General features: G+C 66.8%; 51 protein-coding genes (2 of these 51 only partly in view). 11 read left to right on the top strand and 40 right to left on the bottom strand.

Annotated features, from left to right (window positions below):
* Positions 1-323, bottom strand: partial view of an NUDIX hydrolase gene (locus ACW5IY_RS10165; protein WP_100049946.1) — the 5' portion only. Its footprint begins 292 nt before the window's first position; 323 of the gene's 615 nt are visible here — the first part of the coding sequence; the start codon lies at positions 321-323; its stop codon lies beyond the left edge, outside the window.
* Positions 324-456: 133 nt separating this feature from the next.
* On the opposite strand from ACW5IY_RS10165, the gene ACW5IY_RS10160 reads away from it, so the two are divergent.
* The 5 genes from ACW5IY_RS10160 (at position 457) to mtnC (ending at position 5,988) form a co-directional block, all read left to right on the top strand.
* Complete coding sequence (locus ACW5IY_RS10160; protein WP_049434985.1) at positions 457-1,932, top strand: amino acid permease; 1,476 nt, start codon at positions 457-459, stop codon at positions 1,930-1,932.
* An 82-nt stretch (positions 1,933-2,014) separates the two neighbouring features.
* Positions 2,015-3,442 (top strand): amino acid permease, encoded by a 1,428-nt coding sequence (locus ACW5IY_RS10155; protein ID WP_032128776.1) that lies wholly within the window; start codon positions 2,015-2,017, stop codon positions 3,440-3,442.
* A 555-nt stretch (positions 3,443-3,997) separates the two neighbouring features.
* Positions 3,998-4,639 (top strand): methylthioribulose 1-phosphate dehydratase, encoded by a 642-nt coding sequence (locus ACW5IY_RS10150; protein ID WP_049434984.1) that lies wholly within the window; start codon positions 3,998-4,000, stop codon positions 4,637-4,639.
* 92 nt (positions 4,640-4,731) lie between these two features.
* Positions 4,732-5,289, top strand: a complete 558-nt coding sequence (locus tag ACW5IY_RS10145) for a 1,2-dihydroxy-3-keto-5-methylthiopentene dioxygenase (protein WP_049434983.1) — start codon at positions 4,732-4,734, stop codon at positions 5,287-5,289.
* A 3-nt stretch (positions 5,290-5,292) separates the two neighbouring features.
* Positions 5,293-5,988: an acireductone synthase gene (gene mtnC / locus ACW5IY_RS10140; RefSeq protein WP_049434982.1), complete on the top strand. Its 696-nt coding sequence runs from the start codon at positions 5,293-5,295 to the stop codon at positions 5,986-5,988.
* Positions 5,989-6,112: 124 nt separating this feature from the next.
* Here the strand turns inward: mtnC and ACW5IY_RS10135 are convergent, their stop codons facing one another.
* The 6 genes from ACW5IY_RS10135 to ACW5IY_RS10110 all read right to left on the bottom strand — a co-directional run bounded on the left by ACW5IY_RS10135 (position 6,113) and on the right by ACW5IY_RS10110 (position 16,033).
* The gene (locus tag ACW5IY_RS10135) at positions 6,113-8,731 is read right to left on the bottom strand and encodes a beta-mannosidase (protein WP_049434981.1); all 2,619 of its coding nucleotides are present in this window, start codon (positions 8,729-8,731) and stop codon (positions 6,113-6,115) included.
* Positions 8,732-8,821: 90 nt separating this feature from the next.
* The gene (locus tag ACW5IY_RS10130) at positions 8,822-10,048 is read right to left on the bottom strand and encodes an AGE family epimerase/isomerase (protein WP_049434980.1); all 1,227 of its coding nucleotides are present in this window, start codon (positions 10,046-10,048) and stop codon (positions 8,822-8,824) included.
* Positions 10,045-11,040, bottom strand: coding sequence for a carbohydrate kinase family protein (locus tag ACW5IY_RS10125; RefSeq protein ID WP_049434979.1), 996 nt, complete (start codon positions 11,038-11,040; stop codon positions 10,045-10,047). Before ACW5IY_RS10125 ends, ACW5IY_RS10130 begins: the two co-directional genes overlap by 4 nt.
* Positions 11,041-11,047: 7 nt before the next feature.
* On the bottom strand, positions 11,048-12,361 hold the full coding sequence (gene fucP / locus ACW5IY_RS10120; RefSeq protein ID WP_049434978.1) for an L-fucose:H+ symporter permease: 1,314 nt from the start codon (positions 12,359-12,361) through the stop codon (positions 11,048-11,050).
* A 60-nt stretch (positions 12,362-12,421) separates the two neighbouring features.
* Positions 12,422-13,471, bottom strand: coding sequence for a LacI family DNA-binding transcriptional regulator (locus tag ACW5IY_RS10115; protein ID WP_049434977.1), 1,050 nt, complete (start codon positions 13,469-13,471; stop codon positions 12,422-12,424).
* 96 nt (positions 13,472-13,567) lie between these two features.
* Complete coding sequence (locus ACW5IY_RS10110; protein WP_049434976.1) at positions 13,568-16,033, bottom strand: GH92 family glycosyl hydrolase; 2,466 nt, start codon at positions 16,031-16,033, stop codon at positions 13,568-13,570.
* Positions 16,034-17,083: 1,050 nt separating this feature from the next.
* Between ACW5IY_RS10110 and ACW5IY_RS10105 the strand changes: the two genes are divergently transcribed.
* Both ACW5IY_RS10105 and ACW5IY_RS10100 read left to right on the top strand, forming a co-directional pair.
* Positions 17,084-20,161 (top strand): TonB-dependent receptor, encoded by a 3,078-nt coding sequence (locus ACW5IY_RS10105; protein WP_049436230.1) that lies wholly within the window; start codon positions 17,084-17,086, stop codon positions 20,159-20,161.
* A gap of 199 nt (positions 20,162-20,360) precedes the next feature.
* Positions 20,361-20,555, top strand: coding sequence for a heavy-metal-associated domain-containing protein (locus ACW5IY_RS10100; protein ID WP_049436233.1), 195 nt, complete (start codon positions 20,361-20,363; stop codon positions 20,553-20,555).
* A 78-nt stretch (positions 20,556-20,633) separates the two neighbouring features.
* Here the strand turns inward: ACW5IY_RS10100 and cueR are convergent, their stop codons facing one another.
* From cueR to hisS, 20 genes are all read right to left on the bottom strand, one after another.
* The gene (gene cueR / locus ACW5IY_RS10095) at positions 20,634-21,089 is read right to left on the bottom strand and encodes a Cu(I)-responsive transcriptional regulator (RefSeq protein ID WP_049436235.1); all 456 of its coding nucleotides are present in this window, start codon (positions 21,087-21,089) and stop codon (positions 20,634-20,636) included.
* 11 nt (positions 21,090-21,100) lie between these two features.
* Positions 21,101-23,602, bottom strand: a complete 2,502-nt coding sequence (locus ACW5IY_RS10090) for a heavy metal translocating P-type ATPase (RefSeq protein WP_049436237.1) — start codon at positions 23,600-23,602, stop codon at positions 21,101-21,103.
* Positions 23,603-23,730: 128 nt separating this feature from the next.
* Entirely contained in the window at positions 23,731-26,688 is a 2,958-nt protein-coding gene (locus ACW5IY_RS10085) for a TonB-dependent receptor plug domain-containing protein (protein WP_457327181.1), read from the bottom strand.
* Between the two features lie 318 nt (positions 26,689-27,006).
* Positions 27,007-27,615: a hypothetical protein gene (locus ACW5IY_RS10080; protein WP_230080565.1), complete on the bottom strand. Its 609-nt coding sequence runs from the start codon at positions 27,613-27,615 to the stop codon at positions 27,007-27,009.
* 167 nt (positions 27,616-27,782) lie between these two features.
* Complete coding sequence (locus ACW5IY_RS10075; protein ID WP_049436242.1) at positions 27,783-28,520, bottom strand: copper homeostasis protein CutC; 738 nt, start codon at positions 28,518-28,520, stop codon at positions 27,783-27,785.
* Entirely contained in the window at positions 28,517-29,515 is a 999-nt protein-coding gene (locus ACW5IY_RS10070; RefSeq protein WP_049436244.1) for a N(4)-(beta-N-acetylglucosaminyl)-L-asparaginase, read from the bottom strand. The genes ACW5IY_RS10075 and ACW5IY_RS10070 overlap by 4 nt, the downstream gene beginning before the upstream one ends.
* A 51-nt stretch (positions 29,516-29,566) precedes the next feature.
* Positions 29,567-30,589, bottom strand: coding sequence for a glucokinase (locus ACW5IY_RS10065; RefSeq protein WP_049436245.1), 1,023 nt, complete (start codon positions 30,587-30,589; stop codon positions 29,567-29,569).
* Between the two features lie 84 nt (positions 30,590-30,673).
* The gene (locus ACW5IY_RS10060) at positions 30,674-30,958 is read right to left on the bottom strand and encodes a hypothetical protein (protein WP_005409434.1); all 285 of its coding nucleotides are present in this window, start codon (positions 30,956-30,958) and stop codon (positions 30,674-30,676) included.
* Positions 30,959-30,992: 34 nt separating this feature from the next.
* A complete protein-coding gene (locus ACW5IY_RS10055) occupies positions 30,993-32,582 on the bottom strand; it encodes a calcineurin-like phosphoesterase C-terminal domain-containing protein (RefSeq protein ID WP_049436247.1) in 1,590 nt (529 codons plus the stop codon).
* Between the two features lie 98 nt (positions 32,583-32,680).
* A complete protein-coding gene (gene hisIE, locus ACW5IY_RS10050; protein WP_049436248.1) occupies positions 32,681-33,301 on the bottom strand; it encodes a bifunctional phosphoribosyl-AMP cyclohydrolase/phosphoribosyl-ATP diphosphatase HisIE in 621 nt (206 codons plus the stop codon).
* On the bottom strand, positions 33,291-34,067 hold the full coding sequence (gene hisF / locus ACW5IY_RS10045; protein WP_005409431.1) for an imidazole glycerol phosphate synthase subunit HisF: 777 nt from the start codon (positions 34,065-34,067) through the stop codon (positions 33,291-33,293). Before hisF ends, hisIE begins: the two co-directional genes overlap by 11 nt.
* Positions 34,061-34,795, bottom strand: coding sequence for a 1-(5-phosphoribosyl)-5-[(5-phosphoribosylamino)methylideneamino]imidazole-4-carboxamide isomerase (gene hisA, locus ACW5IY_RS10040; RefSeq protein WP_049436249.1), 735 nt, complete (start codon positions 34,793-34,795; stop codon positions 34,061-34,063). The genes hisF and hisA overlap by 7 nt, the downstream gene beginning before the upstream one ends.
* Complete coding sequence (hisH, locus tag ACW5IY_RS10035) at positions 34,792-35,394, bottom strand: imidazole glycerol phosphate synthase subunit HisH (RefSeq protein ID WP_049436250.1); 603 nt, start codon at positions 35,392-35,394, stop codon at positions 34,792-34,794. The genes hisA and hisH overlap by 4 nt, the downstream gene beginning before the upstream one ends.
* Complete coding sequence (gene hisB / locus ACW5IY_RS10030) at positions 35,391-36,464, bottom strand: bifunctional histidinol-phosphatase/imidazoleglycerol-phosphate dehydratase HisB (protein ID WP_049436252.1); 1,074 nt, start codon at positions 36,462-36,464, stop codon at positions 35,391-35,393. The genes hisH and hisB overlap by 4 nt, the downstream gene beginning before the upstream one ends.
* Positions 36,461-37,555, bottom strand: coding sequence for a histidinol-phosphate transaminase (gene hisC, locus ACW5IY_RS10025; RefSeq protein WP_049436253.1), 1,095 nt, complete (start codon positions 37,553-37,555; stop codon positions 36,461-36,463). The genes hisB and hisC overlap by 4 nt, the downstream gene beginning before the upstream one ends.
* Positions 37,552-38,847, bottom strand: a complete 1,296-nt coding sequence (gene hisD / locus ACW5IY_RS10020; RefSeq protein WP_049436254.1) for a histidinol dehydrogenase — start codon at positions 38,845-38,847, stop codon at positions 37,552-37,554. Before hisD ends, hisC begins: the two co-directional genes overlap by 4 nt.
* On the bottom strand, positions 38,844-39,755 hold the full coding sequence (gene hisG, locus ACW5IY_RS10015) for an ATP phosphoribosyltransferase (protein ID WP_053442918.1): 912 nt from the start codon (positions 39,753-39,755) through the stop codon (positions 38,844-38,846). Before hisG ends, hisD begins: the two co-directional genes overlap by 4 nt.
* A 34-nt stretch (positions 39,756-39,789) precedes the next feature.
* A complete protein-coding gene (locus tag ACW5IY_RS10010; RefSeq protein WP_162838414.1) occupies positions 39,790-40,098 on the bottom strand; it encodes a YerC/YecD family TrpR-related protein in 309 nt (102 codons plus the stop codon).
* A 296-nt stretch (positions 40,099-40,394) separates the two neighbouring features.
* Positions 40,395-40,688, bottom strand: a complete 294-nt coding sequence (locus ACW5IY_RS10005; protein WP_049436257.1) for a hypothetical protein — start codon at positions 40,686-40,688, stop codon at positions 40,395-40,397.
* Positions 40,688-42,085 (bottom strand): histidine--tRNA ligase, encoded by a 1,398-nt coding sequence (gene hisS / locus ACW5IY_RS10000; protein ID WP_049436258.1) that lies wholly within the window; start codon positions 42,083-42,085, stop codon positions 40,688-40,690. Before hisS ends, ACW5IY_RS10005 begins: the two co-directional genes overlap by 1 nt.
* A 127-nt stretch (positions 42,086-42,212) precedes the next feature.
* Here hisS and ACW5IY_RS09995 point away from each other — a divergent pair, with 127 nt between their 5' ends.
* Entirely contained in the window at positions 42,213-42,959 is a 747-nt protein-coding gene (locus ACW5IY_RS09995; protein WP_049436259.1) for a Crp/Fnr family transcriptional regulator, read from the top strand.
* A 134-nt stretch (positions 42,960-43,093) separates the two neighbouring features.
* Here ACW5IY_RS09995 and thrC read toward each other — a convergent pair whose 3' ends face one another.
* From thrC to thrA, 3 genes are read right to left on the bottom strand one after another with little or no spacing between them, the layout of a single operon-like run.
* Entirely contained in the window at positions 43,094-44,383 is a 1,290-nt protein-coding gene (gene thrC, locus ACW5IY_RS09990; RefSeq protein ID WP_049436260.1) for a threonine synthase, read from the bottom strand.
* 29 nt (positions 44,384-44,412) lie between these two features.
* The gene (locus ACW5IY_RS09985; protein WP_049436261.1) at positions 44,413-45,327 is read right to left on the bottom strand and encodes a homoserine kinase; all 915 of its coding nucleotides are present in this window, start codon (positions 45,325-45,327) and stop codon (positions 44,413-44,415) included.
* On the bottom strand, positions 45,324-47,828 hold the full coding sequence (thrA, locus tag ACW5IY_RS09980; protein WP_049436263.1) for a bifunctional aspartate kinase/homoserine dehydrogenase I: 2,505 nt from the start codon (positions 47,826-47,828) through the stop codon (positions 45,324-45,326). Before thrA ends, ACW5IY_RS09985 begins: the two co-directional genes overlap by 4 nt.
* 27 nt (positions 47,829-47,855) lie before the next feature.
* On the opposite strand from thrA, the gene ACW5IY_RS09975 reads away from it, so the two are divergent.
* Positions 47,856-48,176, top strand: a complete 321-nt coding sequence (locus tag ACW5IY_RS09975; protein WP_162531803.1) for a hypothetical protein — start codon at positions 47,856-47,858, stop codon at positions 48,174-48,176.
* A gap of 9 nt (positions 48,177-48,185) precedes the next feature.
* Here the strand turns inward: ACW5IY_RS09975 and ACW5IY_RS09970 are convergent, their stop codons facing one another.
* Together ACW5IY_RS09970 and ACW5IY_RS09965 are read right to left on the bottom strand one after the other, a co-directional pair.
* Positions 48,186-49,136: a DMT family transporter gene (locus ACW5IY_RS09970; protein WP_049436264.1), complete on the bottom strand. Its 951-nt coding sequence runs from the start codon at positions 49,134-49,136 to the stop codon at positions 48,186-48,188.
* 126 nt (positions 49,137-49,262) lie between these two features.
* Positions 49,263-49,958 carry a helix-turn-helix transcriptional regulator gene (locus ACW5IY_RS09965; RefSeq protein WP_049436267.1) on the bottom strand — a complete coding sequence of 232 codons (696 nt, stop codon included), beginning with the start codon at positions 49,956-49,958 and terminating at the stop codon, positions 49,263-49,265.
* Between the two features lie 81 nt (positions 49,959-50,039).
* On the opposite strand from ACW5IY_RS09965, the gene ACW5IY_RS09960 reads away from it, so the two are divergent.
* A complete protein-coding gene (locus ACW5IY_RS09960) occupies positions 50,040-50,819 on the top strand; it encodes a DUF6491 family protein (protein WP_049436269.1) in 780 nt (259 codons plus the stop codon).
* Here the strand turns inward: ACW5IY_RS09960 and ACW5IY_RS09955 are convergent.
* The 3 genes from ACW5IY_RS09955 to ACW5IY_RS09945 all read right to left on the bottom strand — a co-directional run bounded on the left by ACW5IY_RS09955 (position 50,816) and on the right by ACW5IY_RS09945 (position 52,783).
* On the bottom strand, positions 50,816-51,868 hold the full coding sequence (locus ACW5IY_RS09955; protein WP_049436270.1) for a linear amide C-N hydrolase: 1,053 nt from the start codon (positions 51,866-51,868) through the stop codon (positions 50,816-50,818). The two genes, ACW5IY_RS09960 and ACW5IY_RS09955, sit on opposite strands and share 4 nt — an antisense overlap.
* A 67-nt stretch (positions 51,869-51,935) precedes the next feature.
* Positions 51,936-52,349: a DUF6691 family protein gene (locus ACW5IY_RS09950; protein ID WP_043397189.1), complete on the bottom strand. Its 414-nt coding sequence runs from the start codon at positions 52,347-52,349 to the stop codon at positions 51,936-51,938.
* The gene (locus tag ACW5IY_RS09945) at positions 52,346-52,783 is read right to left on the bottom strand and encodes a YeeE/YedE family protein (RefSeq protein ID WP_049436271.1); all 438 of its coding nucleotides are present in this window, start codon (positions 52,781-52,783) and stop codon (positions 52,346-52,348) included. Before ACW5IY_RS09945 ends, ACW5IY_RS09950 begins: the two co-directional genes overlap by 4 nt.
* 86 nt (positions 52,784-52,869) lie before the next feature.
* On the opposite strand from ACW5IY_RS09945, the gene ACW5IY_RS09940 reads away from it, so the two are divergent.
* Entirely contained in the window at positions 52,870-53,190 is a 321-nt protein-coding gene (locus ACW5IY_RS09940; protein WP_019338489.1) for an ArsR/SmtB family transcription factor, read from the top strand.
* 3 nt (positions 53,191-53,193) lie between these two features.
* On the opposite strand, the gene ACW5IY_RS09935 is transcribed toward ACW5IY_RS09940, so the two are convergent.
* The 5 genes from ACW5IY_RS09935 to ACW5IY_RS09915 form a co-directional block, all read right to left on the bottom strand.
* Positions 53,194-53,622 carry a BLUF domain-containing protein gene (locus ACW5IY_RS09935; protein ID WP_010482608.1) on the bottom strand — a complete coding sequence of 143 codons (429 nt, stop codon included), beginning with the start codon at positions 53,620-53,622 and terminating at the stop codon, positions 53,194-53,196.
* Between the two features lie 83 nt (positions 53,623-53,705).
* Positions 53,706-54,839 carry a hybrid sensor histidine kinase/response regulator gene (locus ACW5IY_RS09930; RefSeq protein ID WP_010482609.1) on the bottom strand — a complete coding sequence of 378 codons (1,134 nt, stop codon included), beginning with the start codon at positions 54,837-54,839 and terminating at the stop codon, positions 53,706-53,708.
* Positions 54,836-55,411, bottom strand: a complete 576-nt coding sequence (locus ACW5IY_RS09925) for a chemotaxis protein CheB (protein WP_049436272.1) — start codon at positions 55,409-55,411, stop codon at positions 54,836-54,838. The genes ACW5IY_RS09930 and ACW5IY_RS09925 overlap by 4 nt, the downstream gene beginning before the upstream one ends.
* Positions 55,411-56,235 (bottom strand): CheR family methyltransferase, encoded by an 825-nt coding sequence (locus ACW5IY_RS09920; RefSeq protein ID WP_032127427.1) that lies wholly within the window; start codon positions 56,233-56,235, stop codon positions 55,411-55,413. Before ACW5IY_RS09920 ends, ACW5IY_RS09925 begins: the two co-directional genes overlap by 1 nt.
* Positions 56,232-56,823, bottom strand: partial view of a response regulator gene (locus ACW5IY_RS09915; protein WP_049436273.1) — the end only. It continues 2,510 nt past the right edge of the window; only the last 592 of its 3,102 coding nucleotides appear in the window; the start codon falls outside the window, past its right edge; the stop codon is at positions 56,232-56,234. The genes ACW5IY_RS09920 and ACW5IY_RS09915 overlap by 4 nt, the downstream gene beginning before the upstream one ends.

Here is a 56,823-nt window from a genome sequence, read left to right as displayed (position 1 = left end):
TCGCGGTCACCGTCGGCGTGGCCGCCCAGCTGCAGCCAGCGCTGCAGCTTGCGGTGGTGGGTCAGCAGCAGGCGCTGGCCATCGGCACTGACCAGCCAGCAGCTGGCGGTGAAGTGCCCGGCCAGGCGTTCGCGGCGGAACGGATCTTCCGGATCGTCCAGCAATGTGCCGAATTCGGCAGCCAATGCGTCGTGAGCGGGCTCCCGGCGGGCGTAGTCCCGCAGCAGGCCCCGCAGGCGATCGTCAAGCACGGCAAGGGTTTCGGCGGTCTGGCTCATGAATGGGCGGCGTTTGGAAAAATGCTGCTCATTATCGCCGTTCATTGTTGCGATTGCGCTTGTGCGTTGGCTTCAGCTTTGGCTAAGGTACAGCGGGCCGTTCGCGCGGCCTTCACCATTCCAGGGTTGCCGGCAACGTATCGGCGGCCCACCCAATCCGATCACTAGGAAGTACTGCATGCTGAAAGCTCTGTTGAGGGTCAAGCCGGTTGAACCGGCCGGGCACGTCGATGCTGGCGAACCCATCGAAGGCAGCCTGGACGGCGAAGCCACGTTGAAACGGACCCTCACGGCTAAACACCTCATCCTGCTTGGCGTGGGTGCGGTGATCGGCGCAGGTATCTTCGTGCTGACCGGCCAGGCCGCGGCCAACCACGCCGGCCCGGCAGTCATGCTGTCGTTCGTGATCGCCGGTTTCGCCTGCGCCCTGGCGGGCCTGTGCTACGCCGAGTTCGCGGCGATGATGCCGGTCTCCGGCAGTGCCTACTCCTACTCCTACGCCACTCTCGGCGAAGGCATGGCCTGGTTCATCGGCTGGTGCCTGGTGCTGGAATACCTGTTCGCCTCGGCTTCGGTCGCGGTGGGCTGGTCGGCGTACCTGATCAGTTTCATCACCACCACGCTGCACATGCCGTTCCCGGATGCACTCAGTGCCGCTCCCATCGCCTGGACCGGCAGCGAGTTCATCGCCTCCGGCAAGCTGTTCAACCTGCCAGCGGTGCTGATCGTGGCAGCGGTGTCCGGCCTGTTGTACGTGGGCGTGACCCAGTCGGCGTTCGTCAATGCGATCATCGTGGCGATCAAGGTCACCGTGATCTGCCTGTTCATCGGCATCGGCGCGGCCCATATCGATCCGGCCAACTGGCAGCCGTTCATTCCGGAGAACACCGGCGTACCGGGTGAGTTCGGCTGGAGCGGCGTGTTCCGCGCGGCCACCATCGTGTTCTTCGCCTACATCGGCTTCGATGCGGTCTCCACCGCCGCCGGTGAAACCAAGGACCCGCAGCGCAACATGCCGATCGGCCTGCTCGGCTCGCTGGCGGTGTGCACCATCGTCTACATCATCGTCTGTGCGGTGCTGACCGGCATGATGCCGTACCACCTGCTGGGCACCGACAAGCCGGTGGCCACCGCTCTGGAGCCCTACCCGACCCTGTCCTGGCTGAAGACGTTCGTGGAGATCGGCGCCATCGCCGGCCTGTCCTCCGTGGTGCTGGTGATGATGATGGGCCAGACCCGCATCGCCTACACCATCTCCCGCGACGGCCTGCTGCCGAAGTTCTTCGGCAAGGTCCACACCCGCTTCCGCACCCCGTACGTCGCCACCATCGTGGTCGGCGTGATCGCCGCCGCGCTGGCTGGCCTGGTGCCGCTGAACGTGCTGGGTGAACTGGTGTCGATGGGTACCCTGCTGGCCTTCGCCACGGTCTGCATCGGCGTGCTCGTGCTGCGCTATTCCAAGCCGGAGATCCATCGCCCGTTCCGCGTGCCGATGGTGTGGATCATCTGCCCGCTGGGCGCGGCCACCTGCCTGTTCCTGTTCTGGCAGGCGTTCGTGGTGCACTGGCACCTGTTCGTGGGCTGGACGCTGCTCGGCCTGCTGATCTACCTGGGCTACGGCATCCGCAACAGCAAGCTGGCCAAGTCGCCCTGATCCGCCTACGGGCCGGCCTCGCGCCGGCCCGTCCGTTTTCCCCGCGCGCCGGTCATGGCGCGCTTCGACAAGACCACCACACATGTTCAAGCAACTGTGGGCCACCAAGCACCCGCATGCCGCCCATGAAGACGCCAACGGCCTGAGCCTGCGCCGCCACCTCGGCCCCTGGGGCCTGACCGCACTGGGTATCGGCGCGGTGATCGGCGGCGGCATCTTCGTCATCACCGGCCAGGCCGCCGCCAACCACGCCGGCCCGGCGATCATGCTGTCGTTCGTACTGGCCGCCATCTGCTGCGCCTTCTGCGCGCTGGCCTACGCCGAATTTGCCTCGATGGTGCCGGTCTCCGGCAGCGCCTACACCTACACCTACGCCACCTTCGGCGAGCTCTCGGCCTGGTTCATCGGCTGGATGCTGGTGCTCGAATACGGCGTCTCCGCCTCGGCGGTCGCGGTCAGCTGGACCGGCTATTTCCTCAGCCTGCTCAGCCAGTTCGACATCCATCTACCAGCGGCGTTGGTCAGTGCCCCGCTCGACGCACAGCTGCGCCCGACCGGCGCGATCGCCAACCTGCCGGCCGCCGCACTGGTGCTGCTGCTGACCTGGCTGTGCTACGTCGGCATCAGCAAGTCCTCGGCGATGAACATGGCAATGGTCGTGCTCAAGACCGGCCTGATCGTGCTGGTCATCGTGGTCGGCTGGAAGTACGTGGACACCAGCAACTGGACCCCGTTCATCCCGGCCAACGAAGGCCCCGGCAAGTACGGCATGGAAGGCGTGCTGCGTGGCGCAGCGATGGTGTTCTTCGCCTACATCGGCTTCGAGGCGGTGTCGGTGGCCGCGCAGGAATCGAAGAATCCGCAGCGCGACATGCCGTTCGGCATGATGCTGTCGCTGGTGATCTGCACCGTGCTGTACATCGCGATGGCCGCGGTGATGACCGGCCTGGTGCCGTTCCAGCTGCTGGGCACCGACGAGCCGGTGGTGACTGCGGTGGCGGCGCATCCGCAGCTGGGCTGGCTGCGCTGGGTGGTCGAGGTCGGCGCGCTGGTCGGCCTGTCCTCGGTGGTGCTGGTGATGATCATCGGCCAGCCGCGCATTTTCATGATCATGGGCCGCGACGGCCTGCTGCCACCGGTGTTCACCAAGATCCACCCGAAGTACCGCACCCCGCACATCAACACCGTGATCACCGGCATCGGCATCGCGCTGCTGGCGGCACTGTTCCCGCTGGACATCCTCGGTGAGCTGACCTCGATGGGCACGCTGATCGCGTTCGCCGCCGTGTGTGCCGGCGTGCTGATCCTGCGCCGCACCCAGCCGGACCTGCCGCGCCCGTTCCGCATGCCGATGGCCTGGCTGATCTGCAGCCTGGGCGTACTGAGCTGCCTGGCGCTGCTGTCGGCGATGACGATGCACAACTGGATGCTAATGGGCGTGTGGACGTTCGTCGGTTTCGTGATCTATTTCTGCTACGGGTTCAGGCACAGCCGCCTGCGGGGTAAGTGAGGTTTTGCATTGCAGGGCCTGCGGCCCTGCACCCGCCGGAGCAACGGCAAGAGCGGGTGTGTTGGTTTGGCGGGGAGGCATGGGTACGCGGGGGGCGCCGCAAGTACGTCCATGTAGGCTTGGCAGCCGCATCCATGCGGCTGACACCCCCGCGAACCCATGCCTCCCCACCCCTGACAGTCTCCCGGCGCGTCCGGTAGATCCACGCCATGCGTGGATGAATTCATCCGGGAAATGAATTTTCTCCGGTCGATGAATCCTCTGTAGAGCGGAGCCATGCTCCGCTCCGAGCAAGCGCAGCGCCGCGACCCGCTTTTCGCTCTTCCTTCTTCATTCCGTGGCTGGCCGCACGCCGGAACCTGTCAGAGGTGGGGCGGGCGGGCCGTGCAGGGGCGTTGGCGCCATGGATGGCGCCATCGAGCTTACAGGGACGTACTTGCAGCGTCCCCTGCACGGCCCACCCGCCCCGCCACCTCCATGAACCGCGTTCCGTGACCAACCACCTCTCAGCCACGAGGGGCTCAGCCGTTGGCCGAATCCAGTAAAATCGCCGGCATGAACGCCCCCACCTTCCCGTACGACACCGCGCGCCTGAGCGAACTGGCCCAGCTGCTGATCGACAACGTCCGCGAACTGGCCCACGCCGGCTGGACCCCGGCCACCAGCAGCAACTTCTCCCACCGCCTGGACGACCGCCACGCCGCGATCACCGTCTCGGGCAAGGACAAGGGCCGCCTGATCGAGGACGACATCATGGTGGTGGACTTCGACGGCCTGGCCGTCGGCCGCCCGCTGCGTCCGTCCGCCGAAACCCTGCTGCACACCCAGCTGTACCGCCGCTTCCCGGAGATCGGCTGCGTGCTGCACACCCATTCGCCGGTGCAGACCATCGCTTCGCGCCTGTACGCGCCGCAGGGCCATATCCGCCTGGAAGGCTACGAGCTGCTGAAGGCCTTCGCCGGCAACAGCACCCACGAGATGGCCATCGACGTACCAGTGTTCGCCAACACCCAGGACATGAACGTGCTTTCAAAGCAGGTCGATGACCTGCTCGACCGGCAGAACCTGTGGGGCTACCTGATCGATGGCCACGGCCTGTATGCCTGGGGTCGCGACATGGCCGAGGCGCGCCGCCACCTGGAAGCGTTCGAGTTCCTGTTCCACTGCGAGCTCGAGCTGCGCAAGCTGCGCGGCTGAACCGGCGCGCAGGTGCAGATGCCGATCCGGAATCTGCGCCTCGCCCCCACCCTGCTACCCTGTCTTCCCCCCGAGACGTTCAAGCTGCCGCCATGAGCCGACTGCGCATCTACGACGACACCCGCCCCGAATCGCCGCTACTGGACACCCAGGACGGCGCGCTCATCGCTGCCGAACTGCAGAAGATCGGCGTCACCTTCGAACGCTGGCAGGCCACCGCACCGGTCGCGCCCGGTGCCAGCCAGGAGGAAGTGTTCGCGGCGTACCGCGCCGACATCGACCGCCTGGTCGCCGAGAACGGCTTCAAGAGCGTGGACGTGGCCTCGATCGCCCCGGACAACCCGAACCGTGCCGAGCTGCGCAAGAAGTTCCTCGACGAACACTTCCACAAGGAAGACGAGGTTCGCTTCTTTGTCGCCGGGTCCGGCCTGTTCACCCTGCACGTGGAAGACAAGGTCTACGAGATCGAGTGCGTGAAGGATGACCTGATCGCCGTGCCCGATGGCACCACCCACTGGTTCGACATGGGTGATGAGCCGAGCTTCGTGGCGATCCGCTTCTTCACCGAGCCGGATGGCTGGGTCGGTCACTTCACCGGCACAGACATCGCGCAGAAATTCCCCCGTTACGTACCTACCCAGGCGTCCTGATCCATGCAGCCCCGCGTCATCCTGACCGACATCGAAGGCACCACCAGCAGCATCTCGTTTGTCAAGAACGTGCTGTTCCCCTATGCCCGCAAGGCCTTGCCAGCGTTCGTCACCGAACACGGCCAGCAGCCGGAGGTGCGCCGCTGGCTGGATGCGGTGGCTGCCGAGATCGGCGGTGCCTGCCAGGACAGCCTGGTGGCCGAGACGCTGCAGGGCTGGATCGACCAAGATCGCAAGCACACCGCACTGAAGGCGCTGCAGGGCCTGATCTGGGACGAGGGCTACCGTCGCGGCGATTACACCGCGCACTTCTACCCGGAAGTGGCGCCGGTTCTGAAGGGCTGGCAGGCCTCCGGCCTGCCGCTGTACGTGTACTCCTCCGGCTCGGTACCGGCGCAGAAGCTGTTCTTCGGCTTCAGCGACGCCGGTGACCTCAGCCCGCTGGTGTCGGGCTGGTTCGACACCGAAATCGGCGGCAAGCGTGAGGCCGACAGCTACCGCCGAATCGTGCAGGCCATTGGCGTTCCGGCCGGCGAGATCCTGTTCCTGTCGGATGTGGTGGAGGAACTGGACGCCGCCCGCGAAGCTGGACTGCAGACCCGCCTGATCGACCGCCTGGACGATTACCCGCTGCCGCGCACCGGCCAGGCCGCCAACGGCCACGAGCGGGTCGAGAATTTCCAGCAGATTCAACTTTAAAAAGGTGTGCGGACCAACGGTCCGCACCTACCCGGCTCCGCTTCTGGTAGTTGCCAACCTTGGTTGGCATACCACCGATGTGTCAACCAAGGTTGACACCTACCAGAACATGGTTCACCTGCCCTCAACGATCGTTGAGGGTTTTTACCTTCAACGCTTCTCGCAGCGTCGTCAGATCCACTGGACCGCGCACGGCGATATCGCGGGTTTCGCCGGGCAGTAGGTCCAGCAGGTTGTCTTCGACCTGCACATCCAACGCACCGAAATCAATCCACGCCGCGCGCACGTAAGCCGCGCTTTCCAGCCGCAGTCGATAGTGGTCGCCTTCGATGGACAACGTAGCCTTGAGCTTCTGCCGCGGCAACACCTGGTCCTTGGCTTCGACGAATCCGACCACCTGCCGCGCGCTCACCGCCCCATTCTGCAGCAGCTCGAATACTGCCACCGTGCGCTTCGGGTCGGCACCGGCCAGCAACTCGGCATCGCGGAAGTCTCCGATCAAGGTGACACCTTCTGCTGCCAACGCGACCGCTTCCTCACGGCGGCGCAGCACCTTGCCCTCCACGTCCATCACCCGCAGCCGCCAACGCGCATCCTGCGCGGTGCCATCATTGATCAGGCGCACCCGCGTGCTGCCCTCGTCACGCAACGCCGCCACCGTCACCGGCGCGAAGAAGCGCCGCGCAGCGAAATGCAACGCCTTCCAACGACCGAAGTAGTCCACGCTGGACCAGGAAGCACCCGGCCAGACGTCGTTGAGCTGCCAGTACAGCGAGCCCATCGTGTACGGCCGCGAGGCGCGATGATGCAGTGCCGCCAGGGCGATGCCGTCGGCCTGCATCACCTGGCTGAGGTAGACGAAGTCCTCGAAGTCCTTCGGCGTGCCGTAACCCAGTTCGATGTAGTGCAGCAGGCGGCTGTTGCCCTCGCCGGCCATGAACTTCTGGTGTGCGCGGATCACCGGGCTGTCGATGCGCTGCTCGGCGCGGGTGGCGATCTGGTCCACCGTCGCCACCGACGGCCACGCCTGCAGCCCGTACTCGGACATGAAGCGCGGCGTCTCGCGCAGGTAGGCCTGCACCGGCAGCGCCGGATTGCCCCAGACCTGCCAGTAGTGCTTGTCGCCGCGAGTGGAATCGTTGGCTTTCTCATCCAGGTCGTTGCTGGGCGAGCTGGACCAGTACGGTACGCCCAGCCCTTCCTCGCCCACCACCTGGCGCAGGTCATTGCCGAACAGATCGACATAGCCCTGCCAGACCTTCGCCGCGAACGCCGGATCGGCCGACTTCAGGTCGCGGCCGTGGCCCCAGTCCTTCCAGGCGGTTTCCTCTTCGTTGTTGCCACACCACAGCACGATGCTGGGGTGATGCCGCAGGCGCCGCACGTTGTCGCGCGCCTCGGCGACCACACTGGCGCGGAACGCCGGATCGTAACCGGGCTGCATGCCACCGCCGAACATGAAGTCCTGCCAGACCAGCAGGCCCAGCTCGTCGGCGATGTCGAAGAACGCGTCGTCCTCGTAATAGCCGCCACCCCAGTTGCGCAGCATGTTCATGTTGGCATCGCGCGCGGCGGTCAACACCTGGCGCAGCCGCGCGGCATCGACACGGGCGGGGAAGGCATCGAACGGAATCACGTTCGCGCCCTTGGCGAAGATCGGCACGCCATTGATGACGAAGGCGAAGCCCTGACCGCCCTTGTCGTCCGTATCGCGGCGCAGTTCGACCGTACGCAGGCCGATGCGCTGCTCGCGTGCCAGTTCCGGCGCGCCACCGTCGCCCAGGCGGGCCTGCACCGTGTAGCGGTCCTGCGCACCGTGGCCTACTGGCCACCAGCGCCGCGGATCGGCCAGTTCAACCGGAACCTCGATGCTGTTCTGGCCGGGCTTCAGCAGCACCGTGCGCTTCACCAGGGCCACGCTGCGACCCTGCGGATCGCGCACATCCACATTGACCACCGCAGAACCGGCGGCATTCCCCTGCTCCACCTGCAGCAGCACCGCCAACTTCGCCTGCTCCGCGCTCAATGCATCGGTGCGCACAGCAAGATCGGTCAATCGATGCGTATCCCAGGCCTGCAGGTCGACACCGCGCCAGACGCCGGCGGTGACATAGCGCGGGCCCCAGTCCCAGCCGAAGTGGTAAGCCGGCTTGCGCGCGAAGTTGCCGACCATCGCGTCCTTCGGCTCGTCGCCATACGGCGACGGATAGTTGCCGGCGATCTTGTGCGGCATCGCCTGTACGCCCGGAAGCAGCGTGCGGATCGGCGAACGGAACACGATCTGCAGTTCATTGCCGTTCGCGCGCAGGCGCCCATCCACGCGCGCACGCCACGTGCGGTGCGCGTTGTCCGCACGCAGCAGCGGCTTGCCGTTGAGGCTGACTTCGGCATAAGTGTCCAGCCCGTCGAAGCGCAGTTCGGCATTGGGCTTGGCCAGCGTCGCCGCATCCACGTCGAAGCGCGCGCGGTACTCCCAGGCCGCCAGGCCGATCCATTGCAGCTCGGCTTCGGGCGCACCCACGTACGGGTCGCGGATCAGCGCATGCGCCAGCAGGTCGGTGTGCACGCTGCCGGGCACCTGGGCCGCACGCCACTGCTGTAGACCGGGATGGGCCGCGCCCTGCGCGTCGCCAGGCAGCATTCGGAACTCCCACTGCGCCTGCAGCGGGGCCGCCAGTGCAGGGAACGCAGAGGCTGCGATCAGCAGCAGGAGCAGGCGGACAACGAGGGGAAGGCGATGCACGGGATGCTCCTGTTTTTCCGCCGGGCATGGCCCGGCGCTACCTGCAAGTCCAGTTCACGGCAGTGCCGGGCCATGCCCGGCGTACCAACCTCAACGCACCACGTTCAGCACTTCGTAGCACGCGCCCATGGTGTGGTAATCCACCTTGCCGGCCGGGCTCTTCTCGTCGCTGTACTTGCGGTTGTCGGCATCGAGGATGCGGAACCAGGCGCCGTACTGGTGGTCGACGAAGTGTTCCCACGAGTACGCCCAGATGCGCTCGTACCACTGCCAGTAGCGATCATCGCCGGTGCACTTGGCCATCAGCGCGGCTGTGGCCAGGGTCTCAGCCTGCACCCAGAAGTACTTGTCGTCGTCGCAGACGAAGCTGTCGCCACCGATCGGGACGCCCTCCATGCCCGGCTGGCGGCGCGATTCCGGCGCGAAACCGTAGTAGAGGCCACCACGCGCCTCATCCCAGCTGCGGGCCACGGCCACATCGAACAGATGCTGGGCGGTCGGCACCAGCCAGTCGGCCTGCACGTGGCGATCGAGGATCAGCAGAAGCTTGGCCCACTCGGTCTGATGCCCCGGCTGGAAGCCCCATGGGCGGAACAGGTGCTTGGGATCGTCCAGGTTGTAGTCCCAGTCGATCTCCCAGTTGGAATCGTAGTGCTCCCAGACCAGACCACCAGCCTTGGCGGCCTGGCGGCGGGTCATGTTGTCGGCCAGTTGCAGCGCGCGTTCCACGTAGCGCTGCTCGCCACTGGCCTCGAACGCCGACAGCATCGCCTCGCACATGTGCATGTTGGCGTTCTGGCCGCGGTAGCCGGTGAAGTTCCACTGGCCATCGGCCTCGTCCTTGTACAGGCCGTGCTGCGGCTCCCAGAAGCGCGCTTCCAGAAGCTGCCAAGTCTCGTCCATCCATGCGCGGGCCTGCTCGACACCGGCCTTCAGCGCACAGCTGTAGGCCAACAGCACGAAGGCCACGCCATAGCAGTGGTTCATGTCGTCCTCGACCTTGCCGTCGCGCAGGGTCCAAGCATAGCCACCGGTAACCGGATTGCGATGCACCTCGCGCAGGTAGCGCACGCCGTGCTCGACTGCATCGCGGTATTCGGCATTGCCGAATTCGCGGTAGGCCATCGCGTAGTTGAAGACGAAGCGCGTGCTGCTCACCAGGTGGCGGTGGCTGGCATCGTAGATGCTGCCGTCGTCACGGAAGTAGTGGAAGAAGCCGCCGTTCGGATCGATGCAACGCGGGTGGTAGAACGCCATCGTGTCGGCGATGTGCGCACGCAGGAACGCGGGTGAACGGAAATCAGGCGAGGTGCTCATGCGGGAATGTCCTGGGCCTGCAGCAGCTGCTGCACTTCATCGAGCGAGGGCATCGCGGCGAACGCGCCCTTGCGGGTAACAGCCAGTGCGCCGACCGCAGCGCCGAAGCGCAGCGTGGCGGTGATCGCCTCCGGGTCCTGGCAGAACGCGGAAAAGCCTGCGCCCGCCCCGCCACGCTCCAGCAGTCCGACCAGCACGCCACCGACAAAGGCATCGCCAGCGGCCGTGGTATCGACGGTGGCTACGCGGAAGCTGGTGACCGTGCCGTGGTTGTCGCGCGTGTACCAGTGCAGCGTGGCCGCACCATCGGTAACGATGACCCAGCGTGCCTGCGCGGCCAGCAGGCGCTTCAGTACCACTGCCTCACCCTCGGCACCCAGCGGTGCCGCCAGGTAGTCCAGCTCCTCGCGCGACAGCTTGACCAGGTCGGCACGCTGCAGCGCCTGCCACAGGCGCGGCGTCGGATCTTCGCTCGCCGGCCACAGCGCCGGGCGCAGATTGAGGTCCAGGCTGACCACCGCACCGGCGTCACGGGCGCGCTCCATGCCGGCAAAGGTCGCCTCGGCAATGGCCGGCTCGGTCAGGCTGTTGGAGCAGACATGGAAGCACTGCGCGCTGTCGAAGCACGCGGCCTGGAAGTCGCTGTCACGGAACAGCAGGTCGGCCGCCGGCGGGCGGTAGAAACTGAAGCTGCGCTCGCCGCTGGCATCCAGCGCGACGAAGGCCAGTGCGGTCTTGGCCGCATCGGTGCGCACGATGTAATCCGTGCCGACGCCGTGTTCGACCAGGCTTTCGGCCAGGAAGTCACCGAACATGTCGCGGCCCAGCATGCCGACGAACTGGGTCTTCGCACCAAGGCGCGCTGCCGCCACCGCAACATTGGCCGGCGCGCCGCCGGCGTACTGCAGGAATGCGCGCGGGGTGTCGGCCGAGGCCGGCGGTTGCGCTAGTAGATCGATCAAAATTTCGCCGAAGCAAACAATGGAACCCATTCTGGACTCAGCCTCCCTGCGTTGCGGAAGCCGGCGTACGTGCGCCGACCAGCCCGTAGAAAATGATGTAGCCGTAGCACAGCAGCGGCAGGATGAAGCTGGCCTGCACACCGATGTGGTCGGCCAGCACGCCCTGCAGGTACGGCACCACGGCACCGCCGACGATGGCCATGATCAGCAGGCTGGAGCCCTTGTTGGTCAGCGGGCCCAGGCGCTCGATGCTCAGCGCGAAGATGGTCGGGAACATGATCGAATTGAACAGGCCGATCGCCACCACCGAGTACAGCGCGATGTTGCCGGAGGTCAGCATCGTCGTGACCAGCAGTGCCACGTTGACCAGCGCGAAGATCGCCAGCAGGCGGCTGGGCGAGAAGCGCGCCAGCAGCGCCGAGCCGGCGAAGCGGCCGATCATTGCCATCGTCCAGTAGGCCGACACGTAGTGGGTGGCCTCCTGTTCGCTGAAGCCACCGATGTTCGGCATCGACAGGTAGTTGACCAGGAAGCTGCCGATCGATACTTCGGCACCGACGTAGAAGAAGATGCCCAGCACGCCCAGCAGCAGGTGGCGCTTGCGCAGCGCATCCAGGTAGCTGTGGTGGTGACCCTGGTCGGCCTGTTCAGTGGCGTCGCTCAGTGCCGGCAGGCGGAACAGGAACACGAACAGCGCCAGCAGTACCAGCGCTACCGCCAGGCCTACGTAGGGGCCCTGTACGGCCTGCGCCTCGGCGGCGCGGTAGGCCAGCTGTTCGGCAGCCGGCAGCGCGTTCAGTTCATCGGCGCTCTTGACCGTGTTGGACAGGATCAGCATGCCGCCGAAGATCGGGGCGATGGCCGTGCCCAGCGAGTTCAGTGCCTGCGCCAGGGTCAGGCGGCTGGAGCTGGTCTGCTCCGGGCCCAGCAGCGCGACGTAGGGGTTCGCAGCAACCTGCAGCACGGTGATGCCGGTGGCCAGCACGAACAGTGCGCCGAGGAAGGCGCCATACACGCGCAGCTCGGCCGCCGGCCAGAATCCCAGTGCGCCGATACCGGCGATCACCAGGCCGGCCACGATGCCCTTCTTGTAGCCCAGCGCCGCCACCAGGCGGCCAGCCGGCAGCGACATCAGGAAATAGGTGCCGAAGAAGGTGAACTGCACCAGCATCGCCTTGGCGTAGTTCAGCTCGAACACTGCCTTCAGGTGCGGGATCAGGATGTCATTGAGGCAGGTCAGGAAGCCCCACATGAAGAAGATCGTGGTGACCACGGCCAGCGCCTTGCCGTTGGTGACGGCGGGTGCGTTGCCCGAAGAACCCGATGGACGGGGCGTTGCGGAGATCGGCATGCGGTACGCGCCTCGATGCGCGGAAGGTCGTTGTTGCGTGGAAGGGGTGTATGGAAGAAATCAGTTCGGTCGTGCGGCGCTGCTTTCGCGGATGCGCAGCTGCACCGGCGCGACCGTGCGCCGTGGCGGCGCGTCCGGTTCGTCCAGTCGTTGCAGCAGCAGCGCGGCAGCTTGCCGACCCCGCTCGCGCGGATCGGCGGTGAGCGTGGTCAGTGGCGGCACCGCGACCGACGCCTCGGAAATATCATCGAAGCCGGTAACGGCGAAGTCGCCGCCCGGGCGGATGCCACGTGAATTCAAGCCCAGCATCAGACCGAGCGCGACGGTGTCGTTGTAGCAGACCGCTGCACTGGGGCGATGGCCGTCGGCAAACAACTCATCAGTGCGCGCCGCAGCTTCCAGGCGGTTCGGCGCCGACTCGATCATCCATCCCGGCGGCAGCGACAGACCGGCCTCGGCCAGTGCCTGCTGGAAGCCTGCGCGGCGCTGGTGGCACGAGCTCGATGCAGCGTGGCCGCCGAAGAAAGCGATCTGGCGATGGCCGCGTTCAATCAGGTGGCGCGTGGCCAGATAGGCGCCGTGCTGGTTGTCCAGGGTCAGGAAATCCCAGTCGGCCCCTTCCAGTTCGCGGTTGAACAGCAGCACGTTGGCATTGGCACCCAGCGCCTGCCGCAGCTGCGCGGTGTCGCTGCCTTCGGCTGGAGACAGGATCAGTCCGGCCGGGGTGTGCTCCATCAGCGTGGACAGCACCGCTTGTTGGCGCTCCGGCGATTCACCGGTACTGCCAAGCAGGGTCACGTAGCCGCGCCCGCCCAGCGCCTCGTCTACGCCGGACGCGAACTCGGCGAAGAACGGGTTGGACAGATCGTTGATCACCAGCGCGATGCTCGACGAGGTCCGCCGGCGCAGGTTGGCCGCCGCGCGGTTGTAGACATAGCGCTGGCGGCGCAGTTCGGCCTCGACCTTGGCGCGGGTATCGACGTTGACCAGCGGGCTGCCGCGCAGCACCAGCGACACGGTGGCCCGTGACACGCCGATGGCACGCGCGATGTCGGTCACCGTCACCGCCTTGCCGGCGCGCTTGCTGGAACTGCTGCCGTTGTCGTTCATCGTCTTCCCGGACTCCGCTGGAGGCTCAAGCCTAATGGATCAGGGCCGTGTCGTGCCGTGCCGTTCGCTGGGTCACCCCGAACGGCACAGTCCGGCTCAGCGCAGCTGGCTGCCCGGTGCCGCGCACCAGGACACCGGCAGGTCCTTCACCGCCGTGCCCCAGCCCTGCTCCGGCGCCTTCCCGTCGAGCGCGAAGCGCAGGCGCGGGCCCTGCTGCAGGCGGTCCCAGTCCAGCCACACCGGTGCATGCGCCTGTCCGTCGACCTGCACGCCCTGCACGTACTGCAGGCGGCGGCCGTCGGCGCCCGGCGCATCGATGCGCAGCGTGCGGCCATTGCCCATGTCCACTTCCACCTTGCTGAAGCGCGGGGTGTGCAACAGGAACTGGCCGCTGCCCGGCACCGCCGGGTACACGCCGATGGCGCTGAACAGGTACCAGGCCGACATCGTGCCGAGGTCATCGTTGCCGGTCACGCCGTTGGGCGCATTGGTGAACAACTGCTGCGCGGCGCGCACCACGGCCGCGGTCTTCCACGGCTGGCCGATCAGCGTGTACAGCCACGGCGAGTGCAGGTCCGGCTCGTTGTTCGGGTTGTAGCGGAACTGGTTGTAATAGCTGTACGGCCCGACCACCCACTCCTTGCGGGCGGCATTGAGCGGGTCGGCCTGCAGCGCGTCCATCGCGAAGAAGGCATCGAGGCGGCGGCCGGCCTGTTCGCGGCCGTCCATCGCCTCGACCAGGCCCGGCACGTCCTGCTGCGCCAGCCACTGGTACTGCCACGCCGTGCCTTCATGGAAACCGTGGTGCGAGCGCGGGCTGTAGTGGCCATCGGCCGGCGTGTACCACTGGCCATCCTCGGTACGCGGGCGAGGGAAACCGGTGAAGCCGGTCTCGGCATCACGCACCTGCGGGTCCCACACCTTGCGCCAGTTGCGGCCGCGCTCACGCAGCGTCGCCGCGTCCTGCGCATGGCCGAGGCCATCGGCCATCTGCGAGAGTGCGCAATCGGCCAGCGCATATTCCAGCGTGGCCGAGCCACCGTGGTGCGGATCGACGTCCATGCCCTTGGACGGGAACGCGCGGTCGTAGACCACGTAACCCTTGTCCAGGTATGTGGGATTGCCGGAGCGGCCGGCCATGCGCGAGTTCAGCGGCGGCGTGCCGAAGGCGTTGCGGCGCAGCGCATCCCACGCCTGCGATTCGCGCCCCTTGAGCGCGCCGAAGCGCCACAGGTCGACCATGAACGGCGTGACCGGATCGCCGGTCATGATGTTGGTCTCGAAGTTGGCATAGCCCCAGCGCGGCAGCCAACCGCCCTGTTCGTCGATCGCCAGCAGGGTCCGGCCGATATCGCGCGTCACGTCCGGGCGGGTCAGTGCCAACCACTGGTTCTGCGCGCGGTAGGTATCCCACAGCGAGAAGTACTCGTAGTAGGTCCAGCCGTCGGCACGGTGGATGCCATCGTCATAGCCGCGGTAGCGGCCGTCGGCGTCGTTGCCGGTCATCGGCTGTAGCAGCGCGTGGTAGACCGCGCTGTAGAACACCGCGCGGTCGTCGGCGTTGCCACCCTGCACGCGCACCCGGCCCAGCTGCTCGCGCCAGGATTGCTGGGACAGCGCACGCATGCGGTCGAAACCGAGCAGCGCCCCGCCCTGCATGCCGTCCGCGCGCAGGTTGATGCGCGCGCCTTCGGCATCCACATGCGAGATCGCGCTGACCGCCGTCACCGACTGGCCCTTGGCCAGGTCGAAGCTGAGCCAGGCCCCGTTCGGCTTCTGTTCGCCTTCCATGCTGTGGCGTGCGCCCGGCAGGCCACCGCCCTCGCCCCAGGTACCATGCGCCTTGAACGGACGGTCGAACTCGATGCGGAACCAGGTGGTGTACTGGTGGCCGCCACAGAAACTCTTGGTGACCAGCTTGCCTTCCACCACGCGGTCGCCGACCACATCGACCACGCTGCCGATCACCGAGTGGCGTTCGTTGGCCTGGCCGACATTGACCAGCACGTGGCCTTCGCCGCTGCGCTGGCTGAAGGTGTAGCGCTCGGCCGCAGCACGCGTACGCGCAGTGGTCTCGGCATCGATGCCGCCGTAGCTGGTCAGCCGCACCTTGTAATAGCCCGCCTGCCCGATCTCGCCGTCATGGGTGTACGACGAGGCATACGCCTTGTGGTCGAACTGCTTGGCGTTGCCGGTATCGAAATCACCGCCCGGGCCGATCGAGCCGGTCACCGGCAGCACCGACACCTGGCCGCCCTGCTCCCAGCAGCCTGCGCCGGAGATGAAGGAGTGGCCGAAACCGCGGACCTTCTCATCGTCATAGCGCCAGCCCGAGTAGTGGCTGCCGATCGGGCTGACCTGGATCAGGCCGAACGGCGCCGACGCGCCCGGGAACGTATTGCCATCGTCCTTGCTGCCGATGAACGTATTGACCTCGCGCTCCAACGCTGCCGGCGCGGCCTGCAGCAGCATCGGCGACGCCGACAGCGCGAGCAGGCAGGCCAGGCGCGCCAGCGGGCGCGAAGACAATGGGACGGCGGGAGCGGACGGCACTGGACGCATGTCGGGTTCCTGTAGTCGATGACAGGGAGGCAGACGGCCGGGGCCGTCCGGCGCCGTTCCGCTGAGCCTCGCCGTAACCGGCAGAAAGCTCCCCCTGGAATGACGCCCGACCCGTGCGACCGTGAATTTAGATCGATTCAAGTAGAGCATGCAGGTTCAGCCGAATGCATTCTGCGGCGCAGCATGAAAGGGGGTGTTCGGCAGGGCTGCGCCCTGCACCCGCTCCGAGCTGGAGCAACAGCAACAGCAGAAGCTGGTTTCCTGTGGAGAGTCGGGGTGGGTCCGGTTGCGGGGGACGCTGCAAGTACGTCCATGTAAGCTCGGTCGCCGCATCCATGCGGCTCACGCCCCCGCAACCGGACCCACCCCGCCTTCGACAGATCTCTGCGGTCTGTGGATCCACGCCATTCGTGGATGAATCTCTGTCGGATATCGAAATCAATCGGGGGTCAGATCCGTTTTCCAACGGAAAACGGATCTGACCCCAAGCCATTCCCCATGCCGTCCCCAGGACCCATCCAACCGTCACCGGGAAACTGTCGAAGGCAGGGCGGTGTCGGATTGCGGGGTGTCCGCGGCATGGATGCCGCGGCCAAGCCCCCATGGACGGGTTTACGGCGTCCCCGCAATCCGACACCGCCCTGCCCAACCCACAGACAACCCAGAGCCATTTTGGCTTTGGCTTTGGCTTTAGCTTTCGCTTTGGCTTCGGCAGGTGCAGGGCGCAGCCCTGCCGACCCACCCTCCCCTGCGCACGAAAACGATTTCACTGTTTTCAGCAAACCGTCATCCCTTCGCCACGCCAGTACCATATTGCGGAGCAGCATGCGCCCGCGGGCGACCCATGCTAAAAAACGCCCGCCCATCGCTTAGATCGATCCAAGAACGACACTGCGATGGCCGGGAGTTGGGGGAGCAGCAACAGGACGTACCAGGCCACGCGCACGGTGCTACTGCCACTGCATGGCAATAGCGACAATGTCACTTCAAATTAGATCGATTCAAGTTGTCCGTGCCACGTCACCGGATCAATCCAGGAGAGAGGGAGAGATGGGAATGAAGCATTCAACACGTACGCATGGCCAGGACGCACTGGCGTTGGCCATCGCGCTGGCCTTGGCCGCCGCCGTCATTCCGGCTGGCGCCGCCGCGCAGCAGGCCGCTTCCACCGGCGCGCAGGAAGCCACCAACCTGGACAGCGTCCAGGTCACCGGCTACCGCTACGCCATTGAAAAGAGCCTTGAGCAGAAGCGCGACGCCAACGCCGTGGTCGAAGTGATCACCGCCGAAGACGTCGGCAAGTTCCCCGACAAGAACGTGGCCGACGCACTGCAGCGCGTGCCCGGCGTGGTCATCACCCGCAGTGGCGGCGAAGGCAAGACCGTCAGCGTGCGCGGCCTGGCACCCGACCTGACCTTGACCCAGTTGAACGGCAACTACGTCGCCACGTCGGAAACCAACGACGAAGCGACCCGTTCGTTCAACTACACCCTGCTGCCGTCGAACATGCTGTCCAGCGCGGAGCTGTTCAAGTCGCCGGAAGCGCGCATCGACGAAGGCGGCATCGGCGGCACGGTCATCCTGCACACCCGTCGTCCGCTGGACATGGAATCCAACTCGGGTTTCGTCACGCTTGAGGGCACCTCCTCCGATACCCACCACGATATCGACCCGCAGGCCTCGGCCCTGTATTCGTGGCACAGCAAGGACGAGCGTTTCGGCGTGCTGATCGGCGTGACGCAGCAGAAGCGCACCACCCGTACCATGGAAGCCAGCACCGAGGACTACCAGTGGTATGGCGCCGGCAAGGCGCGCGATGCCTATGGCAACGTGCCGGCGCAGGATGGCATCCACTACTGGTGGGGCAAGTCCGGTTTCAACAACCAGACCGGCGGCAACTACAGCGACTTCTTCATGCCGACCTCGGTCAACTTCGCGGTGAAGGAAGAAAAGCGCGAACGCAAGGGCGGCCAGCTGACCTTCCAGTTCAAGCCGGTCGACAACGTCACGATGACGGCCAACTACTTCCGCTTCGAACTGCAGGGTGATTACACCCAGAACATGCTGAAGATTCCGGAATGGAGCATGGCCCGCTTCAACGGCGATGGAAACTGGGCCGGTGGCCGCCTGCTCAACGGCCTGGACTTCGACCCCAGCGGCAACACCGTTACCGGTGCCCAGTTCGAAAAGCTGGCGGGGAAAACCTACTACTGCAGCGAAGACCAGGCCAAGGCTGCCGGCCTCAAGCCCGGTGGCTGGGGCCCGGACGACTGCACGGTTCCGACGCCGCAGCTGACCGGTGGCTACAGCAAGGAAAAGGCGCTGTCGCAGACCGCTGACCTGACCATCGACTGGGACATCAGCCCGCTGTGGAAGGCCTCGTTCACCGGCGGCCGCACCTGGTCCGAAGGTGGTCCGTCGATGAACTTCCGGATGTCGGCCAAGCCGCGCCGCAAGGTCGGCAACGATTACCTGTCGGGCAATCTGTACAGCGCCTGGGATCTGACCGGCACGCCCTCGGCCACCTTCTCGCCCGACCTGCAGCAGCAGCTGATGAACGGCATCGCCGAAGTCGACACCGGCTCGACCGATTCGTCGTGGAAGCGCACCGAAGTCAAGCAGAACTACTTCCAGGCCGATGTGACCAAGCTGTTTGAATCGGGCTGGCTGGACTCGATCCAGTTCGGTGCCAAGTACCGCGATGGCAAGGTCCACCGCAACACCGGCAACACCTACTGGACCTGCCAGGGCCGCGATCCCGCCGACTACAAGGACGGCCGCTACCAGGCAGGTTGCGACCCCACTGCCGGCGACGCGCAGCCCGGCTTCTTCCTGTCCAATCCGATCAGCAACATTGCAGGCGGCTTCAATGCCAACGTGTTCCCGGGCATCAACTACCCTGCGTACATCGACTATCTGAACAAGACCTACGGTGGTTCGCACAACCGTACCGAAGAAGACTTCGTCTACAACGTCAACGAGAAGATCTACTCGGGCTACTTCCAGGCCAACTTCCGCACCGAGCGCCTGCGCGGCAATGTCGGTGTGCGCGTGGTTCGCACCAAGCAGTTCGCGCAGTCCTCCGACTCGATCGAGAAGTTCAACGACTACTTCCTGGACAACGCGTCCGGTGCGCCGATGGCGTGCACCGATCCAGCCGCTGCGGCCTATCCGGGCTATGGCTGCGAGAGTGGCTTCGTGCGACTGCCGTATGATCTGGCGCAGAGCAAGACCCATGAACTGATCGGCGTCGACCGCACGTATACCGATATCCTGCCGAGCTTCAACATCGCCTGGGACATCACTGACACCCTGGTGCTGCGCGGCGCCGCGTCAAAGGTCATCGCCCGTCCGGGCTACACCGATATCGCCACTCCGGGCGCTCTGAGCTTCTACAGCGCCGAATACGTCGACGATCGTCGCGTCGCCGGCGGTGCGCCGAACCCGGGTTGGGCCGGCGAAGGCAGCAACAAGCAGCTGCAGCCGTTCAAGGCCACGCAGTACGACCTGGGCCTGGAATGGTACTTCCAGCCGGGCGCCGTGGCCGGTGTCGGCCTGTTCCGCAAGGACGTGAGCAACTTCACCGTGCCGGTCGTGCGCGACACGCAGATGGCTGTCGGCGGCGAAGTGGTGACCGTGCAGAACTACAAGACCAAGGCCAATGGCCAGGATGGTGTTTCGCAGGGCGTGGAACTGTATGGCCAGTACACCTTCGATTTCGGCTTCGGCGTGCAGGCCAACTACACCTACAACGACACCAACCTGGCATCGATCGTGATTGACGGACAGAACATCGGCTCGTCGCCGCTGGTCGGCAGCGCCAAGAACCAGGCCAACGTCACGGTGTTCTACGAGAACGACAAGTTCCTTGCGCGTGCCTCGTTCAACCGTCGCGGCGAAGTGGTGGGCGGCCTGCAGAACGGCATGACGGTCTACACCGAGCCGTATGACCAGCTGGATCTGAACGTGGCTTACAACCTGACCCCGGACTGGACTCTGACCGCCTCGGTGATCAATGCCACCAAGTCCGAGCAGCGCGTGCACCTGGGCAATGACACCAAGGCCCGTCTCGTCTCCAACACCTACGCAGGCCGCCAGCTGTACTTCGGCGCGACCTGGAAGTTCTGAAGCACCACGGGTTGCGCGGGTTCGCCCGGCGCAACCCACGCCCTGCTCCGGCGGGGACGTTCCTCCACGGCAGCCACGCTGGTACAGGTGGCTGCCGTTTTTTGTCGGCGCCTTGCCTGTCGTTCAGCCCAGCACTTGACCCTGCCATCGTTGGAAGGTGCACACTGACTCCACCCCAAGAACACCGAAGGAGCTACAGATGGAATTCCATGTTGACGGCATGACCTGCGGTGGTTGCGCGCGCAGCGTGACCCGCGCGATCCAGCAGATCGATCCGAACGCAAGCGTGGTTGCCGACCCGCCGACCGGCCTGGTCAAGGTGCAGACCACCGCGTCGCAGGAACAGGTGTTCGCCGCGGTGAACGATGCCGGTTTCCCGCCGCGTACCGTCTGATCCCCTGCCCTGCGTCCACAAGGAAGCCCGCCCCGTGTACTGACACAGGGCGGGCTTTTTGGTGCATGTGAAATCGATTTACTGCTTCTGTGCGCGTCGCCACACCGCACCGGTCTTTGCCGTATCGACCGGCACCGGCGTCTCATCGTCCTCACCCAGTCGCTGCAGGATCGGGCATTCCGGGCGCTCGTCGCCCGCACAGCAGCTGATCAGCGACTTCAGCGTGTCGGCCATCTGCCGCATGTGCTCGATGCGCTGTTCCAGATCGGCAATGTGCTGTTCGGCCAGATGCTTCACGTCGGCACTGTGCCGCGAGGTGTCGTTCCAGAGGCCCAGCAGATCGGTGATTTCGGCTACCTGGAAGCCGAGATCGCGCGCACGGCGGATGAAACGCAGGCGGTGGATGTCCGCCTGCGAATACGCCCGATAGCCCGACTCGGTTCTATCAGCGGCGGGAATCAGGCCGATCTGCTCGTAGTAGCGGATCATCTTCGCCGACACGCTGGAGGCCTTGGCAGCGTCACCGATGTTCATGCGGATCTCCTTCAGTGGGTGGCAGCGGCGGCGTCCGCCATCGGTGCCTGGAAGCGGCGCAGGCGCAGTGCATTGCCCAGCACGAACACGCTGGACAGCGCCATCGCACCGGCCGCGAACACCGGCGACAGCAGCACGCCCCAGACCGGGTACAGCACGCCGGCCGCGACCGGAATCAACGCCGTGTTGTAGGCGAACGCCCAGAACAGGTTCTGCCGGATGTTGCCCAGCGTCGCCTTGGACAGCGCGATGGCATTCGGTACGCCCTGCAGGTTGCCCGACATCAGCACCACATCGGCCGACTCCACCGCGATATCGGTGCCGGTACCGATGGCCAGGCCGACATCGGCTTCGGCCAGTGCCGGCGCATCGTTGATGCCATCACCGACGAAGGCCACGTGGCCATGCGTAGCCTTCAGGCGGCGCACCGCTTCGACCTTGCCTTCCGGCAGCACTTCGGCCACCACCTCATCGATGCCCAGCTGGCGCGCGATCGCCTGCGCGGTACCGGCGTTGTCACCGGTGATCATCGCCACCTTCAGGCCGAGCTGGTGCAGTGCCGCGATTGCGGCCGGCGTGCTCGGCTTGATCGGATCGGATACCGCGATGATCGCGGCCAGGCGGCCGTCGATGGCGGCATACAGCGGCGACTTGCCCTGGGTGCCCAGCTCTGCCGCCAGCGTCGCAAACAAAGTGATGTCCACGCCCAGATCGCGCATGAAGCGATCAGCACCGACCTCCACCCGCGCACCATCGACGTTCGCACGCACGCCCATTCCGGTGACCGATTCGAAATCGACCATCGACGGCAGTGCGATGCCCTGTTCAGTGGCTGCATCGACGATGGCGCGGGCGATCGGATGCTCCGAGCGCGATTCCACTGCGGCCACTGCCGCCAGCACCGTGCTGCGGTCGAAACCGTCCGTGATCTCGAGCTCGGTCAGGCGCGGGCGGCCCTCGGTCAGCGTGCCGGTCTTGTCCACCGCAACCACCTGCGCGTCCTTCAGCAGTTGCAGCGCTTCACCCTTGCGGAACAGCACACCCATCTCCGCGCCACGGCCAGTACCGACCATGATCGAGGTTGGCGTGGCCAGGCCCATCGCGCAGGGGCAGGCAATGATCAGCACCGCCACCGCATTGACCAGCGCGAAGCTCAGCGCCGGCGATGGCCCGAAGATCAGCCAGACTGCGAAGGTCGCCAGCGCGGCCAGCATCACCGCCGGCACGAACCAAAGCGTGACCTTGTCGACCACCGCCTGGATCGGCAGCTTCGAGCCCTGCGCCTGTTCGACCATGCGGATGATCTGCGCCAGCATCGTCTGCGCGCCCACCGCCGTCGCGCGCACCGTCAGCGCACCCTTCTGGTTGACCGTGCCACCGACAACGCTGCTGCCCGACTGCTTCTCGACCGGAATCGGCTCGCCGCTGATCATCGACTCGTCGATGTAGCTGCGACCGTCGACCACCTCGCCATCGACCGGCACGCGCTCGCCCGGGCGTACTTCCACCACGTCGCCGCTCAGCACTTCATTGACCGGAATATCGATGCTGCGGCCGTCACGGATCACATGCGCGACCTTGGCCTGCAGGTTGACCAAGCGCTTGATCGCTTCGGAGGTACGGCCCTTGGCCCGAGCTTCAAGGAAGCGGCCGAGCAGGATCAGCGCGACGATTACCGCTGCCGCTTCGTAGTAGACGTTCACCGTGCCCGGCGGCAGCAGCCGCGGTGCAAAGGTCGCTACCACCGAATAACCGAACGCCGCGGCGGTGCCCACCGCCACCAGCGAATTCATGTCCGGCGCAAGCCGCAGCAGCGCCGGGAAACCCTTCTGGTAGAAACGGCGGCCGGGAATGGCCAGTACCAGCAGGGTCAATGCGAACTGCAGATACCAGCTGGTCTGCATGCCGATGTTGGCCATCACCCATTCGTGCATGCCGGGAATCAGGTGCGAACCCATCTCCAGCACGAACACCGGTAGCGCCAGCGCGGACGCCACGATCAGATCGCGTTTCAGTTCGGCGCGCTCGGCATCCTTCTTTTCTGCAGCCTCATCGTCGGACTGCACGCCGGCCTCGATCAGGTGTGCGGCGTAGCCGACCTTGTCGATGGCCGCCACCAGCGCGTCAACGCCTGCCACGCCGCGCACGGTCGCACGCTCCGTCGCCAGGTTCACGCTGGCCTGGCTGACGCCTGGCACCGCCAGCAGCGCGCGCTCCACGCGACCCACGCAGGAGGCGCAGGTCATGCCTTCCACGGCCAGTTCAATGGTGGCGGCAGGCACGTCGTAGCCCACCCGCTCCACCGCCTGGATCAGCGCGGCCCGATCGACCGGGCCGGACGGGCGGATATCCGCGCGCTCGGTGGCCAGATTGACCGAAACACTGCCCACACCTTCGACCTTGGACAGCGCGGCCTCGACCCGGCCGACACAGCTGGCGCAGGTCATGCCCTCGATGGGCAGGCTGATGGTGGCGGGGCTTGCGGGGGCTGCAATGGCGCGGGGCGTGCTCATGATCGGATTCCCGGGGTTCCTTCTGGATGCGGACAGGCTAAACCTTGCCATCGTGGGAAGGTCAAATCCAGCCGCCCCGTCCAGCCGGTAGCGCCGGGCCATGCCCGGCGTACCGCCCGCTATCCGCCTCAGAAGGTGAACACGTACTCCAGCGCGAACTCGCGGCCCACCGCGCCGAGCAGGCGGGTCGGGGCGAAGTCATAGTCCAGCTTGTACGGATCCTTGTGGTTCCAGCTGGCCGAATTGAACACGTTGTTGACGTAGACGTTGACCTTGGCGCGTTCGGTCACCTGGTAGCCCATGTTGAAGTTCCAGGTAATGAACGGCCCGACCCGCCCGTAGTAACGCGTGGTCTGCTGGCCGGCGTTCGGGTTCGGGTTGGGCGAGCCATCCGGACGTGTTGCCGGTTCCAGGCAGTTCAGCGACGGGCTGTCGCTGGGCACATAGCCATCAGCGAACGGCAAGCAGCCACCCGGGTTGTTCAGGCGATCGGTGCCCCAGTGGTAGCGCACGCCCGGCACCGAACCGATGCGGTCGGCATAGACATTGGCGTTCCAGTTGCCGCGCTGCCAGGCCAGGCTCGCGCGCAGCTTGCTGCGCAGGTCGCGGTCACGACGCTCCGGGTTCGGGTCGTTGGCGTAGCGCTGTTCCTTGGTCGAGATCTGGTTGGTGTAGTTCAGGCCCAGCTGGAAGCTGCCCCACTGCGCGGTTTCCAGGCGATAGCGCGCGGTCAGGTCGATACCGCGCACTTCCCTGCTGGCCAGGTTGAACGGGCCGCGCTCGATCGATACCAGACGGCCATTGCTGTCGCGGTTCACGCGGGCCAGGATGCCGGCACAGTACTCGCCACCGGCCGGATTGGCCCACGGTGTACCGTCCATGTTCTTGCCGGTCAGGCAGCCGGCTTCGCTGGCCAGCACCTCATCGGCGCCGACGTCGACGATCATGTCTTCCAGCTTGATCGCCCAGTAGTCGGCACTGACCGACAGATTGGGCATCACATCCCAGACAAAACCGACCGTCCACGAATCGCCGGTTTCCGAACGCAGCAGTGGCGTGCCGCGGCGGTTCACGTCGAAGGTGTACCAGACGTCGGTGTTGCCCACGCCGCAGTTGTTGACCAGGTAAGCGCCGCTCTGGATGCAGCGCAGGCGGTCATAGGTCTGCACTTCGGAGCTGCTCGGCTGGCCCAGCAGGTAGTGCATGTCCGGCGCATGGAAACTGGTGGCGTAGGAACCACGCACCAGCAGCGACTCCACCGGGCGCCATTCCAGGCCGACGTTCCAGGTGGTTTCCTTCTGGCTGCCGATGTCCAGCGCTTCGCCGCTGTTATCAGCCTTGTAGTTGCCATAGCGGTCATAGCGCGCGGCCGCAGTGGCGGTCACGCTCTCCAGCAGCGGAATCTTGAACTCGACGCCGGCCGAATAGCGGGTGCGCTCGCCGCCGCCGCGATCGACGTTCTGCAGGTCGAAGTCGATGCCGGCGCGCGGGTCGGGGCCGAGGTGATAGCCCTGCTGCGCGACTTCGGCCACCGCCGCGAACGAAATCGGACCCGCCCAGCCCTGGAACAGCTCGCCGGTGATGTCCGCCGAAGCCTGGTTGACCCACGATGACGCGCGATTCCTGGCCACCGTGCCCATCTGCCAGTACTGGTCCGGCGTCAGCGGATTCCACCAGCGCGATTCGTTCAGTGCGTAGATCGCCTCGCCATCGGCGGTGGTGCCCAGCTTCGGACCCAGGAAGTAGTCATACGACTTCTGCTTGTCGACCACGTTCTGCCGTTCTTCAACGCGGTAGTAGGAACGCCCCACTGTGGCGCTCCAGTCGAAGCGGTCAGCGAGGCGGCCACGCAGGCCGGCGCTCCAGTCCCAGGACAGTTCGCGGTTGGTGTTGCGCAGCGTATCCACGCCGCCGACTTCATTTGGCGTGAACTGGCGCACGCCCAGGATCGGGCGGTTGCGGTTGGCATCCCAGTAGTAGCCGTTGTCGTCGTCGATCAGCGACACGCTCGGCGGATTGGTGCCCCAGATCGCTTCGGAGCGGTAGACGGCCAGGTTGGTCCAGGCCTGCAGGTTATTGCTGAAGTCGAAGGTGGCATACAGGTTACCGGACACGTTCTCGGCACCGCCCGTAAGCAGCCAGTTGGCATAGTCCGCACTCATTCCGCACAGGCGGCCGGTGTTGGTGATGGTGTTGGCGGCGTAGTTGTAGACCAATCGATCGGCGGTGTAGTACTCGCCGTCGAACTTCTCGCAGGTGCCGGTGGGCGGCGCCAGGCGCTGGCCGGTGGTCGGATCGATCAGCGCCAGGCCGGCGGTGGGACGGAAGCCGACCTTGCGTTGTTCCATGTTCCAGGACGGATACGGTGCATCATCGGCGTCGTCCATCTGCGGGCGGTCACGGCCAAACAGCGGGTCGCGCTTGGTGTACTGCAGCGCGTAGGTCACGCTCCAGTTGTCGCCGGTCTTGCCGCCGGCCCAGGACAGATCCCACGTATCGCGGCCGCCTTCGGTGGAGGTACCGCCGCGCACGCGCACTTCGTCGCCGTCGTAGTTGGTTTTCAGGATGACGTTGACCACGCCGGCGATCGCATCCGAACCATAGATGGCCGAGGCGCCACCGGTCAGCACTTCGATGCGCTCCACCGCCGCGGCCGGAATGTTGCCGTAGTTGGAGAAGTTGGTTTCACCGCCATACGGCAGCGGGTAGTCCGCCACGCGACGGCCGTTGACCAGCAACAGCGAGCGGTTCGGGCCCATCCCGCGCAGGTTCAGGCCGCTGGCATTGGGCGTATGCGAGCCCCACTGCGAGGCGGCTTCAACAGTGCCGGTCGCTTCGGTGAGGGTCTTCAGCGCGTCGTACACGCTGACGAAGCCTTCCTTCTGGATCTGCGCGGCGGTGATCACATTGACCGGTGCCGGGCCTTCGACACTGGCGCGCTTGATGCGCGAGCCGGTGACGGTGACCGCATCGAGATCCTTGGTGGACGAGCTTGAGGCTTCCTGCGCATTGGCAGCCAGGGGAAGCAGGGCCAGGACCAGGGCCTGGGACAGCAGGTGACGGCGCTTGCGGACGATCTGAGCCATGGGCGGTTGCTCTTCGAAAGTGTGGACGCACGGACGGGTGGTGGCGCGGCACTACGGCTGATCCGAGCGCATGGATCGGTTCAAGACCGTCGCGGCGCCCTCCCCTGTGGATCGATCCAAACTAAAGCACAGCTGAACCATGCACGGCATGCGGCGGCGCACAAACCGGCGACGGCGTGCCGTTGTTGGCTACCGGTATCGAGAGTAATCAATGGGTTGCGGACTATCGCTGAGAGATCGGCGCAGGAATGCATGACACGATTGCGACAATCACGCGCGGAACAGTTTTGTCCGCACTCAAGGATTTGCAGCACCCGGTTAATCCACAACAAAGCGATTGTTGCGGAGCAGATAGTAGTGTGAAGCATCGCTTCCGGGCCCACTCCCCCACCACTGGATGGTGAACCCATCCCGTTGCCAGGTAACCGAGGAGAAGTCGGACTCGCCGCCCGCTTGCCCCGAGTTCTGGCTGGCCAGTGACACATTCTCAAGGCAACTGCTGATCCGTATCCTGCCCCGCTCCACGGGCTCCAGCGGCATCACTTCGTAGACGAAGAGATGGATCTCGCGCCCAGCGCCGCAAAGGCCCATCGGGTTATCCGCATTGGAATCGAATACCTGATACAGCGCGCGAAAACGCCTCGCCCCGATTCGATGTTCACGTGTGTCGAGGAACGCGCCCCGCGCGGTTGGCTCAAGCCTCACACCAACCATTTCGGGGTCAACCTGCAGGTCCTTGTCGGCAGCCACCTCCCGCCCCCACTCCGGTGCATGCCTTTCACGTGCGCCGATTGCAATGGCTGGCACCGCGCAGACAAGCAGCAGGAACAGTCGAAACATGCGGGAATTCGTTGGCGAACGACGGTATGAACCACTATCGACAATCACCGACTGCGCCGCCATGCGACGGCGCACCAGCGTATCCATTTCAACGACTTGGTCTGCCCCCCCTAGCCGTTCGAACGTGCTGTAAGCGTCACTTCTTCGGCCGCAACGATGGGCAGGCCCGAGGTCGGAGCCCTTCTGCGAAGGGATCCGACCCCGGGCCCAAAGAGCAGCCGAGCGTGGGCTCGGCTCTACAAAGAAGAAGCGGGCTACCTTGCGCCGTCCAGCGTCTGCCGCAGCGCGGCCACGGTCGCGGTGCTGGTCTGGCTCCAGTCCGGATCCAGTCCGCGCAGGGCCGGATTCTGGAACTGCATGGCCGAGCGCCGCAGGCCTTTCGCCGAGGCGTGCAACTCGGCGCAGCCGCTCCGTCGCGCGACGGCGGCGATATTGGCCGGGCCCAGCCCGGCGCCGGCCATCACACTGATGCGTCCCGCCGCCTGCGTGACCAGGCCCGCCAGCACATCCGCGCCGGCCTCGGCGCTGACCTGGCCGCCCGAGGTCAGTACGCGCTGGCAGCCCAGCCCGATCACCTGCTCCAATGCGGCAGGCAGATCGCGGGCGGCGTCGAAGGCGCGATGGAAGGTCACCTGCAACGGCCCGGCGGCCTGCATCAGTTCACGGCACAGCGCCACGTCGATGCCGCCCTGCACATCCAGCGCGCCGATCACCACGCCATCGCAGCCCAGTGCGCGGCACTGCGCGATGTCACGCAGCATCAGTTCGGTTTCCAGCGCGTCGTAGTGGAAGTCGCCCGGGCGCGGACGCACCAGTACGAACAGCGGAATCGACAGGCGTTCGCGGGCAATCGCGATGCTGGCGAACGACGGCGTGGTGCCACCCTCGGCCAGGTTGTCGAACAGCTCGATGCGGTCGGCGCCGCCGGCCTGCGCGGCCAATGCCGAGGCCAACGAGTTGCTGGCGATCTCCAGGGTGAGCCGCTTGCTCACGCCTGCGTGCTCGTGTAGATCGACGGCGAATCGCGCAGCTCATCCTGGCGCTGCGCATCGCACACGGCGTAGACGAAGCCGCGATGCAGCGCGTAGGCGCCCACCTCGCCCTGCTTGTTCAGGGCCAGGAAGCACACCTGCAGGGTCTTGCTCGCCTCCGGCCGCTTGCGCACCACACGGTCGATCGCCTCGCGACATGCCTGCGCCGGCGAGCGCCCCTGGCGCATCAGCTCGACCACCAGGAACGAAGCAGCGTTGCGGATCATCTCCTCACCTACGCCCGAGGCGGTGGCCGCACCCACTTCGTTGTCGACATACAGGCCGGCACCGATGATCGGGCTGTCGCCGACCCGGCCGTGCAGCTTCCAGGCCATACCGCTGGTGGTGCAGGCACCGGCCAGATGGCCCTTGGCATCCAGCGCCAGCATGCCGATGGTGTCGTGGTTGTCGCTGTTGCCGGGAATACCCCGGCGCTCGGCGTTGATCTGCGGCTGGTACTTCTCGGTCTTCAGCCACTCGCGCCAGGCCGCCTCGGCCTGCGGCGTCAGCAGGTGCTGGCGTTCGAAACCCTGCTGCACCGCGAACTGCTGCGCGCCCTCGCCCACCAGCAGCACATGCGGGCTGTTCTCCATCACTTTGCGGGCCACCGAGACCGGATGCAGGATGTCGACCAGCGCGGCCACCGCACCACAACGGCCATCGCCATCCATGATGCTCGCGTCCAGGCTCAGCACGCCGTCGCGATCCGGGTTGCCGCAGTGGCCGACGGTCGGGTTGCACAGCTCGCTCTCGGCCCAGCGTGCGCCCGCTTCCACCGCATCCAGTGCGCTGCCGCCCTGCGCCAGCACCTTCCATGCGGCCTGGTTGGCCGGCACGCCGAAGTCCCAGGTCGAAACCACCTTGGCCCCACCCTGCGTGCGCGCCTGCACGCCCGGCAAAGCCGCCATGCCTGCGGCCAGTGCGCCGGCCTGCAGGAACTGCCTGCGATCCACCATCTTCCCCTCCCAGTCTGCAATGTGCGGCCGGCCCGATGCCGGTCGCAGCGATCAGTCGTGCGCGGGCTGCCGTGCGGCGTGCCAGACCGCTGCGCCGAGTACGCCCAGCTGGCCGTGCTCCACGCGCCATACCGGCACCTGGCGCAGCACCTCGGTCAGCACGCCCTTGTTGAGGAAGCGCTCACGGAAACGGCCATCGGCCAGGAAATCCTGCACGTGCGCGGAAATGCCGCCGGCCAGGTACACCGAGCGTGCACCGACGGCGATCGCTGCGTCGCCGGCCAGGCTGCCCAGCCAGGCGCAGAACACCTGCAGCGTCTCCACCGCCAGCGCGTCTTCACCGCTGCGGGCGGCACCGATCAGTGCTTCGGTGCTGATCCACACCGGGGTGACGCCGCGCAGCTCGCACATACACGGGTACAGGTTCATCAGGCCACTACCGGACAGCACGCGCTCGTTGTCCACGTGCGCCCAGCGCTGCAGCAGCTTGCCCAGCACCTGCAGTTCCAGCGCGTTGCCGGCGCCGAGCGCGGCATGGCCGATCTCGCTGGCCAGCACCGGGCGCTCGCCATCGGCGAAACGCAGCGCGGCGCCCAGGCCGGTGCCCGCGCCCAGCACCAGCGCCGGGAACGCCTGCGCCGGATCGGCGTCGCCGTTCAGTGGCACCAGCGTCTCGCGCTGCAGGTACGGGATGGCCAGTGCCACCGCCTCGAAATCATTGATCAACTGCAGCTCGCGCAGCCCGGACTGCGCGCGGGTGGCCGACAGCGAGACCGTCCACGGCAGGTTGGAATTGATCAGTACATCGCCATCGAGCAGGCCGGCGATGGCCACCACCGCAGTCTGCACCGGCTGGCCAAGGCCTGCGGTGAAATCGGCCAGGATCGCGGCCAGGCTGGGGTGCTCGGCGCAGGCATAGGTGCGATGGCTGCCCAGCAGCGGCGCCTGGCCGGGTTGGGTTTCAGCCAGCGCAAGGCGGGCGAAGGTGCCGCCGACATCGGCGACCACCAGACAGCGCGGAGGACCGCCGCGGGCGGAGTCGGAGGAAACCGGGGACGCTGCTGCGATGGTCACGCTGGCCTGCTTGGATCGATTGAATCGCCCCGATTCTCAGGCATCGGGGCGGCTTTGCCTAGCACGCCGATGATTCAGGTTGGCCTACATGCCTTCCTGTTCGGCCACCTGCACACCATCCACCAGCACGCGCAGCCGCTGCGGGCGGAAGCCGGCAAACAGCAGCGGCCGGGTGCGCTCGACCAGCACTTCATGGCCGGCGATGTGGCGCAGCCACGACTGTACCAGCGAGAACGAGAAGTGGGTGCCCGGATGCAGCGGGTGCTGCACCCAGACCTTCTCGGTGGCGCTCTGCAGCAGCATCGCGCCGGTGAACCAGTGGCGGCTGAGGGTCACCGGCGTGGTGCCGGCCATGAAGCGTATATCCATGCGGGTCCTTTCGCTGGAGAGGCCTTGCGGCGTGTCAGGGCTGGGCAGTCTGCAGGCTGTAGCTGGTGCTGGCGGTGAACACCGCACCGTCAGGCTGGGTGGAGCGCACCTCGACCTTGTGGCTGCCCACCGCCAGATCGGTCGGCAGCGCGCCACGCCACAGGTGCGGCGATGCGGTGGCCTCCGGCGAGCGGTCGTAGCCACGCAGGCTGTCAGCCAGATCGTCGGCCACGTTCTCCACCATCAGGCGCGGATCGGGCTGGCTGACCTGCTTCATCGGCTGCCAGGCGCCGCCATCGACGCGGTACTCGACCACGCTGGCATCCTCACCCATGTAGACGTTGGCATAGATGCCCCACGCCGGGTAGGCCCCCTGGCGCAGCACCTTCGGTGCGTGCAGGCCGATCTGCTCGCTGGCCGGTTTGCCGGCCACGCGGTACTGCAGTTTGTAGCTGCCATTGCCGGCCACGTCGAGCAATGCATAGCCCTTCGGCGTGCCATCGCTCATGGTGCTGTCCGGCACGCCGGCGGCATTCTTTACGCCCGACCAGAACGCGCCGCAGTTGGCACCCACGTTGTATTCGTGCAGCGGCTTGTCGCCGTTCCAGCCCTCGGCCTTGCCGTGGTAGACGTGCTGCTGGGTGTGGCTGTGGCCGCTCAGCACCAGCACGTTGCGGAAATCCTTCAACAGGTCGAACAGGCGCTGGCGGTCAGCATGGCGGAAGGTCTCGCGACCCGGTGCGGCGTCGAAAAGCGGGATGTGCATGCCCAGCACCAGCAGGCGGTCCTTGTGCAGGCCCTTCAGGTAGCTGGCGAGGAAGGCGAACTGGTCTTCGCGCAGGCCGCCGATGTACTTCGGCTTGGCCTTGGGGTCGTACACCACGTCGTCCAGGAACACGAAACTGGCGCCCCCCTCCTCCACCGCGTAGGTATCCGGGCCGTAGATGTTGCGCCAGCTGTCCAGCGAGTGCTCATCGCTGGCGGCATCGAAGTCGAGGTCGTGGTTGCCCGGCACATGGAACCACGGCACGCCAAGTTCGGTGGTGACCTTGTTGATCGCCGGATACAGGGTCAGGTCGTCGTTGACGATGTCACCCAGGGTGGTGCCCATGCGCGCCTTGGTCTGCCCGACCAGCGGCGCCACGATCGACTGCTGGTAGTAGCCGATGTCCTTCAGGCTGGCGGTCTGCGAATCGGTGAACACCAGCATCTGGAAACCACGGCGGCTGTCATGGCGATCCGACTGCAAGGCGAAATCCCAGTTGCGGGTGACGTCGCTGGTGGCGGCGATGCCACCGTACTTCAGCGCCGGCGAACCGTTCGGACGGTAGTGGCGCCAGAACGAGGGCAGGCCATCGGCCGCCTTCGGGAAGGAATACGCATCGGGCTTGATCACGAACACGGTCTGGCCATCACGCACCGGCAGGCTGTAGCTGCCGTCGGCGGCGGTCTTGACGAGGGTCTCGCCGTTGGAGACCTGCACCCCGGCCAGGCCCGGATCGGTCGCACCGCGACCCGGCCGGCCGTCGCGTTCCAGATAGACCTTGCCGGTGACCACAGTGTCCGCGGCCCAGGCCGGCGAGGTCAGCAACAGGCAGCACAGCCAGGCGGCAGGCAGTTTCATGGGCGGTCCGGGAAAGAAGAAGACCCTCTATTGTAGAGCCGAGCCAAGCTCAGCTGCATTGCAAAGGTGGGTGCGGACCGCTGGTCCGCACGCCTTCCTCAACGATGGCGCTTTTCCAGCACCGCCCGCGCATCCTCCAGCGACAAACCACGCGCGCGCAGCAGCACCAGCAGGTGGTACAGCAGGTCCGATGCCTCGCCCAGCAGCGCTTCATCGTCCTGCGCCACCGCCGCCAGGGCGGTCTCCACGCCCTCCTCGCCCACCTTCTGCGCGATGCGGCGGATGCCGCCCTCGAACAGGCTGGTGGTGTAGCTGCCCGGTGGCCGCTGCGCCTCGCGCATCGCCACCAGCTGGCCCAGCCCGCCCAGGAAGTCCTTCGGCGCCTGGTCGAAACAGCTCTCGGCGCCGGTATGGCAGGTCGGCCCGGCGGGACGTGCCATCACCAGCAACGTATCGGCATCGCAGTCGACGCTGATCGACTGCACCACCAGCACGTTGCCGGACTGCTCACCCTTGGTCCACAACCGTTGCTTGCTGCGGCTGAAGAAAGTCATGTGGCCGATGGCCAACGTGGCCGCCAGCGACTCTGCGCTGACATAGCCCAGCATCAGCACCTGCAGGGTATCGGCATCCTGCACCACCGCCGGCAGCAGGCCGTCGCCCTTGCCCCAGTCCAGCGCCTGCAACGCGTCCAAGGACGGCCTGATTTCAATAGACATCCCGCACCTCGATCTGCTGTCCGCGCAGGTAGCGCTTCAATTCTGGAATGGCGATGGCGCCGCTGTGGAACACGCTGGCAGCCAGCGCGCCGTCGACGTCGGCCTGGTCGAAGGCTTCGGCGAAGTGCTCCATCGCACCGGCACCGCCAGAGGCGATCAACGGTACCTGGCACAGTGCCCGCGCCTGCTGCAGTTGCACGACATCGTAGCCACGGCGCACGCCGTCGCTATCCATGCAGTTCAGCACGATCTCACCGGCGCCCCGCCGTTGCGCCTCGACAATCCAGTCCAGGGTGCGCAGTGGCACCGCCTGGGTCTTGTCCGGGTCTCCGCTGAAACGGCGCACCCGCCACTGGCCATCCGCTTCGCGCACCGAATCGACACCGACCACCACGCATTGCACGCCGAACTCGTCGGCCAGTTCTGTGATCAGTTCGGGACGGCCCAGCGCAGGCGAGTTGATCGACACCTTGTCGGCGCCGGCGAACAACACGCGACGCGCAGTTTCCACGCTGTCGATGCCACCGGCCACGCAGAACGGAATGTCGATCAGCCGCGCGATGCGCTCGATCCAGGCCACGTCCACTGAGCGCGCCTCGGGGCTGGCGCCGATGTCATAGAACACCAGCTCGTCGGCGCCCTGGTCACGGTAGCGCTGCGCCAGCTCGGCGATATCGCCCATGTCGACGTGGTCGCGGAAGCGCACGCCCTTGACCACGCGGCCATCGCGCACGTCCAGGCACGGAATGATGCGCCGGCTCAACATGCCAGTGCCTCCGCCAGGTCCATGCGCTGCTCCAGCAGCGCCTTGCCGAGGATGGCGCCGCCGCAGCCGGCGGCACGGGCCTCGGCCACATCGGCCACGTCGCGGATGCCACCGGAGGCCTGCACCGCCACACCCGGCAGCAAGCCCGACAGGTGCTGGTAGAGGCCGATGTTGGGCCCGGCCAGCATGCCGTCGCGGGCGATGTCGGTGCACAGCAGGTGGCGCATGCCGGCGCGCGCGTAGCGCTGCGCCAGCTCATCCAGGGTTACCCCGGCGTTCTCGGTCCAGCCGTGCACCGGCAGCTGCCATTGGCCCTGCGCATCCTGACGAGCGTCCAGCGCAATGGTGATGCGATCGGCGCCGAATTCCTCCAGCCAGCCGACCACTTCATCGGGACGACGCACGGCCAGCGAACCGACCACCACGCGGCCCGCGCCGGCATCGAGGATGCGCGCTACATCGGCGCGGCCGCGCACGCCACCACCGGTCTGCACCTGCAGCGGCGTCTGCGCGCGGATCGACGACAGCAGCGGTGCCAGCGTGTAGCCACCGGCGCGTGCAGCGTCCAGGTCGACCAGATGCATCCACTGCGCACCTCGCGCGGCGAAGGCCCGCGCGCGTGGCAATGGATCGTCGCCATAGGTGGTTTCCTGCGCGTAGTCGCCCTGGCGCAGCCGCACCACGCGGCCATCGCGGATATCCAGCGCGGGGTAGACGATGAAACTCATGCAGCGGTGCCCTCGAGGAAATTGCGCAGCATCAGCGAGCCGGTCTCGCCGGAGCGCTCGGGGTGGAACTGTGCGCCGTAGTAACGCCCCTGCTCCACCACGGCAGTGAACAGGCCACCGTGGTCGCAGGCAGCGACGGTGTGGGTATTGAGCGGCGCCGCATAGCTGTGCACGAAGTAGGCGCTGGCGCGCTCCGGTACACCGCGCAGCAGCAGCGATTCGCGCAGCGGCAGCAGCCGGTTCCAGCCCATGTGCGGCACGCGGATGCCGCAGGCCGGCACCAGCTTGCGCACCACGCCGGGAATCAGCCCCAGTGTCTCCACGCCCGCTTCCTCGGAGCGTTCGAACAGCAGCTGCATGCCGAGGCAGATACCCATCAGCGGCACCTCCAGTCGCTGCAGCGGCTCGACCAGGCCTTGCGCGTGCAGGCGCTGCATGCCTGGACCAGCCGCACCGACGCCGGGCAGGATCACCCGCTGCGCGCCGGCCAGCCCATCGGCATCGCGCACCAGCCGAACGCTTGCGCCGAGGCGTTCAAGCGCATAGCGCACCGAACCAAGATTGGCACCACCCGCGTCGATCAGCGCGACGTCGCTCACAACGCCCCCTTGGTGGAAGGCAGCGCGGTGCCCTGCCGGGCCAACGCTGGACGCAGCGCACGCGCCAGCGCCTTGAAGCAGGCCTCGACCTTGTGGTGATCGTTGTCACCGCGCACCTGCAGGTTGAGGTTCAGGCCGCTGGCATCGCACAGCGAACGGAAGAAGTGCGGCACCAGCTCGGTCGGCATGTCGCCCACCCGCTCGCGCTTGAACTCACCCTCGAACACGAAGTACGGCCGGCCGCTGAAATCCAGTGCCGCGCTGGCCAGGGTCTCGTCCATCGGCAGGGTGAAACCGTAGCGACCAATGCCGCGCTTGTCGCCCAGCGCCTCGCGCAGGGCCTGGCCCAATGCGAGCCCGGTGTCTTCGATGGTGTGGTGCTCGTCAATGTGCAGGTCACCCTCGGCCTGGATGTCCAGCGCGAAGCCACCATGCTTGCCGATCTGTTCAAGCATGTGGTCGAAGAACGGCAGGCCGGTGGAGATGCGTGCATCGCCGGCACGATCCAGGTCCAGCTCAACGCGGATCTTCGTTTCCTTGGTATTGCGCTGGACTACTGCGGTGCGTGGCGCGTCGGCCAGCGCGTGGGCGATGCCCGGCCAGTCCCACTCGCCACCGAACTGCTCGGTGCGCAGCTGGAAACCGCGGATGTTGAGGTTGTCGGCAAACTGCAGATCGGTGATGCGGTCACCGACCATGCCCGAGCGCGCCCAGTCGATGCTGCGATCCTGCAGGTAGGCGGTCATCAGGCCGATGCCCGGCTTGCGGGTCGGCGCATTGTCCTGTGGCCAGCTGCAATCGATCAGCACGTCACGGAAGGTAATGCCCTGGCTCTCAAAGATCTGCAGCATCAGATCATTGGGGCCATCGAAGCTGGCGCGCGGGTAGCTGTCGCTGCCGAGGCCATCCTGGTTGGTGACGATCACGAACTGGTAGCCGGCATCCCGCAGCTTCAGCAGCGCCGGGATCACCTGCGGCACGAAGCGCAGCTTCTCGTAGGCATCGATCTGGAAATCGGACGGCTCCTCGATGAGGGTGCCGTCGCGGTCGATGAACAGGATCGGGGTCATGCTGCGGCCCTCCGCGCCGACAGGGCCGCAAGCACGCGGTCGTTCTCTTCGGGGCTGCCGATGCTGATGCGCAGGGCATCGCCCAGTTGCGGCGCGGCGCGCTGATCGCGCACCACCACGCCAGCAGCCAGCAGCGTATCGAACGCGGCCTGGGCATCCGAGAAGCGGACCAGCAGGTAGTTGCCGGACGAGCGGTACACGCGACGAACGCCGGGCAGGCCGGGCAGCGACGCGAACAGGCGTTCGCGCTCGGCGATGACCGTGGCCACGCGCTCAGCAGTGCGTGCCAGCGCGGCCGGCTGCAGTGCCTGCACGGCCAGGTCCGCGCATGGGGTCGGCACGGGGTACGGTGCTTGGCAGCGGCGCAGCACGGCAATCAGCTCCGGTGCGGCGATAAGGGTGCCGATTCGGGCCGCGGCCAGCGCGTGCGCCTTCGACAGCGTACGCAGCACGGCGACGTTGGCATGCGCGGTCAGCAGCGTGGTTGCCGACGGGCGTTGTGCGTACTCAACATAGGCCTCGTCGACCACTACCAGCGCCTGCCCGCGCAGAGCAGTGGCCACCCGCTCGATCTCGTCCAGGCCGATATCGCTGCCGGCCGGGTTGGACGGTGCGCACAGGAAGACCAGCTTGGCGTTGCGCGACTTGGCCGTATCGATCACCGCATCCAGATCCGCACGCAAACCGTCTTCGGTATCCACCAGCGGCACTTCAAGCAGTGCGGCGCCCTGCAGGCGTGCACAGACCGCGTACATGCCGAACACCGGCGGTGTGACCAGCACGCCATCGCGGCCCGGCACGCACAGCGCGCGCACCAGCAGATCAATGGCTTCGTCGCTGCCGCGACCGATCAGCAGCTGCTGTGGCGTCACGCCGTACAGCGCCGCCAGTCCCTCGCGCAATGCCAACGGCTGCGGTTCGGGATAGCGCCGGCTGCTGCCTGCGGCATCAGCGGGATTGGCCCAGGCCGACTCATTGGCGTTCAACCAGACCTCGCCCTGCACCGCCGCACTGCGCGCCGAGCTGTAGCCGGCGAAGGCCTGCAGATCCGGGCGCACCAGTGCCAGCACGTCATCAATGGCGGCGCTCATGCGGCGGCCTCCATGCGCAGGGCAACCGCACGTTCGTGCGCGTCCAGGCCTTCAGCGCTGGCGATGATGCGTGCGCAGCCGCCGATTGCCGCCAGGCCGGCGGCGCTGGCGCTCTGCACGCTGATCAGGTTCTGGAAGCTGGCCACGCTGACACCACTGTAGGCACGCGCGGCACCGGCGGTGGGTAGCACGTGGTTGGTGCCGCTGCAGTAGTCGCCCAGTGCTTCGGGGGTGTAATCCCCCAGGAACACCGAGCCGGCCGCCTGCACCTTGTCCAGCCACGCGCGCGGGTCGCGCAGGGCCAGGATCAGGTGCTCGGGCGCATAGCGGTTGCTGATCGCGAAGGCTTCGTCCAGCGAATCGACCTGGATCAGGCGCGAGGCCGACAACGCCTGGCGCGCGATCTGCTGGCGCGGCAGCAGGGCCACCTGGCGCTCCACTTCGGCCTCGACCGCCGCCAGCATCGCGGCATCGTCGGTCAGCAGCAGCACCTGCGAATCCGGGCCGTGCTCGGCCTGAGACAGCAGGTCGGCGGCCACGAAGGCCGGATTGGCGCCGGCATCGGCAATCACCAGCACCTCCGAAGGACCCGCCGGCATGTCGATGGCGGCGGCGCCGTCCTGTGCCACCTGCTGTTTGGCTTCGGTCACGAAGCTGTTGCCGGGCCCGAACAGCTTGTCGCAGGCCGGAATGCTGGCCGTGCCGTAAGCCATGGCCGCGACGGCCTGCGCGCCGCCCAGCTTGAATACACGCTGCACGCCGGTCAGGCGCGCGGCCACCAGCACCGCCGGATCCGCGCTGCCATCGGCGCGCGGCGGCGTGCACAAGACCACCTGCGGGCAACCAGCCAACCGTGCCGGCACACCCAGCATCAGCGCGGTGGACGGCAGCGGCGCACTGCCGGCCGGTACGTACAGGCCGACCCGGCCGATCGGCCGCAGCATGCGTTCGCAGACCACGCCCGGTGCGGTCTCCACGGCATAGCCCTTGCCCATGCCAGCCTCATGGAAGCGCGTGATGCGCTCGGCAGCTTCGACCATCGCCTGGCGCAGTTCGGCCGGCACCGCCGCTTCGGCGGCCGCGAACTCGGCTTCGGACACTTCAAAGGAGACCAGCTCGACACCATCGAAACGTGCGGTGATCGCACGCAGCGCGTCGTCGCCCTGCCCGCGCACTTGGGCGATCAGCGTAGCCACCGCGTCACGGGTCTGTTGCGCCACGGTCTGCACCGGGCGGGTCAATGCCGCGCTGCGCGCGGCCTCATCAAGTCGGGACCAGATCAGACGGTTCATGCCAGCGACCGCTCCACGCTCAACACCATCAGGCCCTGCGCGCCAGCGCGCTCCAGTTCTTCCATGCGCTGCCAGCTCAACGGGCCGGGGCACATGGTCTGCAAGCGCAGCGCGCCGCCATCGGCCGGCAGCCGCACCAGCGGCTCGGCATCGGCCAGCAGTTGCGACAGCGCGTCGACGCGATCCTCGCTGGCGCGGAACATCAGCAGCTTGCGGTCCTGGCGCTGCACCACGCCGTCCAGGCGGCGCAGCAGCATCGCGCGCAGCGACGCGCGAGCGTCATCCGGCACGCGCACCGCGCCAGCCAGCACCGCCTCGCTGTCGAGCAGGTTGTGCACCGGGGTCAACTGGTTGGCGCGCAGCGTGGCGCCGCTGGAGACCAGGTCGCAGATCAGGTCGGCGGTACCCAGGCGCGGCGCGATTTCCACCGACCCGGACAGCTCGACCACCTGCGCATCCACGCCCTGCTCATCCAGCCACTGCTTGAGGATGGCCGGGTAACTGGTGGCGATGCGGGTGCCGGCCAGCTGCGCCGGGCCCTGCCACTGCCATTCCTCGGGCACCGCCAGCATCAGCCGGCACTGGCCGAAGCCCAGCCCGCGCAGCGCCTGGTAGGCATCGGGCAGGCCGATCTGGCGACGCGCCGCGGCCTGCTCATCCAGTTCATTGCGGCCAACGATGCCGAGGTCGCAGACGCCGTCGGCGATCAGGCCGGGAATATCGTCGTCGCGCACCAGCAACAGATCCACCGGCAGCGATTCGCCGTAGCAGAACAGCTTGTCGCGGCTCTCGCGCCAGCTCAGGCCACAGGCGCTGAGCAGGTTGCGGGCGGGCTCGGCCAGCCGGCCACTCTTCTGGATGGCGATACGCAACCGGTCTCGTGCCGGCGCTGCCTGGGTTGCACTCATGGGGGAGGTCTCGAAGTTCGGAACGGGGCGCGGATCAGCGCGAAGCAAGGCGGTCGATGGCAGCGGCATAGCCTCGATGGCCATGCTCGAGCGTGCGTGCCACTCGCCCGGTGGTGGTCACGCTGACGCCGGTGCGCTCGTGGATCTCGCGATACGGCACGCCCTGCTGCAGCAGCGGCACCACCTTCCAGCGGTCGGCCATGGCTTCCAGCTCGGCCGGCGTGCACAGGTCGCGCAGGAACGCTTCCACCTGCTCCGGCTCGCGCAGGGCAGCAAAGGCCTGGGCCAGGGCTTGCAGGTCGGCCTTCGGGTCTTTGGCGGCAATGTCGGGGCGGGCTTTCACGGGGTCGTTTCCATGCATCAATGTAATAGCGCGTTAGTACATTAGCGCATTCTTGCGCAGTGCGTCAAATCGAGGGTCGAGGGGGCCGCAGGGCTGCCGCCCTGCACCCGCCAAGAGCGAGAGCAAAAGCAAATGCTGATGTCCTGAGCGTTGGCCGCGATCTGTCAGAACAGCGTGGATCGGATCGGAACCGGCTTTTGTAGAGTCGAGCCATGCTCGACTGCGCTTCGTCCGGAAACGCAGAACGCCCACCAAAGGGCGGGCGTTCTGCTTTCAAATCAACAATCTGGCCCAACTCAAGGCAGGCAACGCAGCTCGGCCTGCAGCGCACCGCGCCGCAGGCATTCGCCGAACAGGCTGCCCTTCCGGCTTGGCAGGGACTGGATGTTCTCCAACGCCCCTGCGCCCGCCGGGCACTTCCGCAAAGCCAGGGCCTGCAGGTCATCCTCCAGCTGCGCGCGGTCGATCACGTGGCAGCGATCAACCTGCAGCCGGTAGTGCGCTGGACCGATCCGCGCACTGTGCAGCGCCGGGTCGCTCTGACAGCCCGCCAACAGGAGCACGCTCAGCGCCCCTGCGGCGGCCCGCATCACGCCATCGCCCTGGACTGCTCCAGCTCCACCTGCAGGGTGCTGGCCAGCTCGTCACGGGAAACTTCGAACTGCTGCTCGCGCAGCAGGTCCTTCACCGCCACCACGCCGCGCGCCAGTTCGTCCTCACCGGCCAGCACCACGAAGCGGATGCCCGCCTTGGCCGCGTACTGGAACTGCTTGCCGATCTTCTTCGGCTCCATCTGCACTTCGGTGTTGATGCCACCGGCGCGCAGGCGGCGCGCGATGTCCAGCGACTGCGGCATGCCCTGCTCGTCCATCAGTGCTACCAGCGCCTGCACGCTGCTGCCTTCGATGCCCTCGATCAGGCCAGCTTCGCGCAGCTGCCAGAACAGGCGCGACAGGCCGATGGAGATGCCCACGCCCGGCAGCTTCGACTTGCTGTAGTGGCTGGCCAGGTCTTCGTAGCGGCCGCCCGAGCAGATCGAGCCGATCTGCGGGTGATCGGTCAGCGTGGTCTCGTAGACCGTGCCGGTGTAGTAGTCCAGGCCGCGCGCAATAGAGAAGTTCAGGCAGTACGCGGTTTCCGGCACGCCCAGCGCCTGCACCAGCTGCAGTACTTCGCGCAGTTCGGCAACACCGGTACGCAGGATCTCCGAAGAACCGGCGTCGGCTTCAAGCGTGGCCAGCTGCGCCAGCGCATCGGCATGACCCTGCGAACGCACGGCCACGAATGCCAGGATCTTCTCGACCTGCTCGGCCGGAATCTCGAAGCCCTCGCCCACCAGCGTCTCGCGCACGTAATCGGCACCGCGCTTGTCCAGCTTGTCCACTTCGCGCAGTACCGCCAGCTGGCGCTCGCCTTCGGCCACGCCCAGGCTCTCGAAGAAACCGCGCATCAGCTTGCGGTTGTTCAGCTGGATGCTGAAATCACCAATGCGCAGCTCCGAGAACACCGCGTGGATGACCGCCAGCACTTCGGCGTCGTAACGTACGCTCAGGCTGTCCTTGCCGATCACGTCGATGTCGCACTGGTAGAACTCGCGGAAACGACCGCGCTGGGCACGCTCGCCGCGGTACACGCGCTGCATCTGGTAGCGGCGGAACGGGAAGGTCAGTTCGTGTTCGTGCTCGGCCACGTAGCGCGCCAGCGGCACGGTGAGGTCGAAGCGCAGCGCCATCTCCGGCAGCGAACGGTCACCCGATTCGGCGGCATTGGCCAACGCACCGGTGGACTGCACGAAGTACACCTGGCGCTCAGTCTCGCCGCCGGACTTGGTCAGCAGCACGTCGGACAGCTCGAACACCGGCGTCTCCACCGGCAGGAACCCGAAGCGCTCGTAGTTGCGGCGGATGACGTCCAGCATGCGCTGGAACGCAATCTGCTCGCGCGGCAGCAGCTCAAGGGTGCCGGGCGGGGTACGGGGCTTGATCACGGGCGGAACTCCTGCTGGAACGGGACGTGGGAGGGGGCGACATTCTAGCGCCCCCGCCTCGGGCAGGGTCGAACGGCCGCTTGAAGTATCATAAGGCCCTCCCCCGCCCGCGATACGCCCACGCAACATGTCCCGGCCTTCCGGCGCTCCGCCCGCCACCAACGATCCCGCCTCGCCGTCCTGCGCCACGCTGGACTGCCTGCACTGCTCGGTTCGCCACCTTGCGGTGTGCTCGGCGCTGTCGCCCGATGAAGTGCAGGCGCTGGAGCAGGTCACCGTCTCGCAGCAGGTCAGCATGGGCAGCACGCTGGCCCGCACCGGTGAAGAGCGCGACCATGTCTATACATTGACCGGCGGCGCACTGCGCCTGGTACGCACCCTGGCCGACGGCCGGCGCCAGATCAACGGCTTCGTGCTGCCCGGCGACTACCTGGGCCTGAGCGGCAGCGACCACCATCGCTACGACATCGAGGCCATCGCCGACAGCCGCGTCTGCCGCGTCGCGCTGCCGCAGATGAAGGCACTGCGCAGCCGCTTTCCGCACCTGGAGCGCAAGCTGCTGCAGCGCGCCTGCCAGGAACTGGATGCCGCACAGGATGCCGCGCTGGCACTGGCACGCCTGCAGCCAGCCGAGAAGCTGGCCGATTTCCTGCTGCGCCTGGCCGCACGCGAGGCCAAGCTGGGCGGCGACGGCCTGCGCGTGTCGCTGCCGATGGGCCGTGGCGATATCGCCGACCACCTGGGCCTGACCATGGAAACGGTCAGCCGCACCTTCACCAAGCTGCGCCAGCAGGGGCTGATCGCCCTGCCCCACCTGAACGTGGTGGAGATCCTTGACGAGGACGGGCTGCGCACGCTGGCGGGTGAAGGTTGATCTGAGGGTTTCGCAGTTCATGGGGTTGCCGGCCAGCGGCCGGCACTACCCGTGTTGCGCGAAGGGCATTGTAGAGTCGAGCCATGCTCGACTCATCGCGCCGTGCGCGAACAGCAGCCGAGCATGGCGCGGCTCTACATGAGAGCCAACACATCACGCAACGCCGCGTAATCGGCCGCCAATGGCTCGGCGTGCGCCGGTCGCTGCAACAGCGCATCCAACGTCGGCGGCACCGCCACCGGGCCACCGATCAAGGGCTCGACCACAGCCTCGAACTTGGCCGGATGGGCGGTAGCCACCACCGCCCAGTCACCCTTGGCACCACGCGCGCGCAGGTCCTGCAGCACCTTAACCGCCGTCGCCGTATGCGGGCAGAACAGCTCGCCACTGCTGGCGTGCGCAGCCGCAATCGTGGCGCGGATGGTCACGTCGTCCACCGCGAACGCACGGAACGCAGCGCGCAGCTCGGCGTCATCGCCGTGGTAGAGCCAGCGCAGGCGCTCGAAGTTGCTTGGCGCCCCTACGTCCATTGCATTTGCAACGGTGGCCACGCTGGCCTGCGGCTGGTAGTCGCCACCATTGAAGTACGCCGGCAGTACCGCATTGGCATTGGTGGCCAGCACGATCTGCCCGATCGGCACGCCCAGCGTGCGCGCCAGCACGGCCGCCATCGCGTTGCCAAGATTGCCGGTCGGCACCACCAGGTTGAGCCGGCGACGGGTGTCAGCGTGATGGGTCAGTGCCGCATGCGCGTAATAACTCATCTGCGGCAGCAGGCGGCCGAGACTGATGCTGTTGGCCGAACTCAACGGCACCTGCGCCTGCAGTTCGCGGTCAGCCAGCGCCTGCTTGACCATCGCCTGGCAGTCGTCGAAGGCACCGGCCACGCGCAGCGCCTGGATGTTGTCGCCGAAGCAGCCGAGCTGATGCGCCTGCCGTGGTGACACGCGGCCATCCGGATACAGCACCACCACGCGCACGCCGGGCTGGCGATGGAACGCCGCCGCCACCGCGGCACCGGTATCGCCGGAGGTGGCGACGACGATCGTCAGGTCGCGATCCTGGCCAGCCTGCAGCCGCGACAGCGTACCGGCCAAGAAGCGCGCACCGATATCCTTGAACGCCGCCGTCGGCCCATGGAACAGCTCCAGCACATGGTCACCGCCGCCCAGTGGACGCAGCGGTACCGGAAAGTCGAACGCCTCGCGGCAGATCGATGGCAGCGCTGCCTCCAGAGCATCGCCTGCAAAGAACGGTGCCAGCAGATCGGCGGCGGTATCGGCCAGCGTTGCGCCGGCCTGCAGCTCACGTGGCGCCGGCAGCACCTGCGGAACATACAGCCCACCATCGGGCGCCAATCCTGCAGCGATCGCCGCGCTGAGGCCAACAGCCGGGGACTGGCCGCGTGTCGAGACAAATTGCATGGGTTGGGTATCCAGTAAAGGGGAAGGATTCAGCACAAGCGGGCTCCCGGTGCATCCAGCGGCGACACCCAGGCATCGCTGTCGAAACCGGCGGCGGCGAATGCCGCCTGCACCGGTGCGGCAGCGGCGCGGGCCTGGTCGGCGTCCTCGAACCAGGCGAAGACGCTGGGGCCCGCGCCCGAAATGCCCGCGCCCATCGCATGCGCAGACAGCGCCGCATCGCGTGCGGCCTCGAAGCCCGCAATCAGGCCGGCGCGGCGCGGCTCCACCAGCACATCACGCAGGCCAGCACGGACCAGCGCGGCGTCGCTGCGATGGCAGCCGCTGAGTACCAGCGCGAGGTTCGCACTCTGTGCCACGAATTCACCCAGCGCATAGCTGCCCTGCAGCGCCTGGCGTGCGCGGCGTGTTTCCAGCACCGCGTGCGGATGCACCAGCAGGCTGTGCCAGGTAGCCGGTACCGGAATCGGCAGCAGGCGGTCGGCCGTGCACAGCGCAAGCCCGCCCAGCAGCAATGGCCCCACGTTGTCACCGTGACGGCCACCACTTGCCACCGCCTCGCCATCCAGCGCAAACGGATACAGCGCCTCGCGCGTCAGCGGCGCATCCAGTAGTGCATTGGCGGCAACCAGCGCAGCGACGCACGACGCTGCCGAACCGCCCATGCCGGAACCGAATGGAATGCCCTTGTCGATCTCCACCGCGAATCCGAAGTCCAGCGCCAGCCCTGCGCGCAGCGACATCAGCGCAGCACCTGCGGTGTTTCCAGCCGCATCCAGTGGCAGCTCGACGACACTGCCGCGAATCGCATCGATGCGCACCATCGGCTCATCGATGCGGCGCACGCTCACGGTATCGCCAACTCCGGCAACGGCATGACCAAGAATGTCGAAGCCCACCGCCACGTTGGCCACCGAGGCAGGCGCGAACGCACGTGCGATCACAGGCGCGCTCCTTCGCCGGCGGCCACCCGCAGCAGGTCGGCGAACACACCGGCCGCTGTGACTTCCGGGCCCGCCCCCGGCCCCTGCACCACCAACGGATTGTCGCAGTAACGGCGGGTACGGAACTGCACCACGTTGTCGGTCAGCCGCAGATTGGCGAAGGCGTGATCGGCGGGCAGTTCCTGCAGGCCCACCGAGGCGCCGTCGGCACCCAGCTGTGCCACGTAGCGCAGCACCGAGCCACGCGCCCGCGCGTCCTGCAGACGCTGAAGCAGGCTGGCATCGGACTCGCCCAGCCGCGCCATGAAGTCATCCACGCTGCCGTCGCGCAGCAGCGCCGGCACCAGGCTTTCCACCTGTACCTGTTCCAGGCTGAGTGCGTGGCCGGCTTCGCGGGCAAGGATCACCAGCTTGCGCGCCACGTCCACACCGGACAGATCATCACGCGGGTCCGGTTCGGTGTAGCCCATCGACCGCGCCTGCGCCACCAACTGCGAGAACGGCTGGCTGCCGTCGAAACGATTGAACAGCCAGGCCAGCGTGCCGGAGAAAATGCCTTCAATCGCCAGCACCTCGTCACCGGTATCGACCAGATCGCGCAGCGTGGTGATCACCGGTAGGCCCGCGCCTACCGTGGCTTCGTAGCGGAAGCGCGCACCACTGGCCGCCGCGGCGGCGCGGATGCGCTGGTAACGCGGCAGCGGACCGGCGCCAGCCTGTTTGTTCGGGGTAACCACGTGGATGCCGGCCGCCAGCCAGCCCTCGTAACGCTCAGCCACCTCGGCGCTGCCGCTGCAGTCGATCACCACCGCATGCGGCAGGTGCGCGGCCAGCAGGTGTTCGGTGAAGCGATCCAGATCACTGGATTCGCCCACGTCCCGCAGCGCTTCGCGCCAGTCTGCATGCAGGCCATCCACTTCAAGCCGCATGCGCGAACGCGAGGCCAGCGCGCGCAGGCGCAGATCCACATTGGCCTTGGCCAGCAGCTGCGGGCGGGCGGCCAGCAGCTGGTCCAGCAGTGCGGCACCGACATTGCCCGGCCCGATCACACCCACCGCGAAGGTCTGCGGCGACAGCCAGAAACCGGCATGCGCCGCGCGCAGCGCACGGGTCGCATCGGCGCTGTCCACCGCCACCGAGATGTTGCGTTCGGACGAACCCTGTGCGATCGCCAGGATGTTCACCTGCGCACGCCCCAGTGCCTCGAACAGGCGTGCGGCCACACCCGGCTGGCCGGCCATGCCGTCACCCACCGCCGCCAATACGCTGACGCCCTCATTGACCTGCACGCGCTGCACCTGCCCGACCGACAGTTCATGCGCGAACGCGTGCAGCAGCGCCTCGCGGCCACGTGTCGCTTCGGCAGCACGCACCACGCAGCAGATCGAATGCTCCGACGACCCCTGCGAGATCATCACCACCGACACCTGTGCCTGGCGGAGGGCCGCGAACACGCGCTCGGCGGTACCGGGCACGCCGATCAGACCCGTGCCTTCCAGGTTCAGCAGGGACAGCCCGGGGCTCAGGGTCAGGCCCTTCACCGGTCCACGCGGCGAGCGTTCGGCACTGATACGCGTACCCGGATGCGCGGGCTGGAACGTATTGCGGATGAAGATCGGCAGCCCGAGACGGATCGCCGGCGACATGGTCTGCGGGTGCACCACCTTGGCACCGAAGTAGGCCAGTTCGCAGGCTTCGTCGTAGCTCAGCGATTCCAGCTGCACGGCTTCAGGCACCAGCCGCGGGTCGGCCGACAGCACGCCATCGACGTCGGTCCAGATGTGCAGTTCATCGGCATTGAACAGCGCAGCAAAGATCGCACCGGAGTAGTCGCTGCCGTTGCGGCCGAGCGTGGTGATGCGGTCATCGCGATCACGTGCGACGAATCCGGTGGCAACCAGGCGCGACTGTGGATGCTGCAGGCGCCACTTGGCAAGGCGATCAGCACTGGCCTCCCAGTCGACATCCACGCCCAGTTCGCCATGCCCGACGACCAGTACCTCGCGCGCATCGAGCACCGCACAGTCTTCTCCCACTGCACGCAGGTGGGTACCAAGCAGCTGCGCGGAGAACACTTCGCCCAGCCCCTGCACGCGGTCCAGAACCTCGCGCGGCAGCTCGCCGATCACCGCCAGCGCGGCCAGCACTTCGGCCAGCTGCTCGAAGCGGGCGTCGATCCATTCGACCGTCTCGCCCACCTGCTCGCCCAACAGCGCCACGGCAGCGCCGCGATGTCGCGCGCGCAGCGCATGCCAGGCTTCACGCCAGCCTTCATCACCTTTGGCCGCCAGCTCTGCCAGCTCGATCAGCGCGTCGGTAACGCCCTTCATCGCCGAGACGACAGTGACCTGCAGCGATTCGGGACGGGCCAGCAGCAGGCCGGCAACATGGCGGTAACGTTCGGCATCGGCCACCGAGGTGCCACCGAACTTGTGCACGACAATGGACGGTGCAGCCAGGTCGGCCGGGGCAACGGGATGAGCGGGGGCGTAGGAAGACATGCAGACCTCGGTAGGAGGCCCCGTCGCATGCAGGTGTCGAGTTTCCCCGCCACCTGTATGGTGCGGGGCCGTGGTTTTCGGGAGTTACACGAAGACGACGGGCCGCACCAGGGCAGTGGTGACGGTGGTGGTGGTAATGGTGGTGGTGGCGACCGGCGCAGTCGAACGGCCCGCAGTAGCGGGGGCGATCAGGCTGGCGTGGGCGGCATCAAGAACCATGGCGTACAGAAAACACTGCGCGCCGGGCGGCTGTCAAGTGCTGCGATGCAAAAATCCGCTGCGGCGATCATCGGCCAACGTGCCGACATTTGGTTGCATCTGAGACCAAGGCGGCATCAGCAGGCTTGACGAGCGCATTCAGCCGGCATGTTCGGCGATCGCCCGCGGTGTGCGGTGGGCATGCGCACACAGCATCACGCCGGCTACCAGGAACACGATTGCCAGCGCCTCCAGCAACGTCGGCCAGCGCTGCTGCCAGGCGAAGGCATACAGCAACGCAAACAGCGTCTCGAACACGATCATCTGGCCGGTCAGCGTCAGTGGCAGCAGGCGGCTGGCACGGTTCCAGAACGCATTGCCGAGGATCGAGGCCACCACTGCCACACCGGCGCTGATCGCCCAGAAACCACTCCACTGTGCCGCTGTGTGCCCGCCGGTGTGACCGATGAAGGCCATCGGCACCAGCAGCAGGGCCAGGCCGCCGGTGGTCACCCCGGTCAGCAGCGACCAGTCGTGGCTGGACAGATCCGGTCGGCGCGCCAGCCAGCGGCTGTTGCCGATCGAGTACAACGCCCATGAGAACAGTGCGCCGAATGCACACAGCAGGCCGATCACGCGTTGCCGCCACGGGGTTGCCAGGTGCTCGGACATCAGTGCTTCCCAGCCAACCAGTGCCACGCCCAACACGCACAGCCCAAGTGCCGGCAACAGCTGCTTCAGTGGCACCGCGCCCTGCTCGCGCACGCCGACCAAGGTGACCATCACCGGGATCAGGCCAACGATCAGCGACGCGGCGGCACCGCCTGCCCACTGCACCGCCGTCGCCAGCAGCAGGAAGTACACCAGGTTCCCGGCCAGGCTCAGCCACAGCAGGCCGATCCATTCGGCGCGGCCCAGCCGCGGCGCCAGCCGCTTCCATCGCGGCAGCAGCAGGGCTACGGCGATCAGGCCGTAGACCAGATAGCGACCGGCCGACAGTTGCAGGGCGTTGAACGACTGCAGCACGGCGGGCGCGAGGAAAACCACGCCCCACAGCGCGCCGGCGGCAACGCCATTGGCGATGCCCAGGGCCATCGGGTTGTTGCGCATTCGGGTTCTTCGGGGGAGAGAACGGGCCGCGCAGTGTAAGCGCTGGCCGGTGGGCGCTCTTGACCCAGGCTACTGCCATGACCGGCTGCACGTGCGGGAAGCCGAGCGTGGGCTCGGCTCTACAACTCAGCCGGCGCTCCTGCGCCACGCGGCCGGGGTCTGGCCACACTCGCGGCGCAGCGCGCGGGTCAGTGCGCTCTGCTCGGAATAGCCTGCGGCCAGCGCGATATCGCTGATCGGCGCCGTGCTGGTGCGCAACCGATGCTTGGCCCAGCGCAACCGGCACGCACTGAGCCAGGCTTGCGGGCTGAGCCCGAACTCCTGCTGGAACAGCGCGTGCAACCGGCTCTCGCTGACCCCGACGAACGCAGCCATGCGCGCCACCGGCCACGCCTGCCCGGGATCGGCCTGCACCGCCGCACACAGGCCCTGCATGCGCGCGCCACTGCCAGCAGGTGCAAATACCTGCAGCAACTGCGGCAGCAGCGGCGGCATCGGCTGCCCTGCCTGCACCTCGGCCAGGCGCCGACGCAATGCCAGCGGCAGATGCAGCCAGCGCTGCCGGCACAGATGCTCCTGCGTGCCGTCATCGAGCACGCCCGGAGGACAGTCAACGATCACGAACCCATTGGGACCGTCAGCCATCTGGTCATGCGCTTCGCCGGCAGCAACGAAAGCTCCCTGCAGTAGGTCCAGCCGACCGCCGCGCCCCTCCATCTCGAAGTGCAGCTCACCCTGCAGCGGCAGCACCCACTGCGCGTAGTCATGGCGGTCCAGGCCAGTGGCCTGCCCGTAGTGCCGCAGATGGAAGATGGCGCCCATCCGTGCAGTGTGCGCGTGTAACAACGGCCGTGCAAACCGCTGCTATAGTCGATCCGTCATCCAACGCAGGGAGTGCAGGACATGACCCATCAGCAGGTGTCCCTGGTGCTCGCCACCAGCCTCGGCCTGATGCTCGCAGCTTCGGCCTCCGCACAGGAGCGTACACCACCGGCTCCGCACTGCATGGACGCTGTCGGCGTACAGGAAGTGGAGCAGGCATCACCGCGCTCGATCGCACTGCGCGCCGCCTCCGGCCAGGCCTATCGGATCGACTTCAACGAAGATTGTCCCGGCGTCCGCGGTGCCACCTCGTTGAAGCTGGAAGCCCCCGCCGGCTGGGCCTGCGGCCGCCCCAGCGAACGCGTCGTGGTCGACGGCCGCCGATGCGCCATCAGCGCGGTCACCCCGCTGCAGGATCGTGACTACGCCAGCGTCGCCCGCGACAGCGACCGCCTGCGCACGGCCACCCTGCCCGCCGTGACCATCCGCGAACGCAAGGAGGTACGCCGCAGCTTCGGCGGCTCGCCGTCCTACTGCTTTGCCACGCGCAACGTGCGCGCCTGGTCCTCCGACCCGCAGGGCATGCTGGTGGAGACCAATCCGCACCGTAATGGTGGCCATCGCTACTACCGGGTCGAACTCGGCAGCCATTGCCGCCAGCTCGATCGTGCGCCACAGCTCAGCTTCCACTCCGGCCTGCAGAATGGCCTGATCTGCGGCAATCCCGGCGACCGGGTCACGACCGCCGGGTTCGAAGCAGGCGACCTGCGCCATGACGGGATCGCGCCGCTGCCGCAGTACACCCGCGGCAGCTGCACGATCCAGGCGGTCTACCCGGCCTCCAGCCAGGCGTCGAACTAACCGTCGACGCCGAGGAAGGTGAACGGTGCGCTGGGCACGAAGTGGCCCAGTGCATCGCCAGCGAAGGTATTGCGCTGGTCCGGGCCGAGATCGAGCTTGAGTACCTTGCCACCGAAATCGACCTTGTTCAGGTCGACCCAGAACGTGTTCGGGGTCAGCGCCGACTCGAAGAAGTACAGCCGTCGCTTGTGGTCAGCCACGGTGCGCCAGCGTGTGGATGAGATGTTCGGCTCGCCCGGCGTGGTGATGCCATACGGCACCGAGGTGTTGCGGATCACGCTGAACACACTGGCCAGCGCCACCACCGGATCCTCGGCCTTGGGAATGGCGTTGATGTAGAACGAGGCGCGCGCGAAACGGTCAGCGGAGCGGTTGGTACCCGGCAGCATCACCGTGCCGCCGATCTGCTGCCAGTAACTGTTGAGGGCCAGCTGCTGCTCGAAGATCGGCGAGTTGGTCATCACCTGATAGCGCCGGTCATGGTGGATCACCTGGCGACCGCCGATGTACTCGACGATGGCGCTGTCGCCGGTGGCATCGGACAGCGACAGGTGCAGCGTCGCCTGTCGATCTTCGCCGGGCACCTTGTCGGTGACGATCGCGTACGGCTCGCGTTTCAACGCGGTGACCGCCTCTTCCACGGTGGCGAAGTTGTCCAGCACATACTGCGCCCACAGCGAGATGGCCAGGCCCGGCTTGTTGCCTCGCTGCTGCGGATACTCCGACTCGACCAGCCACAGCAGGTTGGCCACCAGGCCCTTTTCGTTCATGCCATCGGTGGTCGATACGTCGTAGCCGGTGGCCACCACCGAACCGTAGCGCGCGGTCCACGCCAGCGACTTCGGGCCAGCCTGGCCGCTGCGTGCGATACCGCGCGGCAGCACGTAGAGATTGGTCGCCACATCGACCTTCCAGTCCATCGAGCGCGCGGTGATCACATCGCCGTTGTCGCCCAGGTACACCGCACGCGTGCAGGCCAGCGCTGGTGCCGCTGCGGCGGCCAGTGCGACCGCAAGCAGTGCCTTTTCCTTCCACTTCATCCGTGCCATGTTGTTGCGCTCCTTTCCCCGTGATCCATGGATATGACCCCATGCAGGGTGACACAGCGGTGAAGCCTCAGCGGACCGCGCGATCGTGCAGCCAGAAACCTGCAAGCATCGCCGGCACGAACCACAGCGCCTCGCGCGATCCCACCGCCAGCCCGGCGATGGCAGGGCCCGGGCAATAGCCTGCCCAGCCCCAGCCGATGCCGAACAACGCCGCGCCCAGCACCAGGCGCAGATCGACACCGCGCGCAGCGGGCAATTGGAAGCGCGTTGCGCAGGACGGACGCGCGCGCCGCAGCACCCAGCGCTGGCCAACCGCGCTGACCAGCAGTGCAGAGGCCAGCACCCAGGCCAAGGTGGGATCGAAATCGCCGGCGATGTCGAGGAAACCGAGGATGCGGCGCGGATCGGTCATGCCGGCCAACGCCAGGCCTGCGCCGAAAAGCGCGCCTGCCGCACCGGCGGCCACCATCGCGCGGCTCATGCCAAGCCTCCGCCGTGACGGATCAGGAACGTGGTCAGCATCGCGCAGGCCATGAACACCAGCACCGCCAGCAGCGACCGCTTTGAGCCGCGGGCCAGGCCGCAGACCCCGTGACCACTGGTGCAGCCATTGCCCAACCGCGTACCGAAGCCGACCAGCAGGCCGGCACCGACCAGCTGCCACGCCGGCAAGGCATCACGCAGCAGGGCGCGGGGCGCTTGCCCTGGCGCGGCCTGCCACCACAGCACCAACCCTGCAGCAGCCAGCAGGCCAAGCAGGAACGCCCAGCGCCAACCTCGCTCACCTGGCGCGGCACGCACACTGCCAGCAGCGATGCCACTGATGCCGGCCACCCGGCCCGTGGTTGCCAGCAGCACCACCGCCGCCGCACCGATCACCGCGCCCCCCGCCACCGCGGCCCACGGCAGGGTCATGACCTGCCTCCGCCCATTCCGTACATTCGCTTGCCTTTTGATTTAGCTTTTTCTAAATTAGCTTTTTCTAAATCAACAGGTCAACCATGGCCCGCCCCCCGCTCGACAGCGCCGCCATGGCCGAGCACGCCTCGCAGGCTGCAGCCCTGCTCAAGAGCCTGGCCCATCCTGCGCGGCTGCGCGTGCTATGCCGCCTGGTCGAAGGTGAGGCGCCGGTGCCGGAACTGCAGGCACTGACCGGACTCAGCGCATCAGCGCTGTCACAGCATCTGGCGGTGCTGCGCGAACTGGACATCGTCGCGACCCGGCGCGAAGCGCAGGCGATCCACTACCGCGTGATTGAAGGGCCCGCACTGGGCGTGCTGCAGGCGCTGCATGCCGCCTACTGCGGCGGCACCTCGCGTTGACGCTCAGCCGGCGTGCAGGACTGGCTGCACGACGTTGTCGAGCAGATCCACCGGCGTCGGCGCGGAACGATCACCCTGGAGAGCACGGGTAAAACCCGACCAGTCGCTGGATGACAGCTGGCGCAGCAGCGCCTCTTCCACCGGCAACGCGCGCATCGACCAGTACGGAAACTGGCGCTGGCCGAGGCGGCCGCGCGCCAGCTCGATGATGTCGACATGGCTGCCGGCCTGCAGGATGCGCTCATAGACCGAATCGATACCGTCCGGCGGCCCCTCGATGTACTGCAGGAATCGCCCGCCGTCATGCAGCAGCACACCGGTCACGCCCGCCATCTTGTTGAAGCGGGCTGCATCGTCGACCAGCGCCCGCAACCGTTCAGCGGAAAGATCCGGCAGCGCCTGGCTGACATAGGCGATGGCACGCAGTGGCATGGTGCTTCCTTGACAGGATGTACACCCACGGTAGCAGTTGCGGACGAGTCCGTCTCAACACCCGCGGGCGTTTCCTGAAGAATTCAGGTTGCTGCTGCAGGCAGCCCCTCGACGCGCCTCGGCAGCAGGGCTTCGAAGACCACCTGCCCGGCCTCGTTGCGCGCGGCGATACGCCCCCCATGCGCGCGCACGAACTGATCGACGATGTACAGACCCAGCCCCAGGCCCTTGCTCTGGTGGAAGCTGGCCTTGAACGGCTCGAACAACCGCGGCAGCAGCGCGTCGTCGATCCGGCCGGCGTTGCTCACACGCAACAGCACGCTGCGGGGGTCGCGCCCGTCCACCTCCACCCTCGCCTCGCTGCCGTGGGTCAGCGCATTACCGACCAGATTGGCGGCAACCTGGCCGAGACGGTCCAGATCGCCCTGCAGCCGCGTATCACCGTGCATGTCCAGATGGATCCGGCCTGCCCCATGCGCACTGCCCGCCTCAGCCACCACCGCGCGGGTCACGTCGGCCAGGTCGCAGGCACTGGCCTGCAGGCGCAGGCCGCCGCTGCGGATCCGCGAGAAGTCCAGCAACTGCTCGACCATGCGTGCCATGCGCAGGGTGCTGGCCTCCAGGTACTGCAGCGTCTGCTGCGCGCCAGTGTTGTCTTCGGGAAGATCCAGCGCCAGCTTGTCGGCACACAGCAGGATGGCCGACAGCGGCGTACGCAGGTCGTGGGTCAGCACCGCTGCCATCGTCTCGTTGAGCTTGAGCGCACGCTCCAGCGCCTCGTTGCGCGCCTTCAGCAGCTGCCGCTGCTGGTACAGCTCGATGAAGACATTGACCTTGCTCAGGATTACCTGCGGCGCCACCGGCTTGTGCAGGAAATCGACCGCGCCGCTCTCGTAGCCCTTGAACACGCGCAGGGGATCATCCGGGGAGGCGGTCAGGAAGATGATCGGCACGTCGCGGCTGCGATGCGAACCGCGCATCAGTTCGGCCAGGGTGAAGCCATCGATCTCCGGCATGTGCACGTCAAGCAGGGCCAATGCAACCTCGTGCTCGAGCAGCAGCTCCAGCGCCTGCGCACCCGAGCCGGCCAGCAGCAGGTTGACCCCTTCTCGCTGCAGCAGGGCCTGCATGGCTACCAGGTTCTGCGGCACGTCATCGACGATCAGCAGGTTGACCGGGGTCTGCGGCTGCGCAGGGTCCGGTGGCAACAGGTTCATGCAAACAACTCCTTCAGGCGGCGACACATCAGTTCAAGGGGCAGCACGGCATCGGCGCCGGCATGCTGCAGGGCGGAAGCCGGCATCATCGACGCCTCGGCCTCCTCGGGACATTGCAGCCAGGCACGGCCACCGGCGGCGCGCACCGCAGCCACGCCTTCACTGCCATCGCTGCTGGCACCGGTCAGCAGCAGGGCCAATACCTGCCCGCCGAACACTGCAGCAGCGGAGTCGAACAGTGGATCGATGGCCGGACGGGAAAACAGCACCGGCGCATCCACCGACAACGCCACCGACCCCTCGTCCTCCACCAGCAGGTGGTAATCCGGAGGCGCGAACGTGACCGTACCCGGCCGCAACGGCTGCTTGTCTTCGGCTTCGCGCACCGGCAACGCGCAGTACGGCGCCAGCACCTCGGCGATGCGGCTGGTACGGTCACGCGGCAGGTGCAGCACGGCCAGTACCGGTACCGGCAGCGTGCCCGGCAGTGCACCAAGCACCGCCTGCAGGGCGGCCACGCCACCGGCGGACGCGCCGATCACCAGCACGGCTGGACGCGCCTGCAGCGTCATCAGGCCACCTTCCGGTACAGGCGATGCTCACGCGAACAGACTTCGAAGGCGTCATGGTGGCACCCGAACTGCAGCGACTCCTTGCTGCCCAGGCCAAGGAAGCCTCGATGCACCAGCGCCTCACGGAACAGGCCCACCGCGCGGTCCTGCAGATCGCGGTTGAAATAGATCAGCACATTGCGGCACGACACCAGGTGCACTTCGGAGAACACGGTATCGGTGGCCAGGCTGTGGTCGGCGAACACCACGTTGCGGCGCAGCTGGCGGTCGAACACCGCACCGTCGTACGCCGTGGCGTAATAGTCGGACAGCGACGCCGTGCCGCCGGCCGCCAGATAGTTGCGGCTGAACTGGGCCATCCGGTCAATGCCATAGGCACCCGCCTCGGCAGTGGCCAGCGCGGCCGGATTGATGTCGGTGGCATAGACGATGCTGCGATCAAGCAAGCCTTCCTCGTGCAGCAGGATCGCCAGCGACCACACTTCCTCGCCGGTGCTGCAACCGGCCACCCACAACTTCACCGAGGGATAGGTGCGCAGTACCGGCACCACCTGCTCGCGCAGCTCACGGAAGTACGCGGGGTCACGGAACATCTCCGAGACCTGCACGGTGAAGAACTGCATGGCCTGGGCGAACAGTTCCGGCTCGTGCAGCAGCCGGTACTGCAGGTCGACCAGCCGTTCGCACTCATAGCGCTGCATCGCCTGACGCATGCGCCGGCGCAGCGATGACACCGCATAACTGCGGAAATCGTAGTGGTAACGCTGGTACAGCGCCTCCAGCAGGACCTTCAGTTCCAGGTCGAACAGGGCCTGTTCGTTCATTGCCGCGAGCACCAGACCCGGCACAGCGAGACCAGCTTGTCGACGTCGATGGGCTTGGCGATGTAGTCGTTGGCACCGGCCTGCAGGCAGCGCTCACGATCATCGGGCATCGCCTTGGCGGTCAGCGCGATGATCGGCAGGTCCTGCAGGTGACGCTGCGCGCGGATCTCGCGCATCGCGGCCAGGCCATCCTTCTCCGGCATCATGATGTCCATCAGCACCAGGTCGACGTCGCGCTCGGCCAGGCGATCCACCGCTTCCTGGCCGTTGCGCGCGATCTCCAGCGTCACGCCCAGCGGCTCGAGCACGCTGGACAGCGCGAAGATGTTGCGCACGTCATCCTCGGCCAGCAGCACGGTGCGTCCATCGAGCACGGTGTCGCGACGGCGCGCCTCGCGCAGCAGGCGCTGCTGGTCGGTCGGCAGGCTGGCCTCGACGCTGTGCAGGAACAGGGTCACTTCATCCAGCAGGCGCTCAGGCGAACGGGCGCCCTTGATGATGATGCTCTTTGAATAGCGGCGCAGGCGCTGCTCTTCCTCGCGGCCGAGCGCGCGACCGGTATAGACGATCACCGGCGGGAAGCCGACG

Source organism: Stenotrophomonas sp. C-A, from assembly GCF_054030835.1.
The sequence above is the reverse complement of the archived record's forward strand: the minus strand, read 5'-3'. Positions and strand labels throughout refer to the sequence as shown.

What these genes read in the sequence shown, in the direction of transcription:
- ACW5IY_RS09925 (WP_049436272.1), bottom strand. Translation starts at nt 55,411, where the DNA reads ATGACGCTGCAGGCGCGTCCAGCCGTGCTGGTGATCGGCGCGTCCGCC.
- ACW5IY_RS09920 (WP_032127427.1), bottom strand. Translation starts at nt 56,235, where the DNA reads ATGAACGAACAGGCCCTGTTCGACCTGGAACTGAAGGTCCTGCTGGAG.
- ACW5IY_RS10005 (WP_049436257.1), bottom strand. Translation starts at nt 40,688, where the DNA reads ATGCGGGCCGCCGCAGGGGCGCTGAGCGTGCTCCTGTTGGCGGGCTGT.
- ACW5IY_RS10160 (WP_049434985.1), top strand. Translation starts at nt 457, where the DNA reads ATGCTGAAAGCTCTGTTGAGGGTCAAGCCGGTTGAACCGGCCGGGCAC.
- thrA (WP_049436263.1), bottom strand. Translation starts at nt 47,828, where the DNA reads ATGTCTTCCTACGCCCCCGCTCATCCCGTTGCCCCGGCCGACCTGGCT.
- ACW5IY_RS09970 (WP_049436264.1), bottom strand. Translation starts at nt 49,136, where the DNA reads ATGCGCAACAACCCGATGGCCCTGGGCATCGCCAATGGCGTTGCCGCC.
- cueR (WP_049436235.1), bottom strand. Translation starts at nt 21,089, where the DNA reads ATGAACATCGGTGACGCTGCCAAGGCCTCCAGCGTGTCGGCGAAGATG.
- ACW5IY_RS09945 (WP_049436271.1), bottom strand. Translation starts at nt 52,783, where the DNA reads ATGACCCTGCCGTGGGCCGCGGTGGCGGGGGGCGCGGTGATCGGTGCG.
- ACW5IY_RS09960 (WP_049436269.1), top strand. Translation starts at nt 50,040, where the DNA reads ATGACCCATCAGCAGGTGTCCCTGGTGCTCGCCACCAGCCTCGGCCTG.
- ACW5IY_RS09955 (WP_049436270.1), bottom strand. Translation starts at nt 51,868, where the DNA reads ATGGCACGGATGAAGTGGAAGGAAAAGGCACTGCTTGCGGTCGCACTG.
- ACW5IY_RS10085 (WP_457327181.1), bottom strand. Translation starts at nt 26,688, where the DNA reads ATGGCTCAGATCGTCCGCAAGCGCCGTCACCTGCTGTCCCAGGCCCTG.
- thrC (WP_049436260.1), bottom strand. Translation starts at nt 44,383, where the DNA reads ATGCAATTTGTCTCGACACGCGGCCAGTCCCCGGCTGTTGGCCTCAGC.
- ACW5IY_RS10070 (WP_049436244.1), bottom strand. Translation starts at nt 29,515, where the DNA reads ATGGTGGATCGCAGGCAGTTCCTGCAGGCCGGCGCACTGGCCGCAGGC.
- ACW5IY_RS09965 (WP_049436267.1), bottom strand. Translation starts at nt 49,958, where the DNA reads ATGGGCGCCATCTTCCATCTGCGGCACTACGGGCAGGCCACTGGCCTG.
- fucP (WP_049434978.1), bottom strand. Translation starts at nt 12,361, where the DNA reads ATGCCGATCTCCGCAACGCCCCGTCCATCGGGTTCTTCGGGCAACGCA.
- ACW5IY_RS10125 (WP_049434979.1), bottom strand. Translation starts at nt 11,040, where the DNA reads ATGGGTTCCATTGTTTGCTTCGGCGAAATTTTGATCGATCTACTAGCG.
- ACW5IY_RS09940 (WP_019338489.1), top strand. Translation starts at nt 52,870, where the DNA reads ATGGCCCGCCCCCCGCTCGACAGCGCCGCCATGGCCGAGCACGCCTCG.
- hisB (WP_049436252.1), bottom strand. Translation starts at nt 36,464, where the DNA reads ATGACCCCGATCCTGTTCATCGACCGCGACGGCACCCTCATCGAGGAG.
- ACW5IY_RS10055 (WP_049436247.1), bottom strand. Translation starts at nt 32,582, where the DNA reads ATGAAACTGCCTGCCGCCTGGCTGTGCTGCCTGTTGCTGACCTCGCCG.
- ACW5IY_RS10100 (WP_049436233.1), top strand. Translation starts at nt 20,361, where the DNA reads ATGGAATTCCATGTTGACGGCATGACCTGCGGTGGTTGCGCGCGCAGC.
- hisIE (WP_049436248.1), bottom strand. Translation starts at nt 33,301, where the DNA reads ATGTCTATTGAAATCAGGCCGTCCTTGGACGCGTTGCAGGCGCTGGAC.
- ACW5IY_RS09930 (WP_010482609.1), bottom strand. Translation starts at nt 54,839, where the DNA reads ATGAACCTGTTGCCACCGGACCCTGCGCAGCCGCAGACCCCGGTCAAC.
- ACW5IY_RS10130 (WP_049434980.1), bottom strand. Translation starts at nt 10,048, where the DNA reads ATGAGCACCTCGCCTGATTTCCGTTCACCCGCGTTCCTGCGTGCGCAC.
- ACW5IY_RS10145 (WP_049434983.1), top strand. Translation starts at nt 4,732, where the DNA reads ATGAGCCGACTGCGCATCTACGACGACACCCGCCCCGAATCGCCGCTA.
- ACW5IY_RS10090 (WP_049436237.1), bottom strand. Translation starts at nt 23,602, where the DNA reads ATGAGCACGCCCCGCGCCATTGCAGCCCCCGCAAGCCCCGCCACCATC.
- hisF (WP_005409431.1), bottom strand. Translation starts at nt 34,067, where the DNA reads ATGTTGAGCCGGCGCATCATTCCGTGCCTGGACGTGCGCGATGGCCGC.
- mtnC (WP_049434982.1), top strand. Translation starts at nt 5,293, where the DNA reads ATGCAGCCCCGCGTCATCCTGACCGACATCGAAGGCACCACCAGCAGC.
- ACW5IY_RS09995 (WP_049436259.1), top strand. Translation starts at nt 42,213, where the DNA reads ATGTCCCGGCCTTCCGGCGCTCCGCCCGCCACCAACGATCCCGCCTCG.
- ACW5IY_RS10080 (WP_230080565.1), bottom strand. Translation starts at nt 27,615, where the DNA reads ATGGATACGCTGGTGCGCCGTCGCATGGCGGCGCAGTCGGTGATTGTC.
- ACW5IY_RS09935 (WP_010482608.1), bottom strand. Translation starts at nt 53,622, where the DNA reads ATGCCACTGCGTGCCATCGCCTATGTCAGCCAGGCGCTGCCGGATCTT.
- ACW5IY_RS10060 (WP_005409434.1), bottom strand. Translation starts at nt 30,958, where the DNA reads ATGGATATACGCTTCATGGCCGGCACCACGCCGGTGACCCTCAGCCGC.
- hisD (WP_049436254.1), bottom strand. Translation starts at nt 38,847, where the DNA reads ATGAACCGTCTGATCTGGTCCCGACTTGATGAGGCCGCGCGCAGCGCG.
- hisG (WP_053442918.1), bottom strand. Translation starts at nt 39,755, where the DNA reads ATGAGTGCAACCCAGGCAGCGCCGGCACGAGACCGGTTGCGTATCGCC.
- ACW5IY_RS09950 (WP_043397189.1), bottom strand. Translation starts at nt 52,349, where the DNA reads ATGAGCCGCGCGATGGTGGCCGCCGGTGCGGCAGGCGCGCTTTTCGGC.
- ACW5IY_RS10150 (WP_049434984.1), top strand. Translation starts at nt 3,998, where the DNA reads ATGAACGCCCCCACCTTCCCGTACGACACCGCGCGCCTGAGCGAACTG.
- hisA (WP_049436249.1), bottom strand. Translation starts at nt 34,795, where the DNA reads ATGAGTTTCATCGTCTACCCCGCGCTGGATATCCGCGATGGCCGCGTG.
- ACW5IY_RS10115 (WP_049434977.1), bottom strand. Translation starts at nt 13,471, where the DNA reads ATGAACGACAACGGCAGCAGTTCCAGCAAGCGCGCCGGCAAGGCGGTG.
- ACW5IY_RS09975 (WP_162531803.1), top strand. Translation starts at nt 47,856, where the DNA reads ATGCAGGTGTCGAGTTTCCCCGCCACCTGTATGGTGCGGGGCCGTGGT.
- ACW5IY_RS10105 (WP_049436230.1), top strand. Translation starts at nt 17,084, where the DNA reads ATGGGAATGAAGCATTCAACACGTACGCATGGCCAGGACGCACTGGCG.
- hisC (WP_049436253.1), bottom strand. Translation starts at nt 37,555, where the DNA reads ATGAGCGCCGCCATTGATGACGTGCTGGCACTGGTGCGCCCGGATCTG.
- ACW5IY_RS10155 (WP_032128776.1), top strand. Translation starts at nt 2,015, where the DNA reads ATGTTCAAGCAACTGTGGGCCACCAAGCACCCGCATGCCGCCCATGAA.
- ACW5IY_RS10110 (WP_049434976.1), bottom strand. Translation starts at nt 16,033, where the DNA reads ATGCGTCCAGTGCCGTCCGCTCCCGCCGTCCCATTGTCTTCGCGCCCG.